Origin of the sequence: Aquimarina discodermiae, from assembly GCF_040786235.1 — a bacterium.
Lineage (GTDB): Bacteria > Bacteroidota > Bacteroidia > Flavobacteriales > Flavobacteriaceae > Aquimarina.
Window position 1 is genome coordinate 1 of record NZ_JBFMKP010000029.1, and the last position, 57,671, is coordinate 57,671.

The following is a 57,671-nucleotide window of genomic DNA, read 5'->3' on the forward strand; positions in this document are numbered from 1 at the left end:
GTTCTTGTATATTTGGTAAGGCGCAATGCTTGCAAAAAAGTAAAAGTTAGCAACCAATGCGCAGGAAATGTCGATGGCTTGGTAACATTTTGCTCTGCTACGACACATATATTAAACGTTGTTAGGCAACATTTGACAACAACCCGAAATATGACTGAAGAAACAAAAAATACAATTCACGATTTAGCAGTAAAAAAAATTATTGCTGATTTTGATTTTATAAAGGAAAAGTCAAATGGAGAAACCATATATGGTTTTGGCCTTGGAATAGTTGGAGATATTACAGGATTCTTTTCTGCTGGAAATACTATAGAGTCAATAAAAAGGAAGCTAACTCAAGATGGAGAGGAGTTTGACTCTTCAGATTTATGGTATATCTCGGAATGGGAATATGAGGGAACTAATGATAATACTCTTTATAAATTTCTAGCAACTTTTATATATGATATAGAAGATGGCAAATATGAATCCGCAATGAAAGATTACGAAGACACTTTAATTAAAGCGTTAAAAACTTGTGATAAAAAAGGGATTTTTGGAAAAGGAGAAGAAAGAGAAAACATAATTGTGTATTTGCATTACGCAGACGCAACAGATGAAAATGTCGATGACAATTCTTCAGAACAAATTAACCCCGAGAATATCCATTCATTGTTCAAACAGCGATGGAATGACGAAAATAATAACCTAACAAAAATCATATTAGAAAAAACAGAAAACATTGCCTAACACGGTGTATAAAACATAGCTAATAGGTGCTGAACCGAAAGGTTTGAGTATATTTAGAAAGTCCGCCAAATCTTTTGATTTGGCTTTATAAATAAAAAGATAAAACAAAATAAAAAAGTTTTGGCTAAGTGCTTAATCGAAAGGTTACTACTTTTAATTCCCGTACTAACCATAGCCGAGACGTTGTGTGTTATCTAAAAAATGTGAATGAAAAACTTCAATAATAATGTTTATAAATACTTTTTTCTATCGTTGTCACTTTTCGGTTGTAACGAAGAAGAACCTATTAAACTAAAATTTGAAGAACTTCCAATTGAGGTAAGAAATAAATTTACAACAGTTTATAATTATTCGGAATCTCCAAAAGTTAATCTTGATGGAGACACAATACTTTATACTCCACCATTTGTTGAATGTCATAATTTGGATTCTAAATATAAATGCCAGATAGAATCAAAAGGTGGAATTATAAGAAATCCTTTTTTTATAGTAAAATCAGATAATAAAAATGCTAAAATACCTTGGTCAGTATTGGAGAGGGTTTTTATAATAAAAAATGATAGTGTTTACTATCCAATTTCTAAAGGCGGAATAAGGCAATATGGAGAATCAAGAGCTAAATGGATTAAAATTGATACGTTAAAATTTGAATCTAAAAAAATGAATTAATATAAAAACAACACACAACACTGTGTAAAAATGCATTGAAACGCATTTTACACTAACCGTTAGGGGGCATACAGAAAAAAATGTAGAGTTGAAAAGGTATAAGTTGAATTTTAGTATTAAGCGAATAGGACTCTTTCGATTTTATAGTGGCATAACATTGGAATTGTCTTAAGCTATCTATTAGATTGTTTTTTTCTTGGCCTTATTAAACTAAGTATGGTACTCACAGCAATCTCAAATGGATATTGGAAAAAACCATTCTTTGAAAAACCATCATTTTATTATTCTTTTTTTTGGAGTTTATTCTCAATAAGCCTCGCTTTTAGCTTTACTATATACCTTTGGGCAAGTAAGCCGATCTTAAAAGACAGGCGGAATACAAGAATAAATCGAATTTCCCAAACCAACTCATTTTTCATTTTCGGACTAATATTTTTGTGTGTTTCAAGGCTTCTACAATTTTATGTCGCGTTTCATAATGTAGATTATAAGATCAAAGATGAAATTGGGTTTTTACTTTTTATTCTTCCTATATTCATCTTCCTTTATAATTGGACTTTTATTTCGAAAATTTATCTATCAAAAAAACCAATTCTTATTTCCTTAATAATTTTTATAATTTACGGACTGATTTTAAGTGTAATAAAAATATGAGATAACGACATTTATCTGATCATAGTTGCTAAGTGATGAATCGAATGGTTATTGTATTTTTGATGAGTCCTAATACCTCTAGAAAAGAAAAATTAACAACCAATGTGTAAGAAAAACCGAAAAGCTAGGTGATATTTTACTTTACTAGGGGACATAGTAAACATTGACAACAATTTAAAAACCATAGCAACCCCAGGCCTTTATATAAACTATATTGATATGAATTTAAACAAATTAATCCTTTCCTTTATTGCTCTTTTGGCCATTTCATGCCAAATAGTTACAAAGAAAAATACAACCAAGCAGAAAATTGATCTGAATGGAAATTGGGAATACCTCGGTTTTGGAAAAGCAATAAGTGTTGAGGATAGTATTGTAAAAGGATATCACATATCTTCAGTCGGAAATGTCAGAACCTCTGATAATTCGAGAAGTAGTTATTTCAAATATTATACAGCTGATACAATATCAAACGATACGATTTTACTAAAAGATGGCGTTAAAACTTTCAAACTTTTCAGAAGCAATAAAGATTTTGACAAAAACATCAACACAGAATTAGCCAACGACCCTAAATACAATTTTGAAGTATTATGGAATACATTCAATGAGCAATATGTTTATTTCAAAGAAAGAAACATCGACTGGAACAGTATTTATCAAAAATATGAACCTCAAGTAAATTCAAAAACTAGACCTTTAGAATTATATTTAATTTTTAAAAAAATGCTTGAAGAAGTAAATGATGGACATATTTCTATAGACTTGCCTGACGAATTAGAAGAAGATTATGAAAATCAACTGACAAGTAATTCTACTGAAATGGAAGAAGAAATTCCAGAGGGTTTAGATAAACAAGTTAAAAACTTAATAATTGAAAAACATTTAAAAAATGCTAAAAGTTATAATCAGGGAGAATTAAAATGGGGAATGATAAATGAAGATGTTGCTTATATTCAAACATCAAATATGATTAGCTGGGCAAATTACCCAATTGCAGATAGCTTGTCCAAAAAACAGTTTTGGAAAGAATGGTGGAGTAATCTCAACCAAGCCGACAATCATCATCGAGACGTTGCAAAAGGCACGAGTTTCATTATGGACTCGATTGTCAAAACTATCAGAAATGCTAAAGCGTGTATTGTTGATTTAAGATTTAACGGAGGAGGTTTTGATGATGTTTCCATTGAAATTCTTAATCATTTTGTAAATAATGAAACAAGCATCTGCACCAAAAAAGTAAGATTTGATGATGGATTTACTGAAAAACAAACAATGAAATTAGTTCCATCAGAACAAGTATTTAAGGGGAAGCTATATATTTTAACAAGTCACCAAACCGCTAGTGCAGCAGAGTTGCTTGTTTTGGGTAGTAAAGAAATTCCAAACTCAAAAATAATCGGCTCGACAACCGAAGGAGTGTTTTCGGATATTTTACACAAAAAACTTCCAAATGGCTGGACATATGGATTATCGAATATGGTATACGAATCATTAGATGGAATTAGTTATGAAGAAATTGGAATCAAACCAGATTATGAGCTTAATTACCCAGAAAAATCAAAAGACTTTTACAAATACCTTTACGAAGATGTGAAAAATGGAGATGATGCTATTGAGTTAATAATAACCGAAAACAAATAAAAACCCGTGCTATCACGGTGCATAAGTAATATCGGTTAAAATGACGAAAGAAAATATAAGCATAAAACAAAGGAAAGGGTAAGTGCAAAACTAAAAGGTTTTTGAATAGAAGACTGCTACTATCCATACATAGAAACGTTGAAAATAATTAAAAAAAAATGAATAAACTTCTTTTAATCTTTTTAATTCTATTTGTTACAAAATCTTGTAAAGATGAGAAATTAAAAAGTAAATCTTTAAATAAAGTTTCATCAAACAAAAACTCAGAGCAATCTGATAATTTAATAACTGAAATAAAAGAATATACATTAAAAGGAACGGAAGTTCATCAAATTACATCTACTATTAATCAAAAAATATATGATTTGTATGTAAAACTTCCAAAATCATATTCAAAAACAGATAAAAAATTTCCAATACTAATGCTTACAGATTCTGACTATTCATTCCCTTTAGTTGCAAGTATAAATAGACGGTTAAACGTAGAAGAGTTTATTCTAATTGGAATTTCTTATTCAAAAGGAGAAAAAAACACTACTAGTAGAACAAGAGATTATACGCCTACATATTCTCCAAATGAACCTAGAGGACATTCTAAAGAAGCCAGATTAGCTTCTGGAAAAGCTGATAATTTTGTTGCTTTTATTAAAAATGATGTGTTCAAGTTTTTAAAGAAAACTTACAAAGTCGATATGACAAAAAAAGTGTTTGCTGGTCATTCTTTTGGTGGTTTACTAGCTAGTTATATGCTTGTGACAACCCCTGATCTATTTGATTATTATTTGGCTGGAAGTCCTTCATTATGGTATGATAATTATTCCATAAATAAATTTGAAAATGAATATTTTAAGACTAAATCTAACCTAAAAGCTAATGTTTTTATGTGTATAGGAGCAGATGAAGAAATAAAAACAGGCTCAAAAATGGTTAGTGAGATGTTAGATTTTAAAAAAAGATTATTATCACGAAATTACAAAGACTTAAACATCACGTCTTTGATAATACCCGATGAAGGTCATATGACTGTTTACCCAAGTTTTATAACAAAAGGAATCATTTGGGCCTTTGAAAAAAAATAAAAATCTACAGCTAGCAATGTGCTGTAAAATCAGAGCAAAGTTTAGTGTTTTATTTAAAGATCATTTCCTTTTTGCGATTGTGCTAGATTTTTATAAATTAAACAAGAAATAAAAATGCACAGATAAATCAATTGCTTTGGGCATACTAGTCTTGCTCCAATTCATACAATCGGCGTTGACAATAATACAGAGTCTTCCAGATAAAGATAGGACAGAATTAATCTGTTTAATCTTTCAAGAAAACGAATTATACTTCTAAAATAATACTCGTTTTAGAAGCACCATACTCTGCGATTTTTTCAAGAAAAGAAATAAGATGCTTATTGTTTCTAAAATAACCTAAAATACATAAGCAATCATCACCGGTAATTCTATCACAACTTTGCACTTCTTCCATTGCTTGTATTTGTTTTTGAGCATCATTTGATCCTGTTGATCCCCGATGTATTACCAATGTTATATAGGCTTTAGTCTCAATACCCAATTTTTCATGATTCACTTTTAGAGCATAGCCTTCGATTATACCTTCTTCTTCCAATTGTCTAACACGCTTACCTATGGCAGGTGCAGATAATCCTACTTCTTTCCCAATATTAGCGAAGCTTTCTCTAGCATTAATTTTTAGCATTTCAAGTATCTTTTTGTCTAATGTATCCATTTGTAATCGTAATTTTATTTGTTAATATTCGATAGAAACGAATTCAAATGTACATATATTAATTCGATTGTAATGTAAAAATAAGATAATACATTCTATATTTGTATAGTAATGTTTAGGCAGTTTGATTTCTAATTTGTATTAATCAAACAGAAAAAGATAAAATATGAACCCATTTTTAATAGATAGTATTGGTTATATAGCTCTTGTTATCAATCTATATTCTATGTCTGCAAAAGGCGAATATAAACTACGTTTAATATCACTAATCGCAAATACTGGTTATATTTTATATGGTGTATTAATTAGCGCTACACCAATAATTGTAGGCTGTACAATTGCTGTATTGCTTCATAGTTACCATATAAGAAGATTACGAATAAATAAGAATAGTAATGATTAAAATAAAAATAGCATCCAAAACAGATATAGAAGTTTTAGCACTTCTAGGTCGACTAACATGGGCTGAATCTCATGGGCATTATATCGAAGATAAAAATGATGTATCAAAATACCTTAACGAGAATTTTTCAGTTTTTAAAACGAAACAGAATGTAAACAATCCCAAGCAAATTTTCTATATTATTTATGTAGATGATTTACCTGTCGGTTATGCAAAATTAGTGCTAGATGCATCAAACGAAAATATTACGTCACCAAACAGTTGTCAATTAGAACGAATTTTTATTCTAAATGATTTTATACCCTTAAAAATAGGACAACGGTTACTAACTTTTGTCGAAAAGCAAGCAAAAAAAATGCAATTAGATACGATGTGGCTCACCGTTTACATAGAAAACAATAGAGCCATTAGATTTTATGAAAGAAATGAATTTAAAAACGTAGGTGAATTAAACTTTATAGTAAATGGAAAAGGTTATGAAAATATAGTTTTTTCGAAAACAATATAAATAAGCAAGATTATTAAAAACCTGGGAATAGAAGAAAAAACTACTGCCAACAGTATATAAGAAAAACTTAGATTAATTATCTTTAACAACGATGAAAAGTACTGATGTATTTTTGAGTAATTTATCATACACGTAGTGTTGTGTAACATAGATGAAAAAAATATAGCTACATTAAAATCGGGGAAAATTGAAAGTATTAAATATTCATAAACGAACAATAGACCAGCCAAAAAACAAGGTGGTAGAATTATTTAAAACGCTATCGACAGAGAATGATAGAATTTGGCCAAAAGAAAAATGGCCAAAAATGAAATTTAAGGCCGGAATCAGAGTTGGAGCAAAAGGCGGACATGGACCCATAAGATATGCTGTAGAAAAGTATGAACCGAGTGAGATCATTCAGTTTCGATTCTCAAAACCTAATGGATTTAATGGGATTCATAAGTTCGAAATCAATGAATTGACTCATGAGAAAACCGAAATCAAACATACCATCGATATGAATACATCTGGAAAAGGAACATTTATATGGGTTTTGGCCATTCGTTCTTTGCACAATGCCTTGATAGAAGATGGGTTTGACAAACTCGAAAACATTTTTTCTGAAAATCAAAAATCTAGTAAATGGAATTTCTGGGTTAGGTTTATGAGAAAACAAATAGCAAACAGAAAACCAAGTAAATAAATAAAACATAGATTAATATAAATTAATAATGAACATAGTTGACGATATTGGTCTGGTTACTGTATTTCTATTAGTGTTTCTCTCTCTCTATTTGTTGATAACCCCCTCTAAAAACAAATTGCCCAATATATTCTTTGCCTTATTTCTTTTGGTAACCTCACTAGATATTTCGGCTCTTTTTTTGCAGAATATATTTATAAAGTATCCTCATATTAATACCATAAGAGTGTCATCGGTACTATTACAAATGCCTCTATTTTATTTTTATATTAAAACCATATGTTATCATAATTTCAGGTTTAGATCAACCCATTGGATTCATAGCATTCTATTCTTTATTTTCTTAGCTTTGTTTTCTTTTCAAATTCTAACAAAGGAAAATCATATATTCTATTTGATAGTTGCTCAACTACAGTATTATGGATACATCTTTAGTGTGTTTTATGTACTTAGGAGATATAAAAAATTACACCTCGAAAACTACTCGCTTCAAAATAAAACATATCGATGGTTAATGACTACCTCTATTTTGTTTCTAGTGGGTAATTGTTTTGTTCTTTTTAGAACTATTTATGAAACGTTTTACGATTACCAAGGGCTTACGTTATTAAACTTAGGTATCTCTTTATTTGGGCTCGGTGTAATTTGTTGGTTTATGCTAAAAACCATGCATAACCCAGAGTTATTTACTGGCATCGATAAGGATATTAAACCTCTAGAGAAAGGAACGATTGAAGAGAAAGAAAAATATCATGAAGAAATAGATCATATATCCAGATATATGACAACCCAGAAACCTTATCTCGAAGAAACTTTGACATTGCAAAGTCTGGCTCAAAAAATAGGAATACCAGAAAAGCAGCTATCATTTTTAATTAATAAAGTAGTAGGGAAACATTTTTTTGATTTCATTAATACATATAGAATACAGGAAGCAAAAACTCTTTTACAAGATAAAGAGTTAAATATCCAGGAAATAATGTACAAAGTTGGTTTTAATTCAAAATCTTCATTCAATACAGCATTCAAAAAAAATGTATCAACGACTCCCTCTAATTACAGAAAATCAAACACTTAAAAGAGTTCGACTAAAAATCGAACCTTTTTATACAAAAAAATAAGTGCGACTTTCTTTTCTCAGACCATTTCATCGTTTCATTACCACAAATTTGTATTGAAATATAAATTCAATTCAAATGAAAATTTTATCAAAAACAATTTTGGTTGTTTTAGTGTGGATGCTACAATATATCGATATAAATGCACAAACCATAAGTAAGGAAAAAATTAAGAAAGTAGACTCTATCTTTACCTCTCACTATAATTCTAAATCTCCTGGTGGTGGTTTTGCCATTATCCAACAAGGAGAGGAGGTATTTAAGAAAATAATTGGTCTGGCAAATATAGAATATCAAATTCCTATATCAGATACAACCGTTTTTAACATTGCTTCAAATTCTAAACAAATGACCACATTATTGGCATTTATTCTTGAAGAAGAAGGAAGATTATCATTCGATGATGATATTAGAAGTTATTTGCCAGAACTAAAGGGACTTCCTTATAAAGTTACGATTAAACAATTAACGAATCATTCTCATGGTTTACCCAATGTTGATGAATTAGCAAAATTAAAGGGAATTGAGAGGATGACTCATGATGAAGTTTTAAACATGTTATTTGATGGTAAACAGTTCAACTTTAAACCGGGTGATGATTATCAATATAACAACACCGGATATGTTTTGCTTTCTGAAATCATTACACGTGTTGGAGAAAAACCTTTTCAAGAACAATTAAGAGAAAAAGTATTTGATAAACTTGGGATGCGCCATAGTCATGCTGTAGGGGATTATAACCAAGTAATTCCTAATAAAGCCTATTCATATTCAGAAACAAAGAATGGAATGATGAATAATCCTGTAAAGATTAGTACAATGGGGGCTTCTGGAGTGTATGCAAGCTTGAATGACTTGATTGTATGGGCTCAAAAATTCATTAAAAAGGGTACTAAAAATCAGCAATATCTAAAATTGATGCAACAGGAAACCATTCTAAACAATAATAAATTGATAACATATGGTATGGGTATTCAATTTGAAAACTATAAAGGAGTTGATATTCTATTTCATGGGGGTGGTACAGAAAGTTACCGATCTTATATTTTACACGTTCCAGAACATGAATTATCATTGGTGTTTTTATCGAATGCTGGTGGTTTTTCTGGGTATGAAATTATATATAATTCATTAGAAGCGATTTTAGAACTTGAGTCTGAGGATAAACAACAAACTTTTAATAATGAGAACTTATCTTCTTTTGAAGGAGTTTATGAGTTAACTCCTGGTGCTTACTATAATATTTGGGCAGAAAAAGATTCATTATATTTTGGTACGTATAGAACCACAGAAAGATTCGTTCTTACAAGAAAAGAGAGAAAGGTTTTTGATTTTATATTCCCTTTTTCTCAGATTACTTTTCGAAAAGATGGTTTTGATCTGAGATGGGTAGATTTTACATACCATGCCAAAAAAGTTGCCCCACCCATATCAAAAGATTCGGATTTTGATTTAAATAGGTTTGCTGGGATTTACACAAATAAAGAGCACAATAGCATCTACGAATTAGTAGTAATCGATAATAAATTAATAGCAAAGCATCCTATACATAGTAATATAGAATTAGACATTTATTCTAAAAAATGCATGTATGCAAAAAATAGTTATTTTGGAAAAGTTGATTTCCTTTTTAATTCAGAAGGAAAAGTACAAGGTTTTAAATTGTCAAGACAGAATATTACGAACCTTACTTTTGTAAGACAAAAATCGTATTAACAAAAAAATGGTAAAAAGGTTATAACGAGAGATGCTATTGCCTTTCATAACGTTTAAAGAGACAATTTCTGAATTAAGAAACTAAAAAAAGTACTATTCTAATTTTTTCTTTGCACTACCTCAAAGACTTTGTTTCCATCACATTTTAGGGTTTTAGAAGGGTATTTAAGCAATAGTGCATAATCATGAGTTGCCATAAGAATTGTATTGCCATTTTTGTTGATATCCTGTAAGACTTCCATAACTTCTACAGAGGTTTGGGGGTCCAGGTTTCCGGTAGGTTCATCTGCAAGAATTAATTCTGGATCGTTCAATAAAGCCCTGGCAATTGCCACACGTTGTTGTTCTCCTCCAGAAAGTTGATAAGGATATTTATCTCCTTTTGCTTTCATACCCACTTTGTCCAACACATCATCTATTTTACTATGCATTCCTTTTTCCTCATTCCAGCCAGTAGCTTTAAGCACAAATAACAAATTACCAGAAACCGTTCTGTCATTAAGTAATTTAAAATCCTGAAAAACAATACCAAGCTTTCTTCTTAAAAATGGAATTTGACTTTCTTGTAGTGTTGGTAAATCAAAATCAACAATGCTTCCCTCTCCTTTAACCAAGGGGATATCTCCATAGAGGGTTTTCATAAAACTACTCTTACCAGTACCCGTTTTACCAATAAGGTATACAAAATCACCTTTGTTTACTTCGACATTTACATCAGATAAAATTAAATTTTCTCTTTGATATATAGATGCATTCTTAAGGCTTAATACTGTATTAGACATAAATTATGATTCTAGATTGATAGTATTTGGTAAAAGTAAAAGTTTTCTTTTAAAAAAATAAGAATTGTTATTGTAATTAAAAGCACTTAGTATGTGTATTTTGAAGAAGTTTACTTTGCCATAATTTGATTTTTTAACGCGTCTCTATTTTTCTCAAAAAGAGCCAATTTTTGATCTTTAGTTTTTTTTGCAACATCACAGGCTTTTTGGTACATTTCTAATGCTTTTTCTGTTTGCTCTGCAGCGACCAAGGCTTCGGCATAACTATCATAGGTATTTGCAGATTCTGGGTATAAGGCAATGGCTAGTTTAAACAGTTCTAATGCCTTATCTATTTTTTTGTTGCGAAGAAAGAAATATCCATCCGCGTTTAAACTTCCTTCCGCAGGTTGATAAGTCGATTTGGTTAATAGAGAGTATTGCTTGTAATGATGTAAATGCGCTTCTGTATATCCTAATTTGGTAATATTTTTCTTGAGATCATCAAGCAGTTTGGCATGTGCTTCTAAATCGATTGTATTTTGAGTTTTATCTCTAGATAACTTCCAGGTATCATAAAAAGTAACATTGTTGTCTTCTGCTTTTGAGATTCCCAACAGTCTTTCCTTGGTAAGAACAAGGTTTAATGAAGTTTTTACACCCCAATCACTACTGATATAATCAACGGTTATTTTTTTTCCTGGTTTTAAAAGTACAGGTTTAATTTTTATAGTATCCGCTTCATCGGGCCAATAGGATATGATATCTCCTATTAATGAATCTTTACGTTGTTTAAAATCAAGAGTTACTCCAATAGCATTACGACTACGAGTGGTTGTTCCATACCATTTACCTAAAATATTTTCTGAAGTAATGTCTTGATTTGGGGACAAAACAGGAATTTTATATTCTGGATCTGGTTTACGAATATTGATATGACGATCATTTCTTTTGATAAGCTTAAGCGCTTTTTTTACTCCAGATTGAATAGCTTTTGCTTCTTTAGGTGTAATGGTAACCAGATTATCTATCGTGCTGGACTCTTGGCCCACATTAGATAAAGGATAGCCGTCTATTTTTGCTGAGATGCCTGCGGGATTTGTATCAAAAATTGTACTGAATATAGTTAAGGCAGCGAGATAAGACCCATATTTCGAAGGGTGAGAACCATCGGGAGCATATAAATCAAATTTCCATTTAGGTCTGTTCTTGTGCCAAACAAATCCTACTGGAGCCAATAAACTGTTTGATTCTTTAGCTATTTTATGGTACGCATACGTTAAATATTTTTGTTGTGAAGGAGTCCCTTTTCGAGCCCAGGTCATAAAAAAAACAGTTCGAGCACCAATTTTTTCAATCTCTGTATGAAACTTTCTGGCATGCTCAAAAAATGCTTTTGATTCATCAAAATACCATTGTTCATTAATAACAATACCACTTCCTAAGTTGCTTTGTTCCTGGAGAACGACATAATCCCACGATTCTTTTTTGATCGCTTCAAGAGCTTTTCCTGTTTCCCAATGATATCGTAAGGTTGCTCCACCTCTGGATATCATTTTTATCATTACTTTTTTATTAGGTACTTTTTCTTTTGCCATCTCTTTTACTAGTTGAGGGAGGCTGTTGTAATATGTATAGCTGTTTCCTATAAAAAGGATTTTGGTAGTATCCTTGGTGGTTAAATGCACACTAGTATTTGATTGTGCAAAGGTTGTTGTAGCAAATAAAAAAGTAAAAAGTAGCGTAACAATCAGCGTTCTTTTCATAGTTTGATGTTCTTTAGATCTGTTTTTTGATAGTGATGAATGTTTTGGTAGTATAATGAACTAAAGTTCATATGAGATATTTTATTTATTACAAGAATAATCTCATTTTAAGCAAATATAGAAAGAATGAGATGCTGGGTGAGGGAAAAAAATCATAAAAAAAGAAAAGGAATAGGTGGCCAAATTATTAAATCTAAATTTAGAATGTAATTATCTTGAAAATCTTTCGTTATTAAAAAGAAGATTAGGGTATCTTTAACATAAAAATTATTCACGGGAAACGATATTTACTTTTTTTTAGGAATCAAGACAAATAGAACTTGAATACTGGATGTATACAAAGCGTTATTTGATAGTTTTATCATATCAATGTTACTTTGTTATCTGGTAATTATAGTTTTATAACTTATATGTTAATTTTATGAAATACATCACCTCGATGCTTTTTGCTGTAGGATTGTGTGCAACTCTAAGTGCTCAGCAGTCAGCAATTTATACCAATGATTTAGTGTTGTACAATCAAGCGTTAGAATTGTATAATAACCGACAATTTCTTGCAGCGCAAAATTTGTTTGATCAGGTAAAAGATCGGTCAGAAGATGAAAGTATCGATGCTGATTGTACTTATTACATTGCGAATTGTGCGGTCTGGTTAAATCAAAAAGATGCAGATCAACTTTTAGAAGATTTTGTTGTACAATATCCAACCAGTGTTAAACGAAATGCAGCCTACCTAGATGCAGCTACCTATTATTTTGATAATGGTAAATATGCATATGCCAGAAAATGGTATGATAAAGTTGATGAAAGCCGATTAGGTAGAAAAGAAAGAGAAAAGTACAATTTTAATAATGGATATGCCTATTTTAAAATTCAACGATTTAATGAGGCTAAGAAATTTTTGAATAGAGTAGAAGATAGCCCAGAATATAGTGCAAAAGCAAAATATTATTTAGGTTTTATCGCCTATGAAGGAGATAATTATAAAGAAGCAGATAAATTATTTGATGAGGTCAAGGACTTGGATCAATACAATAAAAACTTGTCCTATTTTCAGAGTGACATGAATTTTAAATCGGATAATTTTCAAGGTGCTATTAATGAAGGATTAAAACAACTTCCGGGAGCAAAACCTTCAGAAAAATCAGAATTAAATAAGATTATAGGAGAGAGTTATTTTAACCTTGGCAAGTATGATAAAGCAATTCCATATCTTAAGGAATATAAAGGGCGAAAAGGGAAATGGAATAATACCGATTATTATCTTTTAGGGTATGCTTATTATAAGCAAGGAGATTATCCAAATGCAATTTCAGAATTTAATAAAATTGTTGACGGGGATAATGCTACTTCGCAAAATGCATATTATCATTTGGCAGAATCGTATCTAAAAACAGACCAGAAACAACAAGCGCTAAATGCGTTTAAAAATGCTTCGGAAATGGATTTTGAAGCAAAAATAAAAGAAGATGCCACCTATAATTATGCTAAGTTAAGTTATGAAATAGGTAACTCTTACGAAAGTGCTCCCAAAGTACTACTATCTTACTTAGAAGAGTATCCCAATACCGAGTCAGAAGAAGAAATTAAGGAGTTATTAATCAGTTCATATATAACTTCAAAAAATTATAAAGAAGCAATGGATCTTCTCGAGGGGAGTAGAAATTATGCCGATAAAGAGGTGTATCAAAAAGTAGCCTTTTACAGAGGAGTAGAATTATATAATGAAAGTAATTATACCGAAGCTATTTCTTATTTTGATACTTCTTTAAAAGAGCAAGTTGATGCTGGTTTTACAGCAAGAGCTATATACTGGAAATCAGAGAGTGATTATTTGCTAACCAATTTTAATGAAGCGCTGATAGGTTTTAAACAGTTTCAGGGAAGCACAGGTGCATCTACCACAAAAGAATACCGTTCTATAGATTATAACTTGGGGTATACCTATTTTAAATTGAAACAATATCCACAGGCAGCAGATCATTTTGATGCATTTTCTAAAAATGAAGATGTAGATGAAGCCAGACGGGCAGATACTTATTTGAGATTGGCAGATAGTCATTTTATTTCAAGAAAATATTGGCCGGCAATGGAAGCGTATAACCTAGCAATTAAAAGTAATGGCTCTGATGCAGATTATGCTCATTACCAAAAAGCGATTAGTTATGGCTTTGTAAATAAACCTGGTAAAAAGATAAGTGATTTAGAAATGTTTCTTAAAACCTACCAAAAATCTACCTATAGAGATGATGCTATGTTTGCATTGGGTGATGTATATATATCAGAAAATAAAATCCAACGAGGTATAGAAGCCTATGATCGATTGATAAAGGATATTCCAAGAAGTTCATATGTTCCCAAGGCGATCTTAAAACAAGGATTAGTATATTATAATGGAAACAAAGGCGATAGAGCATTAACAAAGTTTAAACGAGTTGTTGCAGAATATCCGGGTTCTGAAGAAGCCATACAAGCTGTAAATACAGCTAGATTGATATACGTAGACTTAGGAAGAACCAATGAGTATGCAACCTGGGTAAAAGGTCTTGATTTTGTAGATGTGAGTGATGCCGATTTGGATAACACTTCGTATGAGGCGGCAGAAAAACAATTTATAGAAAATAATGATAATGCAGCTATTAGTGGTTTTAATAAATATCTTGATGAGTTTCCAAAAGGACTGCATGCTTTAAAAAGCCATTTTCATTTAGCACAATTGTACTTTAAGAAAGGTGATAAAGAAGCAGCTATACCGCATTATAAAGAAGTATTGCAAAATGATCGAACCGAATATACAGAGCAAGCTTTAGCCCGATTGTCACAATTATATCTTGAAAAGAGAAAGTATAAAAAGGCAATTCCGATATTAGAACGTTTAGAAAGTGATGCAGATTTTCCGCAGAACATCATCTTTGCACAATCCAATTTAATGAAATCGTATTACCAATTACTAAACTATCAAAAAACAATCGAGTATGCTGATAAAGTATTGGCAAACCCTAAAATACAGAATGAAGTAAAAAGTGACGCTAAGATTTTTACAGCAAGAGCTGCAATGCAAACTAGAGATACAGAACGAGCAAAGAAAGCTTATGCCGAAGTTCAAAAAATAGCTACAGGAGAACTGGCTGCAGAAGCACTATATTATGAAGCATACTTTAAAAACCAGGAAGGACAGCACAAAAAATCTAATGAAGTGGTTCAAAAACTAGCAAAAGATTTTTCTGGTTATCGTTTATATGGTGCCAAAGGATTGGTGCTTATGGCCAAGAACTTTTATGCACTTAAAGATGCGTACCAAGCTACGTATATTTTAGAAAGTGTTATTAAAAATTTTACCAATTATCCAGAAGTAACAGATGAAGCTGAAATAGAACTAAAGGAGATAAAAGACAAAGAAGCAAAAACTAACTCTTCCATCCAAACAGACCAATAATTATCCAGATTAAAAAACACACTAAGTATATGTTTTTATATTTTAAGAAAACGAAACTTTTTATAGTAGAATTATTTCAAGAATCAAGACCGCTGATAGTGCCAGAAAAAGTACTTTTTTTAGGAGTATTATTGGTAAGTGTCATTGGATTTTCTCAGGAAAAAGAGGAGGAAACTTTGGACACAGAGCGTGTTGTGATTGTTAAGGCATATACCCCAACCATAAGTGATGCCTTTAAAATAAAATCTACTCCAGAGATCAATGATTCGATCGTGCAGCAAAAAAAACAAATACGATATAGTATTTTTTCTGTACCTGTGGCTTCTACTTATACACCTGTAAAAGGAAAAGCGGCAAATATTGATCGCCCAAAGCCAATAAAAATCTATGACAATTATGCTACATTGGGATTTGGTAATTTTACTTCGGTTTTAGCCGAGTTTTATAGTAATTTTCAGCTAAATAGGTCTGATAATGTTGGGTTGTATTTACATCATAATTCATCGCAAGGTGGAATTGAAGAAGTAAAGTTGGATGATAAGTTTTATAATACATCTTTAGATCTTAATTATACAACAAGAACAAGAGATTATACGCATGGTATAGAGTTAGGTGTGGAGCACCAGCTATATAATTGGTATGGTCTACCCGAAGAACTAGCATTAACTCCCGAAGAGATTAATTTAATCGATCCAGAGCAAAGCTACATAGGAGTAAAATTAGGAGGAAAACTCCAATTCGATAATTTGTATTTTAAGAAAGCAGCGGTACAATATCGTTATTTTACAGATGCTAAGAAATCCAAAGAGAATAGTTTAGTAGCGCAACCTACTTTTGAGTTTGAAGCGGGAGATAATTTGATTACAACAAACTTTATAGTAGACTATTTGAAAGGAACATTTGATCGATCGAGTGATTTGGCCTTTGAAACTGAAAATCGATATACGTATTTAAATTTTGGAGCCAATCCAAGTTTGGTTATCCTAAGAGATAATCTTACTATAAATTTGGGGGCAGCGATCTATTATTCAATAGACGAAGGAAATGATGATAATGACCTTTTTATTTACCCCAAAGTTACCGCTTCTTATAGGCTGTTAGAAGAGTCTGTAACTGCATATGGTGGTTTAGAAGGAGGGCTATTTCAAAATTCTTATAGAGACGCTGTATTGCAAAACCCCTTTGTGTCTCCTACACTCTTGATTGCTCCTACCAATAAGTTATATGACGCTTACGTTGGATTAAAAGGAAAAATTAGTGACTTGGTGAGCTATAATATAAAAGGAAGTTACGTTTCAGAAAATAGCAAGCCACTATTTGTTGGTAATAGAAGAAATACATCTTTGTTAGAGCCAGAAGGATATGATTATGGTAATTCATTTTCGTATCGTTATGATGATATAAAGACCATTTCTGGGTATGGAGAATTGAAATTTGAAGTAAATAAGAAATTTACGTTAGGGATGTCTGCAGAATATTTTCAATATACATTAGAGAAAGAGGCTATAGCCTGGAATTTGCCAGAGTTAAAAGCATCTGCAACAATCGATTATCAGATTAATACAAATTGGTTTGCTGGGGCACAATTGTTTTATCAGGGAGAGCGAAAGGATATCGACAACCTAGCGGTTGCGGTAATTGATCAACCAGAGCCTACGATAACGTTGGATGCTTTCTTTGATGCAAATGTTAATCTAGGATATCGCCTTAGCGATAAATTATCCTTCTTCGTAAAAGGAAACAATTTGATGGGGGAAAATTATCAGCGCTGGGCCAATTTTCCGGTACAGGGAGTACAGTTTTTAGGAGGTGTTACCTATAAGTTTAACTACTGATTTATTGGTAGAATTGTGTTTTTAGAGCGTTGTAATATAAAGTGTTAAGGTACACGGTATAATTTTTGTTATCTTGTTTTAATCATTGAAAGGATTACATCTAAAAGTAATTTTTTATGATTAAATTGTAGTAAAAATAAACAGATGAAAAATTATACTTTCTTTTTTTTAATCTTGTTTTCTATTATTGGACATGCGCAGGATAACTTTAAATTGTATTATGAAGATACCAAAGATGGTTTTGTAATTCTTGCTGATAACGACGAATATAGTCCTGTTTCTGCAAAAATAGGTTTTAAACTAGAAAACCTGAAATCTACTAATGAAGATGCAATTATTTTTGTAGTTCCTGCAAACACCAAAAGGCATATAATCACAGAATTAAAAGTTATTGATAGAAAAAAAAGAGTCAGGCTGGGATTCGAATCTATTTATAATCATGGAAATCATCATCTAAAAAAATATGATAGAAATTTCAACTATTATTTGCCGTATGGAAAAGGAGCAGAGTATTGGTTGTCACAGGGGTATGATGGAGCCACATCGCATAAAGGTGAAAATGCACTAGATTTTAAAATGCCTATTGGTACCAAGGTATATGCTGCACGTGGTGGAGTGGTCGTAGATATTGAAGAAGGATATAATAAAAGTTGTACAGAGCCAGAGTGTTCAAAACATAATAATTATATATTAATATACCATACAGACGGAACTTTTGCAGAATATACACACATTAAGCAAAATGGAGCAGAAGTGAAGGTTGGAGATCGAATAAAGATAGGGCAATTTATAGGATACAGTGGCAATGTGGGGTGGGCAACAGGACCGCACTTACATTTTATAGTATTTTTTCAGAGACTTAAAAAAAGAGTTACTTTAAAAACAAAATTTCTTACTCAAAAAGGAAAACCGGCAATACCACTTGTCGAGAGGCAGAAATATAGACAAGAATATTAGTTTGTTACAAATTTATAATATACTCAAAAAATAACCTTTTTGAGTGTACCTCTTTGGTATAGAACGGGTTTAAAAAAATGAAATGAACAAGACTATTAAGTTCGTTTTAACTTATAATTGGTATAAGATCTACCCTCCAAGGGTTATTACAAAATTTCCTATCTTTCCTACACAAAACAGAAAACACATCGATCATGATTAAGAAAACGCTTATTCTGGCAGTTTTAGCTATTGTTTTTACTGCATGTAAAAATGAAACAAGTATCAATACCTCTAAAGAAACACAACAAGAAATAAACGTAAGTGTTAAGTTTAGTGAAATGCTTGATAATTATTATGAAGAAGGATTAGAATTAAACCCTATACAAGCTACTATGGCAGGTGATAACAGGTATAATGACTATTTTCTTAATTCATTGGCAGATGAGACAATACAAAGGTTCAAAGAATATTATGTCCGTTATAAACAAGAAGTAAGTCGGTTTGATGATGCATCTCTTTCAGAAAGTGAAAAAATGAGTAAAGCTATTCTTGAGTGGGAATGTGATATGCACCTAAAGGGGTATACCTTTAAAAAAGAATACTTTCCTATAGATCAAATGTGGTCCGTAAATCTAATGATAGGCCAATTAGCAGGTGGTAGTAGCGCACAGCCTTTTAAAACGGTCACCGATTATATTAATTGGTTACAGCGTCTTAATGGATATGTAGACTGGATGAATTCTGCTAAGACAAAAATGCAGGAAGGGATAAAAGCAGGATATGTATTACCAAAATCATTAATAAAAAAAGTACTTCCACAATTAGAAGCATTAACAGTTACTGATCTTGATCAACATCTTTTTTATACCCCGGTAAAGAATTTTCCTGAAGGTCTTTCTGAAGAAGATAAGGCTCGATTAAAAGAGGCCTACAAAGAAATGATTGTAAGTAGAATTATTCCTGCTTACAAAGACCTTCATGAGTTTATGAGTACTACCTATATGGAAGCAGGAAGAACCAGTTCTGGTATTGCAGAAGTGCCTAACGGAAAAGAGTGGTATCAATATCAAATCAGATTGTATACCACCACTACAATGACAGCAGATGAAATACATGAATTGGGGCTTACCGAAGTAGCCAGAATTTCTGCTGAAATGGAAAAAATAAAAGAACAAGTAGGTTATAAAGGAAACCTTAAGTCGTTTTTTGATTATGTGAGAAATAAAAAAGAACTAATGCCATTTACCGAGCCCCAACAGGTAATAGATAACTTTAATGCTATTCATGAGCGTATGAAACCTCAGATAGAAAGACTTTTTGATGTAAAACCAAAAACCGCTTTTGAAGTAAAACGTACCGAAGCTTTTAGGGAAAAATCTGCAAGTGCAGAGTACAATCCAGGATCTTTGGATGGAACAAGACCTGGTATTTTTTATACACCAATACCCAATGTAACTAAGTATAATATGTATAGTGATGAGTCTCTTTTTTTACACGAGGCGATACCAGGTCATCATTATCAAATATCATTAACACAAGAGAGTATAGAATTGCCTAAGTTTAGAAAAACATTGTGGTATAGTGGATATGGAGAAGGATGGGCTTTGTATAGTGAATCATTGGGGAAAGAACTTGGCCTTTATACTGACCCCTATCAATATTTTGGAATGTTAGGAGCAGAAATGCATAGAGCTATACGATTGGTGGTCGATACGGGATTGCATTCTAAAGGATGGACCCGTGAGCAAGCCATCCAATACTCATTAGATAATGAAGCAGAATCAGAAGCTAGTATTACCTCAGAAATTGAACGATACATGGCCAATCCAGGGCAAGCATTATCTTATAAAATAGGGCAATTAAAAATAAGAGCACTTCGTGATCGAGCCCAAAAAGAACTTGGAGAAAAATTTGATATTAGAAAGTTTCATAACCAGGTGTTAGAAACTGGGTGTGTACCACTTGCCTTATTAGAGAATAAAATTGATTCTTGGATTTCGAAAACCAAACAAAATTAACAGTTGATTTTTGCAATTGAGTTCTCTGTAAGAAGAAAACAAAAAAGACGTAAGCTATAAATTTATAGCTTACGTCTTTTTTGTTTTGTGATTGTATGATTAACTATACTTATTTTCCACCATTACCTCTTAAATCGGCTAGACATAAGGGATCGAGAACGGGGATTTCATTTCCCATCCCCATCATACCAGACCCGAAGTTTATCGCGGCTTCCATCAAACATCCAGATACGTTACAATGGTTCTCAGCATCCTGGTCTTCGTGGTTGGATAAATCTGGGGTTCCTATATTTACCAACCCCATAAGATGAGCAAATTCGTGATGAAGTGTTGTGGTTTCAATAGCGCTAAGTGATGGGGAATCAGGACGTTTACCTAGATTTTGTAAGGTGCCTTCATAGATAACCAAAGAAGTATTAAAATAAGCAGATCCTAATGTAATAGTATTCTCGGTGTCATCTTCATTGCTTCCATCTGCAAAATAAATATATACTGCAATCTCATCTCCCTCATTAAAAATAGTTCTGTTATTGTTTTCAATTTCTGCAATTTCTTTAATAGAAAAAGGAGCTTTTCCTGAAGAAGCAATAGAACGACGAGTAATGGTAATACCATCTGGTTTGAATAACCTGTCTTGTAAAAATTGTTGTAGACCGGTAACTGCAGCTTCTGTTGGCTCAAAACCTTCTACAGAAACAATTTCTATATGTAAACTGGTAAATTTATTCGCACTTAATAGGTCGTTGGCAGATTCACCTAAAGGCTGCTTGTTGCTTTGTTGAGAGGCATTAACTGCAGTAGAAGAATCGTCATCAGAACAACCAACAAGAATAAAAGAAAAGATAAACAGGAAACCAAAAGTTTTAAGTAAATGCACAGAATATATTTTTTAGGTTAGTAAATAGAGGGGTTTTTAAGATAGTAATTTTTATTGTAAGCATTGAGTTTTATAGATTTGAATTTAGATATAACAAAAATTATACCGTATTGGTTTTTGTACATTATGATTTACACTTATGATTTTGTAGTTTTGATGCAATACTAATTTTATGAAAGAAGAACAAGTTATTCTAGTAAATGAAAAAGATGAGCAGATTGGATTAATGCCTAAATTGGAGGCGCATCAAAAAGCCGTTTTACATAGAGCTTTTTCTGTATTTATCCTGAATGATAAAAAGGAGATAATGCTACAGAAAAGAGCAAATCATAAATATCACTCACCTGGGTTATGGACTAACACATGTTGTAGTCATCAAAGAGAAGGAGAAAGTAATATAGAGGCAGGAAAACGCAGGTTGCAAGAAGAAATGGGGTTTACTACAGAGCTTAAAGATTCAATTTCATTTATTTATAAGGCTCCTTTTGATAATGGACTAACAGAGCATGAATATGATCATGTATTGTTGGGTAGTTATGAGTCAGACCCTATTGTCAATCCAGAAGAGGTAGCCGATTGGAAATGGATGTCTATAGAAGCGGTTAAGAGTGATATAGCGGTACAACCCGAAATATATACAGAGTGGTTTAAAATTATTTTTGAAAAATTTTATTCATACATTGCCATATGAGGATTAAAGCATGTAGAAAAGCTCATTTTAATGCAGCACATCGATTGTATAAAAAAGAGTGGAGTGATAAAAAGAATGAAGAGGTATTTGGGAAATGCAGTAATCCAAAGTATCATGGCCATAATTATGAGTTAATTGTGGGGGTAGTGGGGACTGTTGATCCGGAAACAGGTTTTTTAATAGATCTTAAAATTTTAAAAGAGTATATAAAAACAGAAGTAGAGGATTACATGGATCATAAAAATCTAAATGAAGAAGTAGAAGAGTTTAGAGAGTTAAATCCGACCGTAGAAAATATTGCCTTTGTTATCTGGAATAGGTTAAGATATAAAATACCTATTCGATATGATATCGAAGTCACTTTATATGAAACCCCTCGAAATTTTGTGATTTATAAAGGAGAATAAATTATGGGGGTAGAAGTGGGTGATTTTGTTCCTTTTTTTAAGGCAATTGATGATAATGGGCAATTGTTTCATAGCTCAAGTATTATTGGAGTAACTCCCGTTGTAATCTATTTTTATCCTAAAAATTTCACACCTGGTTGTATTAAAGAAGCTTGTGGTTTTCGAGATGATTATGAATTGTTTACTTCTTATGGAGCAGAAGTAATAGGAATCAGTAGTGATAAAGTTCGTTCTCATGCTAGGTTTAAAAAAAGATATAAGTTACCTTTTGTTTTTTTATCAGATGATAAAGGAGAATTACAGAAACTTTTTGGCGTGCACTCAGAATTATTTGGACTCTTACCAGGAAGAGAAACTTATGTGATCGATAGGAAAGGAACGGTACGTTTAAAGTTTAACGACAGAAAAGCTTCTAGTCATATAAAAATGGCGTTAAAGACCCTAAAAGAAATAAGTGAAGAATAATAGTGTTGGTTAATAGAAAATATTAATTTTGCGGAAAATAAATTTGATATGGCAAACAAGAGAGACCTTAAGAAAGATATAAACTACGTACTTGGAGATATTATAGAAGTAGTTTATTTAAAAGGGTTAGAAAACCCAGACAAGGATAGTAAAAAAGGAGAAGCAATAATTGACGAGGCTATAGCATCTTTTGATAGTTTTATGGAAAGAGCAAATGAGCGTAAATTAGAGAATGCCAAGCAACATTTTAAGGCTTTAAGAGAAGATTTGCAGAAAACAGCAGAGTCTTTGATAGAAAAAGTAAATTCTTTGTAATTTTTTTTAAAAAATATTTGCAAAAACGGTTGTAGCTATTATATTTGCAACCGCTTTGCCGATGTAGCTCAGCTGGCTAGAGCAGCTGATTTGTAATCAGCAGGTCGTGGGTTCGAGTCCCTCCATCGGCTCTAAGTAAAAAAGTCCTGAACATATGTTTAGGACTTTTTTTTATGAAAAATAGTTGCTTTAATAAAATCTGGAAATAGTGATTTTATTATTGGGTACAATTATCAGAATAACTGGCTGTATTGTCTTTTGATCAATTTGTTAAAACAGATGCTGTTGGGTCATCTACTTGTGTATAAGTAAGAGAAGGATTATTAGCAATAAATACGCTTGTTAAAATATCATTGTTTCTATTTTTCATTAATACTGTTACAGTAAACGATGTTCTGGTTTCAAAATCAAAAAGAGTGGTGTTTGTTATTGTTAGTACTCCTGTTTTGGTATTTACATCAAAAGCATCTACTGGGGTTTCTGTAATAATACTATAGATTGTTCTCCCTAGTCGATAGATAGCTTCTACCGTGCCTAATTCTTGTTCTTTTGTGGGGTTTTTGTCTATAGTGACTTCAAAATCTATTGCGCAAATGGTTGTAGAGGTATCATCGATAGAGCTGTCATAATCTTTATTAGAACATTTGATACTAAACCAATGCATCATAAGATAACAAGTATTATATTTTTATCTTTTTTTTCGTAGTTTCCAAATTACAATATAAATATAAATCATTGACAGGGTGTGTGTTGACTTGTTTACAATGAAATAGTAGTGAGCAGTTAGATATTATTTAGAACGAACCGTCAAGTTTGTTTCGGGATGATTATTTAAATATGTAAAAAGCTTGGAAATAGCATGTTCACTATTAATTTTGGAGATATTTAACAGTGGTAGAAAGCATAGGCTATGTTGACTCTGTAGGTTGCAAAATGATTCCATTAAAAGCAACACACCTTTAGCGTTAATGAAAAAGAATATTAATTATAGTAATGTTCGAGCACCTCTAACAGCTCTAAGTAAAAAAGTCCAGAACATATGCTCTGGACTTTTTTATACATGCTATTTGTTTTTAAGCAGAGAAAAGAACGATTTACTGTTCTTTAGTGTTTTCTTCTTTACTCTGGGCTTTCTTAGCTTTAAGATCTTTAACATAGTTAATCAATTGCTTTCCATAGGTTGATTTTTTTACCTTAGGGCTTAATGATTGAGCAACTGTGTCCAAAAGTTTGATGTTAGCATCATAAATTTCATTAAGTGTAACATAAGGGGCAACTTCTAATTTTTTATTAAGAAGAGCAAAATTTACTGTGTACAGGTATTTTTGTCGTAATAAGTTTTTGTATGCTTTATCGTTTTCGATTAATTTCTCTTCATCTTTTTGTTTATCCGCTTCAAAATTCTCTTTTATTAACCTAAGATTTCTATCATTAAATCGCTGGAGCATTTTTTTATATACTGCGTATTGCATCTGATTTTTTCCTCCAACTATTTTTATGTCTCTTTCAAAGTCCATTACATTAGTAGTAATTCTAATTTCTCCAGGTTCTGCAAAAAAATCAATACGATCGTTATATTGTTTTCCATCTGCTTTATCAAGATATATGTAATGAATTTCTGGTTCTTGAATCTGAGAGGTAAATGCAAATTCGGCATTTCCTTTAACTACCATAGAGTCTACAGTTACCAGTGTGGTATCTTTAACTTTTTGTAAATATATAGTTCCTTTTTTTAAACCTTTGATATTCCCGGTAATGATTAAGTTTCCTTCTTTTACAGGAGTGTTACAACTGGTAAAAAAGGCCATTAAAAAAATAGAAATAGATAAATACTTCATCTTATATTTTTTGGTTGTGATAAAGGTCGCAAATATGCATGTTTTATTTTAAAAAAACAGCTATTTTTTATTTGATTAATGTTTTTTATGGGTTTTGAATGTACGCGAGTTCTCCAAAAGTATTTGATTGTTTAGGCTACCCAACTGAAGCAATTTGCATTAAATAAGTGCATAATATAGCTCCATAGGTTCCTACTACATATCCAAAAACGGCGAGTAGTACACCCACGGTGGCTAGTGAGGGGTGAAAAGCAGCGGCTACAACAGGAGCAGAGGCTGCTCCACCAACATTTGCTTGACTCCCAACGGCTAGAAAGAAATAGGGGGCTTTGATTAATTTTGCGACACCCACAAGTAATAATGCATGAATAGTCATCCAAACCAAACCAATAGCAATAAGCCCAGGATTTTCAAAAATCATACTTAGATCCATTTTCATACCAATAGTAGCTACAAGGATATAGATAAAAATACTTCCTAACTTACTAGCACCTGCTCCTTCATACTGTTTTGCCTTTGTATAGGATAATAAAATTCCGATGGTGGTGGCAAGAGTGATCATCCAGAAAAATTTGGATGTAAAAGAAGATAAAGCAGAACTCTTGTCATTAAAAATCTCAAAATTACCAGATAAAAAAGAAGAAATGCCATTGGCTCCCCAATGAGAAAACCCTACTGTTACAAAGGCAATCGAAAGCATAATTATATAATCGGTAAGTGTTGGTGTTCTAGTTATACTCTGGGCATAATTCGACACTTTTTCTTTCAAGGACTCTATGGCGGTGGTATCTGCTTTTAACCAACGATCAATTTTATTGCTCTTACCAATTCCTATTAATAAAAGTGCCATCCAAATATTAGCTACCACAATATCAACAAGCACCATTCCTCCATATTTTTCTGGATTGTATTCGTAGATTTCTAGCATAGCTGCCTGGTTAGCGCCTCCGCCAATCCAGCTACCAGCAAGGGTAGATAACCCTCTCCAAACTGCATCAAAACCAGCACCTCCTACAGTCTCTGGAGAAACAAGTGAAATTAATAAGATAGCAATAGGACCACCAATAATAATCCCAAACGTACCTGTCAAAAACATGATAAGCGCTTTTGGACCTAGATTAAAGATTGCTTTTAGGTCTATACTTAGGGTCATAAGCACTAATGAAGCCGGTAGTAAAAACCTACTAGCAATATAATATACCTTAGATGATTTTTCAACAAGGTTTCCATCGGCGTCTAATTCCTTCCATTCTGGAGAAATAATTCCTAAAGAATTAAATATGGCAGGTAACAGATAACATAATAATAATGCAGGGACATATTTGTAAAAGGCTTTCCAAAAACCTTTATTTATAGAAGAGGTATAAAACACTAGCCCTAGACAAAGTAATAAAATACCAAAAACTATGGTGTCTTCTGTAAAAAAAGGAATGTTTTCCATTAGTGATTTTTTAATTGATGTTATTATAATTCATTGTGAGGGAACGAGAAATAAGATTTTATAATTCGTCTATCCATTTTTTGAATAATGCTTTTTGCTCTGTCGGGGCGCCTATATCTTGCTGAAGAATAATTTTTTCTACTGTAGGTTTGACTACTTTCGAGGTTAGGTCTAAAATAGAATCCTCTCGTTTAATTTTAAATATGATATCATCTCCTATATTCCATTTATCAGAATCTCCAAATAGGTCATAAATGTTTTTTAAGTTGTATTTTTTTTGATTGATACTTAATAGTATATCTCCTTTTTTTATACCTAATTTTTTAAGGAAACTGTTAAAAGGAATATCAGATGTAAATAGCACTTCTTTGGTTGCTTCTGATCCTTTTACAAAGGGTTCTTGTTGATAAATAAAATAAGAAGAAGGCATATTCTTAACAGTATAGTGAACTCCAAGTTTTCTAAGATAAAACTCGTAATCTATAGGAGTGTTATTAACAACATGTTTTTGTAAAAAAGCACTTATTTCTGGATATGAAGCTTGTTCAACAATTTTTATGAATTCACTGTCTTCAAAAGGTTTGTCGGCACCAAATTGTTTTGATAACTTTTTGACCAAGTCTAGAATACCATATTGTCCTGAGCTTTTTTCTCTCATTAGAATATCTATACACATTGATATTAATGCGCCTTTTTCATAAACATTTCTATAGTTTTTTTGATAAGGTTCTTTAAGTATATTTTTACTCATTGTTGTAAATGACATGGTATCGTCAAAAAGAGCTGCATTTTCTATCTTTTCCATAATACGTTCTAGGAATTGCTTTTTAGAAATAAGCCCTTGTGTTATCTGGAAAAGTATAGAGAAATATTCTGTAGTACCTTCGTATAACCAAAGATGTTGAGACATTTTGGGTTCATTATAGTCGAAATTATGAATTTCTTTTGAATGAATGGTTAGTGGAGTTACGATATGAAAAAACTCATGAGAGACCACATCGGTCAACGCGGGGTTTAGTTTTTTTGTTGAAAGTGATTCGGGTAGTACTACTACTGTAGATGTATTATGTTCTAAAGCACCAAAACCTTTGGCATCGTCTGCTTTCGCTGATGCAAGGTATAATAAAATGCTATATTTTTTGGTAGAATTAACATCTCCCAGAAAATTTTTTTGAGCTCTTATTACATTCTCCAAATGGCGCATGATAGTCGAAGCTTTATGTCTTGAACTATTAGAATATACACTTAACAATACTTCAATGTCATTTACAGTAAAGGTTGCCTTATTTGGTATAGAATACATAATCGGGTGATCAATCATATCTGCGTATCTATCAAAGGCAAAATAATCAGAATTGTGTTTTGAAGTACTTACTGGGGGTTTTTGACCAAAAGACATTTCTTTTGCAGATGTTGATGCTTCGAGATGAGAAGGGTATTTAATAAATAGTTTGTAGTGATTTTCTTTCATGTTATCAAAGTATCCCACAAAAGCGTATAGGTTTAATACAAAGTTCTTATCCTTTAAAATATTGCTGCCTGTTGGAGAAAAAACTTTATGAATATCTTCAGAATCAAAAGTATCATTAACCCAATAGACAATTTTATGTAGTTTACGGGCATTCGTTATTCTCCAGTGGTTATTACTTTGTTTTTGAATTGCTATTGCTACTCCATTCTGATCATACGCTTTAATATCTTCGATCAAATTTCCAAAGTTATTATTTTGATAAGTGCCTGGTACAATTTTGGGCATATAGTAATTTATGGTATCAGGCCCTTCTATTTTAACTTGTACTTCTACTTTGACCTTATCGTCAACAACATTTATAAGATCTAAATAAGCTCGTATAGGAGAAGTATTTGTTACCGTTTTTTGTGTGATAACAGGAGAAGTGGCGCCTTGTACACCTAGCTGTAGGGTCTTACAGCCAGTAACCAAATTAATAAAGGTGCATACAACTAGTAGGATAGTAATAATTCGGTTTATTTTCTGCACAGTTATAAAATGTTTTTGTGAATATAATTAGCTACTCCATCTTCTTTGCCAGATAGAGTTACAATATCGGCTATGTCTTTTACTTCGGGTTTGGCATTAGCTACTGCGACCCCAGTTCCTGCGGCTTTAAGCATTGCAATATCATTATAATTATCACCAAATGCAACGGCCTCAGAAATAGGAATGTCAAAATGAGTTTTTAATAAAAAATCTATCGCCGTTAGTTTCGAAATGTCTTTATGAGCAATTTCTATATAAGTTGGCTTAGAGCGGTACAAATGTAATGCGTCATCAAAAGTATCTTTAAGGTATATAAACAAATCGTTTATATGTGCTTCTTCACCCATGCACATAATTTTATGAGCACCTTTTTGTTGATTCTCCCAATCATCAATGGTATGTTTTGTTGGTTTTACAACTGGAGAAACTTTAGTGTTTGTTGCCTCTCTATTAGCCCAAAAATCCATTTCTGGTACAAACCAATCATCGTTATGATATAAACTCATATGAAATTGTTGATTACTGTTAAAAGTATCAATCGATGCTATAATATTTGGTGCTATAAAAGTTGAATGAACCGGTTTTCCTTCTACCAAAATTAACCCTCCGTTATAACAGATAATAGGTTGGTTTCTAATGTTTAATTCATCTTGAAGATGAATCATTGCACTAGGCATTCTAGATGAAATCAAAACTACAGGAACAGTATCTTTAATCCTCTTAATTTCTGAAATAGTATATTCTGATAATTCTCTGTGTACATTTAATAATGTTCCGTCAATATCAGAGAATACGATACGGTGCGGCATTGTTTTTTTGGATTTGGTGAATATTGTTGTAGTCAAATTATTGATTTACAAAGTTAGCAATACCTGTGATAACTTCGGGTATTATTTTTCTAAACGGTTCGTTATACGATTTGTGATTTTCTAATCGATCTCCTTTTATTTCTTTTAATATATGATTCATGTTTTTAACAAAAATGCTCTGTGCCTCAGGTACTACTTCTTTTAATTTTTCACCTTGTCCTATATCTACCTGGATATCTTTACCACCAAATATAATAAGAATAGGCATCTTTAGTTTCACGATTTCATCAGTAGGATTGTATTTAATCCATGATCTCATAAAAGGTTGTAAGTGATAAGCAAAGATGGATTCTAATGCCGGATCATAACCTGTCGCTCTACCTTGCTCCTTTAATTGTTTAAAAGCTATAAAAGCACTTTTATCTAATCCTGGAGCTTGTTTGGCGATTTGTTCTATAATAACTTGATCTACAGACTCTGCATTACCCGCAATAGAAATAAAGCCATTAGCTTTGTCTTTTGCAGCAACCATTCCTACAAGCGAACCTTGCCCATGTCCAGCTACTACGATTTTTTTATAGTTTCCGTTCTTATTAAAATAATCTAGAATGGATACAACATCTTGTATGTAATGATCTAAAGAAATTTCATTTTCTTTAATTCCTAAACCATCTATTTTAAAAAGCCTTTTGTCATATCGATAGGTAGCAATTCCCTGTTTGGCCAATTCGTAAGTTAATTTCTTGAAAGTATCATTTTTTGACATTCTATCATTGCCATCCCTGTTAATTGCTCCAGCATCCATTACAAATATAACCAAAGGCACTTTTTCATCAGAATATGGTGTTACTAATAACCCTTCTATATATTTGTTAACTTTTACAACAGCAGAATTGAATTCCTTTTCATCTTTTTGAGAAAAGCTAAATGTTGTAATCATAACTGCACATAGAAATAGTATCTTCTTCATAAACGACGTGGGGTATATCTATATAATTAATATGAATGCCATCAAAAATAATCAATAATAAAAATTAAGAAACGGTAAAAGTGATAAGCATGCTCTACTATATAAACACCTTATGGTACCGTTTTATTTTATTTTTTTTGTAGCTACCATAATTTAACGAATCACTAACATACCCTTTTTTATCTTTGTCTCAAAATTTAAGCAAATGAAACTTCAATATATTTGGATACTATTTTTACTTATGGTATCAAAACCGATGTTTTCATACTCATATGATTGGGGAAAAACGGGACACAGGTCTATAGGTCAAATAGCAGATAAATACTTAACAAAAAAAACCAAACGAGCTATTCATAAACTTCTTGATGGGCAAAGTATGGCATTTGTATCCACTTTTGCCGATGAAATTAAAAGTGATGATAGCTATAAGAAATACGGTTCCTGGCATTATGTTAATTTTCCTTTTGATGAAGAATATAAAGAAGAAACCCGTAGCGAACACGGAGATCTCATACAGGCAATAGAGACCTGTGTTAAAATACTAAAGGATAAAAAGACTCTTCGAAAAGATAAAGTGTTTTATTTAAAAATGTTAATTCATTTTGTTGGAGATTTGCATCAACCTTTGCATGTAGGTAGAGGAGAAGATAAAGGAGGGAATGATATTCAGGTAAGGTGGTTTAAAGATGGCTCAAACTTGCATAGAGTATGGGATAGCGATATGATAGATTATTATGGGATGAGTTATACAGAATTGTCTGATAATACAACGGCTTTATCAAAAACACAAATCATAGAAATTCAAAAAGGATCTATCATTGACTGGGTGTATGATTCACAGCAGTTAGCTAAAAAAGTATATGCTTCTGCGAATGTTGGAGAAAAATTAAGTTATAGATATATGTATAATTATTTTCCTATAGTACGTTCGCAGTTGCAAAAAGGAGGTATTAGGTTAGCAAAAATACTTAACGAAATTTTTGGGTAATATCTATTTATTCTCAATAGTCTCTTTTCGATATTGCCTTGGTGACATAGAAAAATGCTTTTTGAATGTTTTGGTGAGATGACTTTCATCAGTATATCCCATTTGATAAGCAATTTCGGCAATAGTGAATTCTGTGTACAACAGACGATATTCTACTAACTTCATTTTGTATTTGGTAACATATTGATGAATAGATTCTCCTGTTTTTCTTTTAAAATAACTACTAATAGAGCTTTGTGACATTCCGAATTTTTCTGCTAAAAAACTAATTTTGGTAAGAGCATTGTCATAAGCATTTTGTCTGATATGACTTAATATCATATCAATTTTTCTATGGTTTACATGAATATCTTTTTGATTGGTATCATATTTTTCAGAAATATTACGTACAATGATACTAAGTATAGTACTGATTGCATTTGAAATTATTTCCTGATAGTACACTTTTTCATTCTTAAATTCATCTAACACCAGGTTATGTATATTCCAGATTACATTTCTGTCTACCTCATGAGAAATAACATCTCCCGGAATAATATTAGGTTGATGTAAAAGTTGTTCGATACGCTGTAACCAGCATTTTCTATCTGGAAGATTTACTTTATTCGAAAATAAGAGCTCTGTAAATTTGAAAAAAGTAAAATGAGTTTGATCAATAATTTCAAACTGGTGTGTGTCTTCTGGTGCAAGTAAAAAGATATTGTTTTCTTCATAAGGAAATCTTATGTCATTGATAGTGTGATGTCCACTTCCTTTTTTGATGAAAATAATTTCAAAATAATTTTGATTGTGTGGCCTTGCTTCCCATTTATCCAGTGTGTATTGATTTACTACAAAAGTTTCATGTAAGGAGTAACGAATCATAGATTTCTTTTTAGCATGAGTTAGATGTAAGCAAATTGCTTTAGTTTATAATGCTCTAAAGCTTATTTTATTGTAAATAAAGTAGTTGTATGTGTAATTAAAGTGATCTAGTGAATTAAGAACAAACCTTTGCTTACAAAGTTGAAGAGAGGTAATTTTTCTTAACTTCTAAATAAAAAGAAGCACTCAGCTTTAAGGCTCTTTTTGACTAAGTATTTACATCAAACTTACATTTTAACACTTTTAAAGTTACAAAAATTAAATTAATAAGCTAATATCTCCCCGTTTTAATCAATGTAAATCATGTATTTAGGTGATGTCGTTTTTGATATAAGGAGCGAAGTGATATTTTACAAGGATGCAAAAAACACTCTAAAAGTAAGGTTTATTCTAGGAGTAATTTTTTTTGAAGTTTTCGGAATTTGATGCAGCCAGTATTTTTGAGTTTCTCCTTTCATAATAAGTAAACTACCTGGTTCAAGTAATATTTTTTGTTGTAGCTTTTTATTGCTTTTATGTTTAAAATGAAACCAACGTGCTTGCCCCAAACTTAAGGAGGCAATTACAGGGAATTCTCCTAACTCTTTTTCATCATCTGAGTGCCAACCATTACTATCCTTACCTGTACGATATAAATTTAACAGGCAGCCGGTAAATTGGCATGAAGCTATATTTTCGATTTTTTCTTTTATCCAAATTAACTCTTTCGTAAAGGGTTTTGGATGCATAGTAATATTAGAATATTTATAAGGGATGTTGTTGTTTGCGTATAAAGCTGTAAGACGAGGTTGCGGGTATGTTTTTCCAAAAACAGTAATGTCATCTTGTTGCCATTGTATGGTGTTGAGTAATGTATTAAAAAGGTTATTTGATTCTTCTAAAGTAAAGAAGTTTGGGTAATACAATACGTCTGCATTCTGCATTTCTAAACGAATTGGTTGATCATCAGTATTAAATAAACTTAAACTCATGTCTATACTATTATAAGTTAGCTAGTGTTAGCCTAGCTAAGTAATCATTGTGTTCTCCTTCAAGAATTAATTCGCATAAAAATCCATTTGCATTGGCTGCATTTTGTAACGTATTGTAATCGATATACAACCAATCAAATTCATTAGATGATTGATTTTTATAAACTAATCTGTAACGCATCTCACCATAGTAACCTGCAGAAGCGTCTACCCAAAACCCTCCATCTTCATCCTGAAAAAGATATGATATATCAGATGAGTCGATTAATACCTGTCCTTTGGGGCTGAGTAATGTTTTTAGTTTGTTGAAAAACAGGTCGATAGAGGCAAGTGTGCCTATAATGCCGCTTCCATTCATTAAAAAAAGTATAGTGTCATAGGAAGAAGAAGGGGTGTTAAAAATGTTTTGTACTTCTGCTCGTTGTATTCCTAAATTTTCACATACTTCGATGGCACCTTCAGAGATATCTATAGCTTTTACATTTAGTTTTCTGTCGTTTTGAAGATATAAACTATGACTTCCTGCTCCGCAACCAACATCAAGAACTTTACCGATTGCAAGGTCCAATGCCTTTTGTTCTATTTTAGGCATTTCAGAATAGGTTCTAAAAAGGTATGGAATAGGTATGTGATCATCTTCAAAATCATTTGCTTGTACTATAATATCTTCTGTATATTGTTTGTTATAATAGTCCTTAATAGCTGACCCAAAAATATCGTTGCTCATGATGTAAGATGATTTGTTACTAAATTAAAAAGCAAAGGTTTGAATATAGAACGATAGTATACACTATATAATAGTTAGAAGTTTAAAAAACGTATTTTTGTTGCATGCAAGAATTCATAAATCAATTACCAAAGCTGGCCAAAGATAAGCATAACGAAAACAAAAAATTCTTTGCGAAACTTAAAAAAAAGACACCCAAGAAGTTGGATCATATGATGCAAGAATTGCATGATGATGAATTTGAACGTACAGATTGTCTAGAATGTGCAAATTGTTGTAAGACCACGGGGCCATTATTTACGGTTAAAGATGTAGAACGAATTGCTAAGTTTTTTAGATTAAAACCTTGGCAGTTTGAAGAAAAGTATTTGCGTACTGATGAAGATGGTGATTTGGTGTTGCAACAAACACCATGTACTTTTTTAGGAGTAGATAACTATTGTTCTATATATGAGGTAAGACCAAAAGCCTGTAGAGAATACCCTCATACAGATCGTAAAAAATTTCAGCAAATATCAAATCTTACTATGAAGAATATAGAAATTTGTCCGGCTGCTTATAGGATTGTTGAAAAAATGAAAGAAAGACTTCAATAAGTAATTTATCTTTTGGATACGTGTTCTTACGTTTGATTTTAATATATAAGCTACAAAAACAATACGTAAGTAATTAGAAAAGTATTATTCCTTCCTAACTTTAGTCAAATAAATATTACCATTAGCTTAATCTATAATTAACTATAAAAAAATATACCATTGAACTTTTCTTCAATGGTATATTTTTCAATATTCTAAACAGGTTTTGCATTTGATAAATCATATCCAGCTGTCTGCTGTGTTCCTCCAGATCTCCCATTGCCTCCTTGTACTTTTAACAATGATTTTCTTTCTAATAAATACTCTTTTTTATTCTTAAGGTTTTCAATACTTAATTGTTCCATATGTCTTAAATGTTTTATTTTAAATGTCATACCAAATGTAAAAAATAAAATACGTTATAAATATGGAAGAATAGTTTAATTTTTTCAAATTATATAAGAGTCTTTTGTGATCGGCTTTTCCATATATGAACTGGGTTAGACTTTTTTGATTCATGCGAAAAATGATAATTTTTTGGTCAATTGAAGTGTTTTTTGCACTTCATAGCAGCGCTACGAAATAAAAAAATATGAAAATTGGGTAAAAAAGGGCGTTTTTATAACGAATTGAAAAAAGTTTAAACCAGTTCTGTAATAATATTTAAGTAGATATTTAGGTTTCTTGATGTTTTGAAAAACTTAATGATTAATCGAATTATGAGGGATAAGTAACAGGCTCGATATTAGTGATTTCTATATTGATTATGGTTCCTCTTCCTTTTCGAGAATCAATGATCAAAGTGCCAAATATCTTTTCTAGTCTACTTTGTATATTGGATAACCCTAGACCATGCGTTTGTTTTTCAGAGTTAAACCCAATCCCGTTGTCTTCAAAAATGACGTTTAAGACATTATTGTCCGCCAGATTAAGATGCAACTCAACAGCATCTGCTTGTGCATGTTTAATCGTATTGGTAATTAATTCCTGAATGATCTTAAAAATTTCGAATTGCAATTCTTCTTCTAATATATCAATATCTTTTCTTGGGTAAACTGCAAAAGATATTTTAATACTACTGGCATTACCAATATTATTGATATACTCTTCTAGTACATCACAGAAATTGTTTTTACTAAATTTTTTGGGAATCAGGTTGTGAGACAGGTTTCTTACCTGTTGGTACGTGTCATCAATTTGATGGTTAACCCCTTTGATATAACCTTGTTCATTTATTTTTGGGTTGTTAAGCTGAAGTTTGATAGCGGCCAGATTACCTCCAATACTATCATGAAGCTCTTGTGCAATTCGTTTCCTTTCTTTTCCCTGACCTTCTATACTAGCTTTTATAACCTTCAATTCCTGATCCTTGAGTAAGGTTGTTATTTTTTGTTGGTTAACCTCCTTTTCTTTTTGATTTAATTGACTTTGAGCTTGTAGCTTTTGATAATACATAAACAATAAACCAATAATTGGCATAAGAATAATTAAGAATGAATATAGAATAGTGTTTTTAATACTTTTTTGCCGAATCAAACTGGCTTCCTGAAGTTCCTGATCCTTTTTTAAGAGGTTAATTTCATTAGCTTTTTTTTCAGAAGCATTTTGAATGGCCAAAATTTGATTTCTATTCTCTATTTCTTTAACCTCTTGTTGCAGTTTTAGGTTTTTGAAAGCTTCTTTTTGATTGGATAATTCTAATTTTCGGTTAGTGTTTTCGACCTGAAGGACTTTTATTTCTTTTTCTTTTTTAAGTGTTTCGTACTTTACTTCTAATTCACTTATTTCATTATCCTTGTCAAGTGTTTTGATAGAATCAGAGACTTCATTGAATTTTTCACTATAATCAAGAGCTTTTTTATAATCATTTTGCAAAATAGCAATTTCTTTTAATCTAAAATAGATTGCTTTCTGGTTATCGAGTAAGTTTAGTTCTTTTGCTTTATCGAGTGCTTTAAAAATTAAAACCTCGCCTTCTTCGTATTTTTTTAAAAGGGATAAAACTTGACCTTTTTCCAAATACCCCATGATTTGCATACGATCAAAACCATTGTTTTTTGCAATTTTTATGGATTCACTAATTGATTCTAAAGCAAGGGGTAAGTTATCTTGTTTTTTATAGGTTATTCCCAAATTGAATGAAATAGTGCCTATGCAACCTAAATCATTGTTTTTTTTACAAATTTCAAGTGCTTTTTTTAGATACTTGGCGGCTTCGTCATGATTTCCTTGGATTCCGTATATGGTAGCAATATTGATTAAAGATCCAAATACCATCTTTTTGTATTCTATATATTCAGAACATTTTTTATAGAGTTCTAGGGCTAAGGCCATATCTGACTCTTTTGACTCTCCTGTATTAGAAAGCCTATTAGCAAGCCCAAAACTATTCATATAATAGATTCGCTTATCGTCATATTTTTGCGCTGTTTCAATGCCTTTTAGGTGCCATTTCTTTGCTTTATCGATCAGCCCCATTTTTCCATTGACTACTCCTAACCAATGGTATGCTAATCCATAAACATTATATTTTATCGAATCGTTTCTGAAAGTTTTTAGCCCCAAAACACTTTGTGCATGGTGAATGGAAGTGTCAAATTGGGATTTTTTGTTGAAGTAAGAAGCAAGAATTAGATGTAAATTAGCTTTAAATTGAGTACTCCTGTTCTTTTTCGGTTTCAAATGTTTACCAACTTTTTCATATACTCCATTTATATCGGGTCCATCAATTGCTTTATTTGTTAAAGCGCGTAGTTCTTCAATTATTTTACCTTCTTCTAGTATATCATAAATAGGAGAGATATTATTTTTACTATCTATCTGCCCATACATACATGCAGATAAAAGCGTAAAAAAAAACAATATGATTTTGACGATCTTACTATTTGTCATTGCAATATAAAATGAGGTATTTTTTTTGTGCATTTTCAAGACGTAGATATTTTTACTCTTAAGTTTTATAACTAGTTAAGAATGAATTTTGGAGATAAAGGTAATTTCTTTTTCTATTTTAGAATTAACATTAAGGGCCTTTTTTTTCAGTGAATTGACTTTCATTATCGAAAATTTCAATATTTACTAATAAAAAAAGATCAAAAATTACTCATATCACAAAAATATTAGTGTTGATCGTTTTGGATATTCTTGAAAAATTATGAGTTATCTTATTTTTTTACTTATAAATGCTATGCTTCCTGCGATAATGTAATTTATTTATAAAGTAAATATTGATCTCTTGTTTTTTTGAAGTTTTCCAAATCATGCTGCCAGGAATCTTTAATTTGTTGCGATGTAAGTCCTTCTTCTATTTGTTGTTGTAATTTTTCTGTCCCTGCATGAATGGTAAACGATTTGGTGTTGAAAAATTTATCTTTTGCATTTGAGTTTTTGTAGGCATTAATAAGCCAGTCCAGATGTATAGAGTCTAATGGTTTAACTTTTCTCAAATCTTTACCATAGCATACTTCACTTCTATGTTTAGGATATTTGGCTCCAAAATTTGGCTGAGGCGTATAAGCAAAATCATATCGATCTACTGCCAAATCAGGAGACCCAAAAATTTGAAACTGCATTTCGGTACCTCTTCCTGCATTAATAGTCGTCCCTTCAAAAAAACCAAGGCTAGGATATAGGTTGATTGCTACATCGTTTGGTAAGTTGGGTGAAGGACGAATAGGTAAACTATATGATGAGGTATGTGTGTAATTTTTAATAGGAATAATAGTGATTTTACATTGTAAATCTTGACCAAGCCAACCTTCTCCGTTAATCATTTGAGCATATTCTCCTATAGTCATTCCGTGAACCAACGGTATCGGGTGCACACCTACAAAACTAGAATGTGCAGGCTCTAGAGTAGGGCCGTCTATATAAAACGCATTTGGGTTAGGACGATCCAATATCAATACAGGAATATTACTTTCTGCACATGCTTGCATAACATAATGTAATGTAGAAATATAGGTGTAGAAACGAACACCTACATCTTGTATGTCAAAAACAACAATGTCGATACCAGTTAAAGATTCTGGGGATGGTTTTTTGTTTTTTCCATATAGAGAAACTATTGGGAGCCCTGTTTTAATGTCTTTACCATCTGCAACCAATTCTCCTGCATCTGCTTTTCCTCTAAAACCATGTTCTGGAGCAAATACTTTTTTAATAGCTATATTTTTTGATAATAATGAATCTACGAGATGAACATAGTTATGATTCGTGATACTATCCTTAAAAATTACAGAAGTTTGATTACCAACAATGGCTACCTTTTTACCTTCTAAAATAGGGATGTAAGTATCTAAAAGATTGGCTCCAACAATAATGGTAGGATGATTTTTAAGGGTGTCTTTTGAAATATAAGCATCAGAGATAGCGTTTTCGTTTTCTAATGAAGTAGAAAGAAAATCTGTTTTTATTTTACTTACACAAGAAATAAAAAGTATAAAAAGGAATAATAATGTATTTTTGAATACAGTTCTAACAAAAACCATAGGTAATTTGAATTTTGAATATTTTATTGCCAAACGCCTTATCAAAGGTAAGGAACATAAAAGTAGCATTTCTACTCCTATCATAAAAATTGCAATTTTTGCGATTGCAATTGGTATGATTATGATGCTGATTACTGTTGCTACAGGTATAGGTCTACAACGAAAAATACGAGAAAAAGTTGCCGCATTTAATGGGCATGTGATAATTTCTAGTTTTGATAACAACAGTAGTGTAGAGTCACTCATGCCAATATCATCAAATCAAGATTTCTATCCAGAATTTACAGATGTCGAAGAGATAACTCATATACAGGCGGTTGCTAGTAAAATGGGGCTTATCAGAACTGAAACCGATTTTGATGGGGTAGTGGTTAAAGGAGTTGATGATCAATATGACTGGAATACGTTTAAAGAGTATTTGATAGAAGGAAGATTACCAGATTTTACCGGTAAACTTAATGAAGAAATAGTACTGTCATCTCATATAGCAAATCGTTTGGGGTTGGGTATTGGTGATAAAGCAATAACATATTTTCTTAAAAAAAATTCGACATCTAATTCTAAACCCTATATCAGAGTTTTTAAAATAGTGGGAATTTATAATTCGGGATTTCAACAGTTTGATGAGTTGTACTTGTTTGCAGATATCAGGCATGTAAGAAGAATGAATAAATGGACTTCGGATCAAATAGGTAATTTCGAAGTGTTTATTGATGATTTTGATAAAATAGATCAAAAAGGACAAGAAATTTATGAAAACATTCCATCAACAATGGATAGTCAAACTATTTCTTTAAAATATGCGACTATTTTCGAATGGCTTAAACTATTTGATTTAAATGTTATAGGTATCATTGGGATTATTATTTTGGTAGCAGGTATTAATATGATTACGGCACTATTGGTTTTAATATTAGAACGAACGCCAATGGTAGGAATTTTAAAAGCTTTAGGAACTACCAATTGGAGTATTCGAAAAGTGTTTCTGTATAATGCAGCCTATTTAATTTTAATAGGGTTGTTTTGGGGTAACCTCATTGGAATAGGATTATTACTGCTACAAGAAAACTATGGAGTTATTAAACTTAATCCAGAAACATATTATGTGAGTACTGCCCCCGTATATATAAATTTTGGGCACATTGTTTTGCTTAATGTAGGAACCATTATACTATGTGTATTGATGCTACTGATACCATCTTATATTATTACCAAAATAACACCTACAAAATCTATACGTTTTCAATAAAGTAACAACTTAACCAAAAGTAATTTAAGGTCGAAAGATGTTTTAAGATATTTTTTGGTTTTTAAAACGATTAATAGACAAGCCAAGGTTGTATCTTTGAGATTCTAAGTATCTATGGGGATATAATACTAAAATTTTAAGGAGTGAAATACGCAAAAAACATACTAGAAACAATTGGTAATACGCCTTTGGTACAAATGAATGCTTTGGTAAAAGGTATAGATGCATTGGTTTTAGCAAAGTATGAAACTTTTAATCCAGGAAATTCTGTAAAAGATCGTATGGCTTTAAAAATGATTGAGGATGCTGAAGCAGATGGTAGGCTAAAACCAGGGGGAACTATTATAGAAGGAACTTCTGGAAATACAGGTATGGGCCTTGCACTGGTGGCTATAATTAAGGGATATAAGTTAATTTGTGTTATGGCCGATAAGCAATCTAAAGAAAAGATGGACATCCTTAGGGCGGTTGGAGCAAAAGTTATGGTTTGCCCAACAAATGTAGAACCCGATGATCCAAGATCTTACTATTCGGTATCAAAAAGACTTGCCGAGGAAACTCCTAATTCTTGGTATGTAAATCAATATGATAACCCTTCTAATACATTAGCGCATTACGAAAGTACAGGGCCAGAAATATGGAAACAAACCGACGGAAAAGTTACACATTTTATTGTTGGAGTTGGAACCGGCGGGACTATCTCTGGAGTAGGTAAATACTTAAAAGAGAAAAATCCAAATATCAAAATTTGGGGAGTTGATACCTATGGATCTGTTTTTAAAAAATATCACGAAACAGGGATTTTTGATGAAAATGAAATCTATTCATATATCACAGAAGGAATAGGAGAGGATATTCTTCCTCAAAATGTAGATTTTTCTTTAATTGATGGGTTTACAAAAGTTACCGATAAAGATGCTGCCGTATATACTCAAAGGCTAGCCAAAGAGGAAGGAATGTTTTTAGGTAATAGTGCAGGGGCTGCAATTAAGGGATTATTACAATTAAAAGAACATTTTACAAAAAATGATGTTGTGGTAGTTCTTTTTCATGATCACGGTAGTAGATATGTAGGTAAAATGTTTAATGATGATTGGATGAGAGAAAGAGGCTTTCTTGAAGAAGAAGTATCGACCGCAGATGATTTAATCAAAGATCATAGAGAAAAACCATTGGTAACTGTTAAAACGGAAGAATTAGTTTCTCATGCAATTGAACGAATGCGTAAATTTAAAATTTCTCAAATACCTGTTGTCGATACAGAAGGGTTTGTGGGATCTGTTGATGAATCTGCTCTTTTTGCAGCTTTTTTAAATGATAGAGATATGTATAGTACTCCTATCAAAGATGTTATGAAGTCACCTTTTCCTATCGTAGAGGCCAAAACCTCTCTTGATACTATATCGAAACTTATAAAAAAAGGGAATCCTGCTGTTTTAGTTTTGTTAGAAAATGGGGAGCATCATATTGTAACAAAATATGATGTTATAAGTCATATAAAATAAATTCTTATCTTTAAAGTGATGTTATTACCCCAGCTTGTCTGCTGTATTTATCGTGTAAGGATTGTTTTATGCTGACTGTTTTTTTAATGTTTTAATTTTTTGTTGAAATATTAAAAAGAAACAGTTTTGTTAATTGGTTACAGTATGTGTGAATTTTTATTTGATTATTCGGATATAGATAAGTTAAGAGATTACTTTAAATCTCGATTGAAACCCGATACCAATTCGGATCGTATTTATTTTCCAGCTCATATAGGAGAAGGATACCTCTTGTATTATAAGATTTCTCATGAAGTTTTTCTTATTATTAATAATTATCGAGCCAATACGGATATAGAATATATTAGAGAGCCTGTTGAGGAAAAAGATATTTTATTGCACTTTAGAAAATATGCTTTGGATCATGGATTAGAAAAAAACCAAATCATTAGCAAATATTCAGATAGCTATACACCTGGAAATATGAGATGCATGGATGCTAGGCAGGGAGAGCGAATTCTTGTTCGTAAAGGAGCAGAGGTCAAGTCTGCTATTATTGTTTTAAAAAGCTCTTACGCTAATCCTTTTTTTGAGAAAAGTAGGGAGATTGCAGAGAGTGTCGATAGTTATATTCGCGATTCTCATAAATACCTTGATAAGTTTTATCTTTCATACAAACAAACCATCCTTTTCGATCAAATTGTACAACCAGATACCGATAAAATAGAAAACTATTTGTATTATATCGCAAGAGGAATTAGACTTCTCGAAACCTTCTGGAAAGATGTATTGCGGTGGGGAACTTCTTGTAATCCGTTTACAATAAATAGTGTTCAGGTTGGTAATATCTATAAAGTAAGCGATTATCTCAAGAGTCACCTAAAGGAGCCTTTTGTAGGAGTGGATCAATTAGCAGCAATGGCAAATATGAGTCGAACTAATTTTTTTAATATGTTTAAAGAGATTCATAATCAAACACCATTAGAGTTTTTTAATAACAAAAGACTAGAAGCTTCATATACTATGATTATAGGAGAAGGTAGTTCTATAAGAGATGTTATGGATGAACTTAATTATTCTAATTCTTCAAAATTTAAAAAGGCATTCTTCGAAAAATTCAATATCTATCCAGAAACGATTACATAAATCAGAGTAAATTATATTGGCAAAACTTAAATTCACGTACTACTAAAATGTATTTAAGAAGTCAGGAAAAAGTTCTTAAAAATAAAGATGGTCGCCAATGAATGACAACCATCAATAACCTAACACAAACTCAACTAAGCTTAGGGTTTTAAATTAAATATTTTTATTATGGTGAATTAGTTTCCCGTCTAACTTTATTTCACAAAGTAAATAAATGTAATTTTACTATGGTATTCCAATAATACATAAATTATTACTATTAGTACATTTTAACTTATTTTAACTATATTTTAATGAAAATAAGGTAGGGTGTGCGTTTTTTTGAAGATATTTTGCTTGTTTTTGCCCCAAAACAAGAGATTTATTCCTTTTTTTTAAGATGAATATCAATAAAATACCGCCTATTTATAAGGCATCCAAGATAAATAATACAATAGAATTAATAATACTTAGTATAGATTGTGTATTTAATGGAATAATGATTCTATTTTTTCGGTTGTCTAAAGTACTGTTTTTGTTGGTTTGGCTTTAACGGTTTATTTGCTGATCCAGAATTTCTAAAAATGTTGAAGGTTCTGGTCGTACTCTGTAATTATCAGTCAGATCTGCAAATATAATATTGCCTTTGGCATCGGTAATAATAACAGTCGGCATTACCGTGTCACTTTCATAACCTAATACCTGAAATCCCATAGGGATCCCACTTTTGGACAAAATCTGAAGCTGCTTTGCTACTTTATTGTTTTGATCAATAAGGTAATTGAAATGTAGACCGAACTTTTTTGCAAGAAGATTTGTATGAGCATGTGGTTGTGGACTAATAAAAACTACGTTCGCATTTCTTTTTTCAAGTTCTTTATATTGTGATGCTATTTCTTTTATTTGTGCCATGCATAAAGGACACCAATTACCTCTATAAAACAAATAAATAGATGGGTTGCCTATAAAACGTGAAGTACTTACTTCATTTTTATGGATGTCCTCTAGTATTAATTCTGGCAATTGATTCCCTACTTTTAGAATTTTATTGTTTTCTCTGTTTTTAAAGGTAGAATACCATTTTAAGTATAATATCCAGCCTATAAATAAACCAATTGATGGTAAGGCAATGTTTATGTTTTTTTCTATGATTATAGAAGATATGATGCTTGTTAGAAAACCAATAGCAATAAAAAAAGTATGTATTGTTAGACCTGCCTTGGTTCTGGCTACGGGTTTTAAAAAAAGTAGAGCAAAAAAAGCTACAATAGTTGTAAATATAAATAATTGCCCTATGTTGTTGATTGATAATCTATCATGATAGATTTGAATACTAGTCATGATCAGAAAATAAAGAGAAGTAACAGGAAAAAGAGCTATGAAAATAGACTTCAGAGTAGCATTCATTTTTTGTATAGGTTAGTCATTTGGCAGTTTTAGTCAATAAAGATATGATGAACTTACAGGTTTAGAATTAATTTTAGTATTTTCATTCCCGATTTTTTAACAAAACTATTATCATTTTTTATCCTACCCAAGATGTGTAATAGAAATTTTTGTCTGTTATGACAAAAGATTTTTACCATACTATAAATTATTACACAAATGACAGAGGATTTTCTTCAATACCTATGGAAATTTAAAAAATTTAAGTTTTCAGACCTTAAAACAACAAATAATGAAAGTATAATTCTTCAACATACTGGTTGGCATAATGAGCTACACTCTGGGCCTGATTTTTTTGATGCCAGACTTATAATAGAAGGACAAAAATGGGCAGGTACAATAGAGGTACATCTTACTTCTGGTGATTGGTATGTACATAATCATGAAAATGATCCTGCCTATGATAATGTTATTCTTCATGTGGTGTGGGAGCACGATGTAGATATATTTAGAAAAGATAATACAGTTATACCAACATTAGAACTGAAACAGTATGTCTCTCAAGATATATTGAGTAACTATAAAGAACTTTTTTACAAAGGAGAAAAAAAACAGATTGCTTGCAAAAAGGAATTAAAGGGTATACCAGACTTTATCCTCTCGGGTTGGCAAGAAAGATTATATCTAGAAAGGCTAGAGAGTAAAACAGTTTTGATTTCTGAGCTTTTAAAAGAATCAGCCAACGATTGGGAAGTAGTACTTTTTAAAATGCTAGCCAAAAATTTTGGCCTGAAAACAAACGGGGAAGCTTTTTTGAGCATAGCCAATTCAATAAATTTTTCAATACTCAGAAAATGTATAAACCGCCTTGATCTTATAGAAGCACTGTTTTTTGGGCAAGCAGATCTTTTAGATTACGAGATGAATGATGCTTATGCTATGCATCTTAACAATGAGTATGCGTATATTAAAAATAAGTTTAAGCTTAATAATACAGGGGTGTTGCCTGTTCAGTTTTTTAGGCTTCGCCCTTCTAATTTTCCAACAATAAGATTAGCACAGTTAGCAATGTTGTATTTTAAGAATAAAAATTTATTCCAGGATGTCATAAGATTTCAAACTCCAGAAAAATTTTATGAACTTTTTAAAGTAGGAGTAAGCAATTTTTGGACTAACCACTATACTTTTAATAAAGAATCAAAGACCGTTAATAAGAACATTTCAAAATCATTCATAGATCTATTATTGATCAATACAATTATTCCAATAAAATTTGTTTATCAACGAAGTATTGGACACGAGTCTAATGAAGAAGTTTTTGATATGATAACTCAAATTTCTTCAGAGAAAAATAGTATTATAGATAATTTTACTGCATTACAAACACCTATAGAAAATGCAATGCATTCTCAGGCAATGATTCAACTAAAAACAATCTATTGTGACAAAAATGCTTGCTTGCGATGTGAAATAGGTAATTTTTTGCTAAATAAATCAAATATATGAGTCTGTATTATGATTTAAAGGTGTACTAGATTTTATATAATCTGGGATTAAAAATGTCAAGATCACTTCTGTATTAATGATAATATAATTATTTTGCGTTATGTTTTATAATCTTAGACATTTTTTAGAAAGAAATGGATTTTATGTTTCTTCCCGTGTAGCAGATAGATTAGGAATGCGAGCAAAAAACGTTCGATTGTTTTTTATTTATTTAACTTTTGCTACTGTAGGCTTGGGGTTTGTGATCTACCTTAATATGGCATTCTGGTTAAAATTAAAGGATTTGGTATATACCAAACGAACTTCAGTTTTTGATCTATGATAAAAATTAATAATTGGGGAAGCCCTAAATTATATATAGCTTTAATTTTATTAGTTGTTGTAATTATAGTAGGAGTTTTTGGTTTTCGTTTTTTTTCAGATTATTCATGGGTAGATGCTTTATATATGACTGTGATAACCATGTCTACCGTTGGGTTTGGAGAGGTAGCTCCTCTTGATGACAATGCAAAATTATTTACTGTATTTCTTATTTCTACGAGTGTGGCAATATTTGCGTATACCGTTTCTGTCATTACAGAATATATAGTGAGTAAGAATGATCCAAAAAGAATGCAATACAGAAAAATGCAAAAAATGATACATCAAATAGAAAACCATATCATTATTATTGGGTATGGCCGTAATGGTAAACAGGCTGCAGCAAAATTGTTAGCCTATGATAAGCCTTTTGTCATTATAGAAAAAGATGAAGCTGTTATAGAGCGTTATCAAAATGATAATTTATTTTTTCTAAAAGGAAATGCTACAGAAGATGAGGTTCTGTTAGAAGCTGGAATTAAGAATGCGGCTTGTTTAATTTGTACTTTACCAGAGGATGCTGATAATTTATTTATAGTACTTTCGGCTCGACAAATAAATAAAGAACTAAAAATCATAAGTAGAGCTTCTCAAGATGCCTCGTATAAAAAAATAAGATTGGCCGGAGCAGATAATGTGATTATGCCTGATCGTATAGGAGGAGATCATATGGCATCATTGGTTGTGGTTCCTGATTTGATAGAATTCTTAGATAACTTGTCTATTATTGGTAAGAAATCAATCAACATAGAAGAAGTATCTTTTGAAGATATTTTTGATAAATCCGAGACGCAAACGATTCGTGAGATAGATATGCGATCTAAGACAGGTTGTACGATTATAGGTTATAAATCTCCAGATGGAGAATATATAGTTAACCCAGAAGCGGATACAGAATTGAGACCAGGTTCTAAAATAGTGGTTTTGGGTCGTCCAGAACAAATTAATCTGTTGAATAAAGAGTTTAATATCTAGTTTATGTAAAAACATTTAGTTTGTAAAAAATTGTAATCAACCGTTTTTTTTACCATCTTGCTCTTTTGTTAGAAAAATAAATTCAATATAACTTATATAATCATGAAGAGATCTCTTCTTTCACTTTTAGTCATTCTCACACCCATTATTACCTTTGCACAAGAAACCGTAGAAAAAGGTTTGGATCAAAAAATTGATGAAGGTTTTAAACCAATTTCTGACTTTTTTTCAGCCGTAATTTTCTTTAGAGTTTTTGATACTCCTTTTGTTTTAATACTATTAGTTCTTAGTGCTTTGTTTTTTACCATTTATTTTGGGTTCCCTAATATTCGATATTTTGGGAAAGCCATTAACGTGGTAAGAGGTAAATATGATGATGTAGAAGATCATAGTTTAGGAGATCCTTCGGCTGCTGTAGATGGAGATATTAAAGACACCATAAGAGATGAAAGTAAAGAAGGAGAAGTAAGTCATTTTCAGGCGTTGGCAACAGCAGTTTCTGGTACTGTAGGTAATGGTAATATAGCTGGAGTTGCATTGGCAATTGCTTTGGGAGGGCCCGGAGCAACATTCTGGATGATTATTTGTGGCTTTTTAGGTATGTCCACTAAGTTTGTAGAATGCACCTTGGGTGTACAATATAGAGATGTAGGAGAAGATGGTACGGTATACGGAGGGCCTATGTATTATTTAAGTAAAGGGCTTAAGGATAAAGGATTTAAAGTATTTGGTAAGATTGCAGCAGTATTATTTGCAATTTTTTGTATAGGAGGTTCTTTTGGTGGAGGTAATGCAGCTCAATCCAATCAGGCTACAATTGTTCTTAAAGAAATTTTTGGATTAGAAAGTACTGGTGCTGGTTTTTGGATTGGTATAACTCTGGCAATTCTGGTAGGGATTATTATCATAGGAGGAATAAAGCGAATTGCTTCGGTAACAGAAAAAGTAGTTCCTTTTATGGCAGTGATGTACATATTAGCTTGTTTGTATATTATTTTTAGTAATTTCTCTTTTGTAGATGACGCTATTGGATTAATCGTTACAGAGGCATTTAATCCTAAGGCTATAGGAGTTGGAGGTGTAATTGGAGTTTTGTTGGTTGGTTTTCAAAGAGCCGCCTTTTCGAATGAAGCCGGAGCAGGTTCTGCATCCATTGCGCATTCTGCGGTAAAAACAAATTACTCTGCTTCAGAAGGATTGGTTGCTTTATTAGAACCATTTATAGATACTGTTGTAATTTGTACAATGACAGCATTGGTTATTATTATATTTAATTTTGGAGGTGCTTTTGCATATGGAGGCGATGGTAGTGGAGCTGTTTTAATTGATGGAGTTTCCTACGAAGGAGCAGGTATTACTTCTATGGCATTTGCAGAGTATATACCGTATTCTAATATTTTCTTAACCATTGCAGTAGTGCTATTTGCAGTGTCTACTATGATATCATGGTCATATTATGGATTACAATCTTGGAAATTTTTATTCGGAAGAGGTAAAGTGGCAGATTTAGTATATAAATTATTATTCTTAAGCTTTATTGTTATCGGTGCTGCTGCAAGTATGAATTCTATTTGGGCATTCTCTGATGCAATGATCTTTGCAATGGTATTTCCAAATATGGTAGGGTTATTTTTCTTATTCCCTGTTGTTAAAAAACAACTTACACGATATTTTACTGCTATAAAGGCTTCGAATAAGTAACATAACTTTTATGACAAAAATAAAATCCCATTTCGAATTACATACACGTTTTCGAAATGGGATTTTTCTTTTATCAATACTTCTTTTAGGAATTGTTTCGAGCTATTATTTTTATAATAATAGACAAAAACCTAAAAATAACTTTGCCGAATTAAAGAGGTTTCAAAAGGAAATAGATTCGCTTAAAACAATTAGCCAAAGCAAAAAGAAAAAACAACAACATAAATTATTTAACCCTAATTTTATTTCAGATTACAAAGGGTACTTACTCGGACTTTCTACAGAAGAACTAGATAGACTGTTTGCGTATAGAGATAATGGGAAATGGATTAATTCTGTCGCAGAATTTAAAAAGGTAACAAGGGTTTCAGATTCCTTACTAGAGCGTATTTCTCCTTTGTTTAAATTTCCGGATTGGACAAAGAACACTTCCAAAAGAACAAGAAATACCGTTAGAAATCATGAAAATTTACCTTATGCTCAAAAAAAAGATTTAAACACTACCACGGTAATTGAGTTGCAAGAGCACGTTGGGGTGCCAGACTTTATTGCAGAGAGAATAATTAAATACCGAAATAAAATAGGAGGTTTTGTAAGTGATCTTCAAATAGAAGATATTTATGGATTGTATGATAATCAGAAAAATAAACTTCTATCGCTATATACAGTTAAGACCCCTAAGGAAATAAAAAAAATAAATCTAAACAAAGCTAAGGTAAAGGAGTTAATGAACGTTCCTTATTTCGATTTTGAGACAGCTATAGAAATTGTAGATTTCATAAAAAATAATGGACAAATATCTAGCTTTGATGAATTAGAAAAAATCGAAGGTTTTTCTTTAGAAAAAATAGATAGAATAGCATTATATTTGACGTTAAATTAAAATCAAAACAAAATCTACGGTAGTTTTTGATAAGTCTCTATAAAATAGTTCTTTATTCTTTTTTGAATAGAATATGAATTTATTTGTAGCGTAGAAAAGATTGCCGAATTAAAAGTAAAACAGAGTTCATTTTAATTGTATATTTATAAATAGACAGTTTTTGATGAATAACATGATTTTATGAATAGATGCGTTATTTGTAAAATTTGTGGTAAGATAAGTTGTAAAACATACGGCTTAGAAACGTTTAGAAATTTTTGAGTTTTGATTAGTAAAAATGATAAAGTTGTTATATGAATAACAGGTATTTTACAGAAGAACACGAATTGTTTAGAGAAAGTCTTAAGGTATTTCTGAAAAAAGAAGTAGTACCTTATATAGATCAGTGGGAGAAAACGGGAGATATTGATCGTTTTATATGGAAGAAATTTGGAGAAATGGGATATTTCGGAATTGCTTATCCAGAAGAATACGGTGGATTAGGCTTGGATCTTTTTTATACGGTGATACTTCTGGAGGAGTTGCAGAAAATTAATTCAGGAGGTTTTGCGGCAGCAATATGGGCGCATGCATATCTGGCAATGACTCATGTTAATAAAGAAGGAGATCATATGATTAAAGAAACATATTTGACCCCTAGTATAACAGGTGAAAAAATAGGGTGTTTGGCGATTACAGAACCTTTTGGAGGATCTGATGTTGCAGGAATGCGAACAACAGCGATTAAAGAAGGAGATGAATATGTAATAAATGGATCGAAAACATTTATTACTAATGGAGTGTATAGTGATTATTTGGTGATAGCAGCTAAGACAAATCCAGAACTTGGAAATAAAGGTATAAGTATTTTTATTATTGATAGAGATACGCAAGGTGTATCGGCTACTAAACTAGAAAAATTAGGTTGGAAAGCTTCAGATACAGGAGAGATAGCTTTTGATAATGTTAGAATCCCTGCCCAAAACTTAATGGGTGAAGAAAATGCCGGATTCTCATATATTATGCAACATTTTGCGTTAGAGAGGTTAATTATGGGAGTAAATGCTCATGCTCGTGCAGAATATGCTTTGGAGTATGTATTACAATATATGTCAGAACGAGAAGCGTTTGGTAAAGCTTTAAATAAGTTTCAGGCATTACGTCATACAATAGCAGATATAGCGAGCGAGGTAGAAGTATGTAAAGAGTTTAACTATTCTGTTGCAAAGCGACTTAATGAAGGAGAATATGTTGTAAAGGAAGCGAGTATGTCTAAACTAATTTCTACCAAGATGGCAGACGAAGCTATTTATAAGTGTTTACAGTTTTTAGGAGGATATGGGTATATGGAAGAATATCCTTTAGCAAGATTACTTAGAGATAGTCGATTGGGGCCTATAGGCGGCGGTACGTCAGAAATTCTTAGAGAAATTATAGCTAAGATTATAATAGATAAAAAAGAATATAAACCAGTTACATAAAATTTGCCGGATACTTAATATAATCATAAAAGCTATTTGGTTTTAAACCGAAGAAATAACCTATTTTTTTACCAGATATAATAGGGGTTAAAATTAAAGAATTTTTTTTTGAAATAAATAATAAAAAAAACTTTGCAGATAATAGTTTTGTGTTATCTTTGCAGCCTAATTATTTCTAAAGAAAGGAGGTGCCACTATGTTAATTATACCAGTTAAAGACGGAGAAAATATAGATAGAGCGTTAAAGCGTTTTAAAAGAAAATTTGATCGAACAGGAACGATGCGTCAGCTTCGTAAACGACAAGCGTTTTCAAAACCTTCTGTTGAAAGAAGAGCGCAAATTCAAAAAGCGCAATATATTCAGCATTTAAGAGATCAAGAAGAAATTTAATTGCAAATAACGTGGTCTGTATAACTTCTTTTTGCAAGAAGTAAGATTCCGTTTTTTAATATAAAATTTAACCGTTGGGATATCAAAAGTTTTATACTTTTGTTTTCTAACGGTTTTTTTTATGTTCATTTCTGAATTTGTTGAATATTTATTATTAGAAAAAAAATATTCAAAACACACGGTGACGGCATATGAGTCTGATCTATTGTCTTTTCTTAGATTTTATGAAAATGAGTATGATGGTGAGTCTATATCAAAAGCGAATTATGCTCAAATTCGTTCTTGGATTGTTCTTTTGGTAGAAGCGGGAGTTGCTAATAGGACAGTAAACAGGAAAGTTTCTTCTCTTAAAACGTATTACAAGTTTTTGTTAAAAACAGAGCAGATAGATAAGAATCCTCTGCAAAAACATAAGGCCTTAAAAGTGGCTAAAAAGCTTCAGGTGCCATTTTCTATAGAAGAGGTAGAAGATGTGTTGAAAATGTTAGATGATGATCAAAGCTTTGAAGGGGTAAGAGATAAGCTTATTGTTGAGATTTTTTATGCTACTGGTATTCGTAGGGTAGAATTGGTGAATATCAAATTGTCTGATATAGATGTTGGTAAACGAGTGGTAAAGGTCTTAGGGAAACGTAATAAAGAACGATATGTTCCTTTATTGCCGGTGGTGTTAGAAACTTTAAAGAGGTATTTGGATGTTCGATCTGATTTGTTTGGAGAGCGAGAGGCGTCATTTTTGTTTTTGACAAAAAAAGGAGTTAAAATCTATGAAACACTTGTATATCGTGTTATAAATAACTATTTTAGTAAGGCCTCTTCAAAAGTGAAAAAAAGTCCGCATATATTAAGACATTCTTTTGCGACTCATTTGCTCAATGAAGGAGCAAATTTAAATGCTGTAAAAGAATTACTTGGTCATTCCAGTTTAGCTGCTACTCAGATATATACTCATCATAGTGTGGCTCAGTTAACAAAAGTATATAAACAATCTCATCCAAGGAATAAAAAGTAAGTGTAGGTTAGATTCTTCGCTCTTTTGTAGCTTAAAATGTTGTTCAACCCATTAAACTAACAAAGTATGAAAGTGAACTTGCAATCTGTAAATTTTAATGTAGATCAAAAGTTAGTCAATTTTATTCAAACCAAATTAGATAAACTAGAAAACCATTTTAACAGGATAATTCATGCAGATGTATTCTTAAAAGTTATGAATACGAGTGGTAAAGAAAATAAAATTACCGAAATTTTAGTAAGTGTGCCTGGAGATGAATTTATGATAAAGAAAATAAATAGATCCTTTGAAGAAGGTGTGGATGAGTGTGTTAGTTCTTTAGAAAGGCAATTGAAAAGACGAAAAGAAAAATTAAATGCTCATGTTTGATTATTTTTTTTGAAAAATAGTTTTGTGAAAGGAATAAATTCTATACATTTGCAGTCCGTTAGAAATAGCGGACTTTTTTATGTTCTAAAACATGGTGAAAAGCCGATGTAGCTCAGCTGGCTAGAGCAGCTGATTTGTAATCAGCAGGTCGTGGGTTCGAGTCCCTCCATCGGCTCTTGAAATATTGAAAAAAGTATCAGGATTTAAGGTTGTTTTTCGTTTTGAAAACATATCTTAATTGGGGCGAGAAGTTTATTCTGAGCTATGTCGAAGGGAGTCCCTCCATCGGCTCAAAAAAGTTGATTTTTCGAAAGAAAAAAAACTTTTTTAAAAAGTATTTTGAAATGTAAAATAAATGACTAATTTTGCGCACTCAAAATCGATAAGTTCTTAAACAAGAATATTGAAAAATAATTGAGGGGAGATACTCAAGCGGCCAACGAGGACAGACTGTAAATCTGTTGGTTTTTACCTTCGCAGGTTCGAATCCTGCTCTCCCCACAAAAAAAACTTAAAAAAGTTTTTGAGACGTTTGTTTTGAAATATTTTTTTTAAAGTTTTAAGCATAAGAAAATAATGCTAATTATTTTTGATGTGTAAAATATTGATTAGAAATCCGAATTGTTTTTAAAAATTCGTGATTTAAAAAGCGGGAGTAGCTCAGTTGGTAGAGCGTCAGCCTTCCAAGCTGAATGTCGCCGGTTCGAACCCGGTCTCCCGCTCAAAAAATACAACGCTAATCTTTTTTAGCATGGGATTTTTAACTATAGATAATGATTTATCGGATTTCTTTCTGAAGGTAACGAAAGTGTTCTGATTTATCATTATGCTCATTAAAAAGCCGGTGTAGCTCAGGGGTAGAGCGTTTCCTTGGTAAGGAAGAGGTCACGAGTTCAAATCTCGTCATTGGCTCTGAGTTCAGATTATTTAAATTGAACACTAATATATAACTAAGATTAAATAAATTAATTATGGCAAAGGAAACTTTTGATCGTTCCAAACCGCACTTAAATATTGGTACTATTGGACACGTTGATCACGGTAAAACAACATTAACTGCTGCGATTACTAAAGTATTGGCAGAAGCTGGTCTTTCTGAAGCGAGAGATTTCGATACTATCGACAACGCTCCAGAAGAGAAAGAAAGAGGTATTACAATTAATACATCGCATGTAGAGTACCAAACACAGAATCGTCACTATGCACACGTTGATTGTCCAGGTCACGCCGATTATGTAAAGAACATGGTTACTGGAGCGGCTCAAATGGATGGTGCAATCTTAGTGGTTGCTGCTACAGATGGTCCTATGCCACAAACTCGTGAGCACATCCTTTTAGGACGCCAGGTAGGTATTCCTAGAATAGTTGTATTCCTTAATAAAGTGGATATGGTTGATGATGAGGAGTTATTAGAGCTTGTTGAGATGGAAGTAAGAGATCTTCTTTCTTTCTATGAGTATGATGGTGATAACGGACCTGTAATTGCTGGTTCTGCACTTGGAGCTCTTAATGGAGAGAAAAAGTGGGTTGATACCGTTATGGAATTAATGGAAGCTGTAGATACTTGGATCGAGTTGCCAAAGCGTGACGTTGATAAAGATTTCTTAATGCCAATAGAAGATGTATTCTCTATTACTGGTCGTGGTACTGTAGCAACTGGACGTATTGAAACTGGTGTTGCAAATACTGGAGATCCTGTTGAGATCATCGGTATGGGAGCTGAAAAATTAACTTCTACTATTACAGGGGTTGAGATGTTCCGTAAGATTCTTGATAGAGGTGAAGCTGGAGATAACGTAGGTATCTTATTAAGAGGTATTGAAAAAACTCAGATTTCTCGTGGTATGGTAATTACTAAGCCAGGATCTGTAACTCCACATAAAAACTTCAAAGCAGAGGTTTATATCCTTAAAAAAGAAGAAGGTGGACGTCACACTCCATTCCATAATAACTACCGTCCTCAGTTCTACGTACGTACAACTGACGTAACTGGAAACATTGCGCTTCCTGATGGAGTTGAGATGGTAATGCCTGGAGATAACTTAACTATTACAGTAGAGTTAATCCAACCAATTGCAATGAATGTAGGTCTTCGTTTTGCGATCCGTGAAGGTGGTAGAACAGTAGGAGCAGGACAGGTAACTGAAATCCTAGACTAATACAATATAGTATATAAAAGTTAAGGTATTCGCTACAGTGAATACCTTGACTTATGTTACGGGTTTAGCTCAGTTGGTAGAGCACTGGTCTCCAAAACCAGGTGTCGGGAGTTCGAGCCTCTCAACCCGTGCTTAGAAAGTATGTCAAGATTATTTAGAGTGACGTACTTGTTGAAATATTGAAGATACCAAAGTAGTAGACTCCTTTTGTGTATAACACGATGGGAAACACTCAATAATATAGATCAATTTTTAATTGATTAAAATGATGAATTTTATATTCAAAGTTAATTTTGAGTATAAATTCTCTTTAAAAAAATGAAAAAATGGCTGGATTAACAAATTACATTGCAGAATCATATAATGAGTTGAAAAATCATGTAACATGGACTCCCTTGGCAGAAGCGCAAAGGTTAACCCTTGTTGTAATTGTTTTTTCTGTTATATTCTCTTTAGCAATCTGGGGAGTTGATACAGTATTTAGTAATTTGATAGAGTATTATTTTACTTTGGTTAAATCTTAAAAAAATATAATGGCTGAAGTAGATAATACGAAGAAATGGTACGTGGTAAGAGCTGTAAGCGGCCAAGAGAATAAAGTAAAAGACTATATAGAGCGCGAAATTGCTCATATGGGACTTGAAGATTTTGTTTCTCAAATATTAGTACCTACCGAAAAAGTGGTACAAATACGTAATGGAAAAAAAATAAATAAGGAAAGAGTTTACTTTCCTGGATACGTTATGATAGAAGCTAATCTTTCTGGAGAAGTACCGCATATCATAAGATCAATTAATGGAGTTATCGGTTTTTTAGGTGAAGTAAAAGGAGGAGACCCGGTGCCACTTAGAAAAGCCGAAATCAATAGAATGCTTGGTAAAGTAGATGAATTAGCTGTCAAGACAGATAATGTTGCTATACCATATACAGTTGGAGAAACTGTAAAAGTAATAGATGGACCATTTAATGGATTTAATGGTACCGTAGAAAATGTAAATGAAGAAAAGCGTAAGCTAGAAGTAATGGTTAAGATTTTTGGAAGAAAGACACCATTAGAATTAAGCTATATGCAAGTAGAAAAAATATAATAATTGTTACATTATAAGATCCAGAATTGTTCTTTTGCTTCCACTTATAGAACAGTTCTAATTTAAAATTAGAAAAATGGCTAAAGAGTTAAGTAAGGTTGTAAAATTACAAGTACGTGGGGGAGCGGCTAACCCGTCGCCACCAGTTGGACCTGCTTTAGGTGCTGCCGGAGTTAATATCATGGAATTCTGTAAGCAATTCAATGGTAGAACACAAGATAAAGCTGGTAAAGTATTACCAGTTGTTATTAGTGTATATAAAGACAAATCTTTTGATTTTGTTATTAAAACTCCACCTGCAGCAGTTCAAATATTGGAAGCAGCAAAGACAAAAAAAGGTTCTGGAGAGCCTAATCGTAAAAAAGTAGCTAGTGTTACTTGGGATCAAGTTCGTACAATAGCAGAGGATAAAATGGCTGATTTAAATGCCTTTACTGTAGAGTCTGCAATGAAAATGATTGCTGGTACCGCTCGTTCTATGGGTGTAACTGTAAAAGGACAGGCTCCTTTTTAATCCAAAAACGTTTACAAAATGGCAAAAGTAACTAAAAAGCAAAAAGAAGCGAACGCTAAAGTTGATAAAAACAAAGCGTATTCTATAGAAGAAGCTTCAGCTTTAGTAAAAGAAATAACAAACGTAAATTTTGATGCATCTGTAGATCTTGCTGTTCGATTGAACGTAGATCCACGTAAAGCAAATCAAATGGTACGTGGTGTGGTAACATTACCTCACGGAACAGGAAAAGATGTTAAAGTATTAGCATTAGTAACACCAGATAAAGAAGCAGAAGCTAAAGAAGCGGGTGCTGATTTTGTAGGTCTTGATGAATACTTAGATAAAATAAAAGGTGGTTGGACAGATGTTGATGTAATTATCACTATGCCAAGTGTTATGGGTAAATTAGGACCATTAGGTAGAGTATTAGGACCTAGAGGATTAATGCCTAACCCAAAAACAGGAACAGTAACAATGGATGTTGCAAAAGCAGTATCAGATGTTAAAGCAGGTAAGATCGATTTTAAAGTTGATAAAACCGGTATCGTTCATGCGGCAATAGGTAAATCATCTTTTGATGCTGAAAAAATAGCAGGTAACGCTAAAGAATTATTAACAACATTAGTAAAGCTAAAACCACAAGCGGCTAAAGGAATATATATTAAATCTATATATATGTCTTCAACAATGAGCCCTGGAGTAGAAGTTGATTCTAAAAACTTTGCTGGGTAATTAAGATATACGATTATGACAAGAGAAGAAAAATCAGTAGTAATTGAAGACTTAACTGCTCAGTTGGCCGAAAACGCTAATATCTATTTAGCAGATATTTCAGGTTTGGATGCAGGAACAACTTCAAACTTACGTAGAGCTTGTTTCAAAGCTAATGTATCATTAAAAGTAGTAAAAAACACACTCCTTGCTAAGGCAATGGAGAAGTCTGATAAAGATTTTGGAGATTTACCTACAACATTAAAAGGTA

General features: G+C 31.9%; 53 protein-coding genes and 6 tRNA genes (1 of these 59 running past the window's edge). 42 read left to right on the plus strand and 17 right to left on the minus strand.

What is annotated here, in order from left to right; all coding sequences use genetic code 11:
- The 4 genes from ABW636_RS17625 to ABW636_RS17640 all read left to right on the plus strand — a co-directional run.
- A partial coding sequence (locus ABW636_RS17625; protein WP_367591391.1) for a DUF4303 domain-containing protein occupies window positions 1-729 on the plus strand: 729 nt, incomplete at its 5' end.
- A gap of 207 nt (window positions 730-936) precedes the next feature.
- A complete protein-coding gene (locus ABW636_RS17630; RefSeq protein ID WP_367591392.1) occupies window positions 937-1,398 on the plus strand; it encodes a hypothetical protein in 462 nt (153 codons plus the stop codon).
- 873 nt (window positions 1,399-2,271) lie between these two features.
- A complete protein-coding gene (locus ABW636_RS17635) occupies window positions 2,272-3,696 on the plus strand; it encodes a S41 family peptidase (RefSeq protein ID WP_367591393.1) in 1,425 nt (474 codons plus the stop codon).
- A gap of 158 nt (window positions 3,697-3,854) precedes the next feature.
- Window positions 3,855-4,775, plus strand: coding sequence for an alpha/beta hydrolase (locus tag ABW636_RS17640; RefSeq protein ID WP_367591394.1), 921 nt, complete (start codon window positions 3,855-3,857; stop codon window positions 4,773-4,775).
- 247 nt (window positions 4,776-5,022) lie between these two features.
- On the opposite strand, the gene ABW636_RS17645 is transcribed toward ABW636_RS17640, so the two are convergent.
- Window positions 5,023-5,433: an Lrp/AsnC family transcriptional regulator gene (locus tag ABW636_RS17645; RefSeq protein WP_367591395.1), complete on the minus strand. Its 411-nt coding sequence runs from the start codon at window positions 5,431-5,433 to the stop codon at window positions 5,023-5,025.
- A 395-nt stretch (window positions 5,434-5,828) separates the two neighbouring features.
- Between ABW636_RS17645 and ABW636_RS17650 the strand changes: the two genes are divergently transcribed.
- The 4 genes from ABW636_RS17650 to ABW636_RS17665 all read left to right on the plus strand — a co-directional run bounded on the left by ABW636_RS17650 (window position 5,829) and on the right by ABW636_RS17665 (window position 9,863).
- Entirely contained in the window at window positions 5,829-6,344 is a 516-nt protein-coding gene (locus ABW636_RS17650; protein ID WP_367591396.1) for a GNAT family N-acetyltransferase, read from the plus strand.
- A gap of 187 nt (window positions 6,345-6,531) precedes the next feature.
- The gene (locus tag ABW636_RS17655; RefSeq protein ID WP_367591397.1) at window positions 6,532-7,029 is read left to right on the plus strand and encodes a hypothetical protein; all 498 of its coding nucleotides are present in this window, start codon (window positions 6,532-6,534) and stop codon (window positions 7,027-7,029) included.
- Window positions 7,030-7,543: 514 nt separating this feature from the next.
- A complete protein-coding gene (locus ABW636_RS17660; RefSeq protein WP_367591398.1) occupies window positions 7,544-8,107 on the plus strand; it encodes a helix-turn-helix domain-containing protein in 564 nt (187 codons plus the stop codon).
- A 118-nt stretch (window positions 8,108-8,225) separates the two neighbouring features.
- Window positions 8,226-9,863 (plus strand): serine hydrolase domain-containing protein, encoded by a 1,638-nt coding sequence (locus ABW636_RS17665; RefSeq protein WP_367591399.1) that lies wholly within the window; start codon window positions 8,226-8,228, stop codon window positions 9,861-9,863.
- 98 nt (window positions 9,864-9,961) lie between these two features.
- Here ABW636_RS17665 and ABW636_RS17670 read toward each other — a convergent pair whose 3' ends face one another.
- Both ABW636_RS17670 and ABW636_RS17675 read right to left on the minus strand, forming a co-directional pair.
- A complete protein-coding gene (locus tag ABW636_RS17670; RefSeq protein ID WP_367591400.1) occupies window positions 9,962-10,645 on the minus strand; it encodes a cell division ATP-binding protein FtsE in 684 nt (227 codons plus the stop codon).
- A 110-nt stretch (window positions 10,646-10,755) separates the two neighbouring features.
- A complete protein-coding gene (locus ABW636_RS17675; protein WP_367591401.1) occupies window positions 10,756-12,390 on the minus strand; it encodes a DUF4886 domain-containing protein in 1,635 nt (544 codons plus the stop codon).
- A 421-nt stretch (window positions 12,391-12,811) separates the two neighbouring features.
- Here ABW636_RS17675 and ABW636_RS17680 point away from each other — a divergent pair, with 421 nt between their 5' ends.
- The 4 genes from ABW636_RS17680 to ABW636_RS17695 all read left to right on the plus strand — a co-directional run bounded on the left by ABW636_RS17680 (window position 12,812) and on the right by ABW636_RS17695 (window position 20,618).
- The gene (locus ABW636_RS17680; RefSeq protein WP_367591402.1) at window positions 12,812-15,826 is read left to right on the plus strand and encodes a tetratricopeptide repeat protein; all 3,015 of its coding nucleotides are present in this window, start codon (window positions 12,812-12,814) and stop codon (window positions 15,824-15,826) included.
- A gap of 29 nt (window positions 15,827-15,855) precedes the next feature.
- Window positions 15,856-17,661, plus strand: a complete 1,806-nt coding sequence (locus tag ABW636_RS17685; RefSeq protein ID WP_367591403.1) for a porin family protein — start codon at window positions 15,856-15,858, stop codon at window positions 17,659-17,661.
- 144 nt (window positions 17,662-17,805) lie between these two features.
- Window positions 17,806-18,618 carry a M23 family metallopeptidase gene (locus ABW636_RS17690; protein WP_367591404.1) on the plus strand — a complete coding sequence of 271 codons (813 nt, stop codon included), beginning with the start codon at window positions 17,806-17,808 and terminating at the stop codon, window positions 18,616-18,618.
- Between the two features lie 194 nt (window positions 18,619-18,812).
- Window positions 18,813-20,618 (plus strand): DUF885 domain-containing protein, encoded by a 1,806-nt coding sequence (locus ABW636_RS17695; RefSeq protein ID WP_367591405.1) that lies wholly within the window; start codon window positions 18,813-18,815, stop codon window positions 20,616-20,618.
- 109 nt (window positions 20,619-20,727) lie between these two features.
- Here the strand turns inward: ABW636_RS17695 and ABW636_RS17700 are convergent, their stop codons facing one another.
- The gene (locus ABW636_RS17700; protein WP_367591406.1) at window positions 20,728-21,495 is read right to left on the minus strand and encodes a hypothetical protein; all 768 of its coding nucleotides are present in this window, start codon (window positions 21,493-21,495) and stop codon (window positions 20,728-20,730) included.
- Window positions 21,496-21,667: 172 nt separating this feature from the next.
- On the opposite strand from ABW636_RS17700, the gene idi reads away from it, so the two are divergent.
- The 5 genes from idi to ABW636_RS17725 all read left to right on the plus strand — a co-directional run bounded on the left by idi (window position 21,668) and on the right by ABW636_RS17725 (window position 23,504).
- Window positions 21,668-22,186, plus strand: coding sequence for an isopentenyl-diphosphate Delta-isomerase (gene idi, locus ABW636_RS17705; RefSeq protein WP_367591407.1), 519 nt, complete (start codon window positions 21,668-21,670; stop codon window positions 22,184-22,186).
- Entirely contained in the window at window positions 22,183-22,593 is a 411-nt protein-coding gene (locus ABW636_RS17710; RefSeq protein ID WP_367591408.1) for a 6-pyruvoyl trahydropterin synthase family protein, read from the plus strand. Before idi ends, ABW636_RS17710 begins: the two co-directional genes overlap by 4 nt.
- Window positions 22,594-22,596: 3 nt before the next feature.
- Window positions 22,597-23,058 (plus strand): peroxiredoxin, encoded by a 462-nt coding sequence (locus ABW636_RS17715; RefSeq protein WP_367591409.1) that lies wholly within the window; start codon window positions 22,597-22,599, stop codon window positions 23,056-23,058.
- Window positions 23,059-23,106: 48 nt separating this feature from the next.
- Window positions 23,107-23,373, plus strand: coding sequence for a hypothetical protein (locus tag ABW636_RS17720; protein ID WP_367591410.1), 267 nt, complete (start codon window positions 23,107-23,109; stop codon window positions 23,371-23,373).
- A gap of 57 nt (window positions 23,374-23,430) precedes the next feature.
- Window positions 23,431-23,504: transfer RNA gene (locus tag ABW636_RS17725), tRNA-Thr, on the plus strand.
- A 131-nt stretch (window positions 23,505-23,635) separates the two neighbouring features.
- On the opposite strand, the gene ABW636_RS17730 is transcribed toward ABW636_RS17725, so the two are convergent.
- From ABW636_RS17730 to ABW636_RS17755, 6 genes are all read right to left on the minus strand, one after another.
- Entirely contained in the window at window positions 23,636-24,040 is a 405-nt protein-coding gene (locus ABW636_RS17730) for a cadherin repeat domain-containing protein (RefSeq protein WP_367591412.1), read from the minus strand.
- Between the two features lie 427 nt (window positions 24,041-24,467).
- Window positions 24,468-25,211 (minus strand): DUF4369 domain-containing protein, encoded by a 744-nt coding sequence (locus ABW636_RS17735; protein WP_367591413.1) that lies wholly within the window; start codon window positions 25,209-25,211, stop codon window positions 24,468-24,470.
- 136 nt (window positions 25,212-25,347) lie between these two features.
- Window positions 25,348-26,652: a DUF819 family protein gene (locus tag ABW636_RS17740; RefSeq protein WP_367591414.1), complete on the minus strand. Its 1,305-nt coding sequence runs from the start codon at window positions 26,650-26,652 to the stop codon at window positions 25,348-25,350.
- 58 nt (window positions 26,653-26,710) lie between these two features.
- Window positions 26,711-28,651 carry a M61 family metallopeptidase gene (locus tag ABW636_RS17745; protein ID WP_367591415.1) on the minus strand — a complete coding sequence of 647 codons (1,941 nt, stop codon included), beginning with the start codon at window positions 28,649-28,651 and terminating at the stop codon, window positions 26,711-26,713.
- 2 nt (window positions 28,652-28,653) lie between these two features.
- Window positions 28,654-29,460, minus strand: coding sequence for a Cof-type HAD-IIB family hydrolase (locus ABW636_RS17750; protein ID WP_367591416.1), 807 nt, complete (start codon window positions 29,458-29,460; stop codon window positions 28,654-28,656).
- A 37-nt stretch (window positions 29,461-29,497) separates the two neighbouring features.
- Entirely contained in the window at window positions 29,498-30,430 is a 933-nt protein-coding gene (locus ABW636_RS17755) for an alpha/beta hydrolase (protein ID WP_367591417.1), read from the minus strand.
- A gap of 256 nt (window positions 30,431-30,686) precedes the next feature.
- Here ABW636_RS17755 and ABW636_RS17760 point away from each other — a divergent pair, with 256 nt between their 5' ends.
- Entirely contained in the window at window positions 30,687-31,418 is a 732-nt protein-coding gene (locus ABW636_RS17760; RefSeq protein ID WP_367591418.1) for a S1/P1 nuclease, read from the plus strand.
- A gap of 3 nt (window positions 31,419-31,421) precedes the next feature.
- Here ABW636_RS17760 and ABW636_RS17765 read toward each other — a convergent pair whose 3' ends face one another.
- From ABW636_RS17765 to ABW636_RS17775, 3 genes are all read right to left on the minus strand, one after another.
- Complete coding sequence (locus ABW636_RS17765) at window positions 31,422-32,282, minus strand: helix-turn-helix domain-containing protein (RefSeq protein WP_367591419.1); 861 nt, start codon at window positions 32,280-32,282, stop codon at window positions 31,422-31,424.
- A gap of 350 nt (window positions 32,283-32,632) precedes the next feature.
- Complete coding sequence (locus tag ABW636_RS17770) at window positions 32,633-33,253, minus strand: alpha-ketoglutarate-dependent dioxygenase AlkB family protein (protein ID WP_367591420.1); 621 nt, start codon at window positions 33,251-33,253, stop codon at window positions 32,633-32,635.
- Window positions 33,254-33,263: 10 nt separating this feature from the next.
- Complete coding sequence (locus tag ABW636_RS17775; RefSeq protein ID WP_367591421.1) at window positions 33,264-33,980, minus strand: class I SAM-dependent methyltransferase; 717 nt, start codon at window positions 33,978-33,980, stop codon at window positions 33,264-33,266.
- 104 nt (window positions 33,981-34,084) lie between these two features.
- Between ABW636_RS17775 and ABW636_RS17780 the strand changes: the two genes are divergently transcribed.
- Window positions 34,085-34,576: a YkgJ family cysteine cluster protein gene (locus tag ABW636_RS17780; protein WP_367591422.1), complete on the plus strand. Its 492-nt coding sequence runs from the start codon at window positions 34,085-34,087 to the stop codon at window positions 34,574-34,576.
- 194 nt (window positions 34,577-34,770) lie between these two features.
- Here the strand turns inward: ABW636_RS17780 and ABW636_RS17785 are convergent, their stop codons facing one another.
- From ABW636_RS17785 to ABW636_RS17795, 3 genes are all read right to left on the minus strand, one after another.
- Window positions 34,771-34,920 (minus strand): hypothetical protein, encoded by a 150-nt coding sequence (locus ABW636_RS17785; RefSeq protein ID WP_367591423.1) that lies wholly within the window; start codon window positions 34,918-34,920, stop codon window positions 34,771-34,773.
- Between the two features lie 352 nt (window positions 34,921-35,272).
- Entirely contained in the window at window positions 35,273-37,480 is a 2,208-nt protein-coding gene (locus tag ABW636_RS17790; RefSeq protein WP_367591448.1) for a tetratricopeptide repeat-containing sensor histidine kinase, read from the minus strand.
- Window positions 37,481-37,764: 284 nt separating this feature from the next.
- Window positions 37,765-39,045 (minus strand): exo-beta-N-acetylmuramidase NamZ family protein, encoded by a 1,281-nt coding sequence (locus ABW636_RS17795; protein ID WP_367591424.1) that lies wholly within the window; start codon window positions 39,043-39,045, stop codon window positions 37,765-37,767.
- Between the two features lie 7 nt (window positions 39,046-39,052).
- Between ABW636_RS17795 and ABW636_RS17800 the strand changes: the two genes are divergently transcribed.
- The 3 genes from ABW636_RS17800 to ABW636_RS17810 all read left to right on the plus strand — a co-directional run bounded on the left by ABW636_RS17800 (window position 39,053) and on the right by ABW636_RS17810 (window position 42,924).
- On the plus strand, window positions 39,053-40,294 hold the full coding sequence (locus ABW636_RS17800; protein ID WP_367591449.1) for an ABC transporter permease: 1,242 nt from the start codon (window positions 39,053-39,055) through the stop codon (window positions 40,292-40,294).
- Window positions 40,295-40,437: 143 nt separating this feature from the next.
- Entirely contained in the window at window positions 40,438-41,799 is a 1,362-nt protein-coding gene (locus tag ABW636_RS17805) for a pyridoxal-phosphate dependent enzyme (RefSeq protein WP_367591425.1), read from the plus strand.
- Between the two features lie 144 nt (window positions 41,800-41,943).
- Complete coding sequence (locus ABW636_RS17810; RefSeq protein ID WP_367591426.1) at window positions 41,944-42,924, plus strand: helix-turn-helix domain-containing protein; 981 nt, start codon at window positions 41,944-41,946, stop codon at window positions 42,922-42,924.
- Window positions 42,925-43,452: 528 nt separating this feature from the next.
- Here ABW636_RS17810 and ABW636_RS17815 read toward each other — a convergent pair.
- Entirely contained in the window at window positions 43,453-44,310 is an 858-nt protein-coding gene (locus ABW636_RS17815; protein ID WP_367591427.1) for a peroxiredoxin family protein, read from the minus strand.
- A gap of 198 nt (window positions 44,311-44,508) precedes the next feature.
- Here ABW636_RS17815 and ABW636_RS17820 point away from each other — a divergent pair, with 198 nt between their 5' ends.
- From ABW636_RS17820 to rplJ, 20 genes are all read left to right on the plus strand, one after another.
- A complete protein-coding gene (locus tag ABW636_RS17820) occupies window positions 44,509-45,795 on the plus strand; it encodes a DUF2851 family protein (RefSeq protein WP_367591428.1) in 1,287 nt (428 codons plus the stop codon).
- 100 nt (window positions 45,796-45,895) lie between these two features.
- Window positions 45,896-46,117 (plus strand): PspC domain-containing protein, encoded by a 222-nt coding sequence (locus ABW636_RS17825; protein ID WP_367591429.1) that lies wholly within the window; start codon window positions 45,896-45,898, stop codon window positions 46,115-46,117.
- Complete coding sequence (locus ABW636_RS17830; RefSeq protein ID WP_367591430.1) at window positions 46,114-47,130, plus strand: potassium channel family protein; 1,017 nt, start codon at window positions 46,114-46,116, stop codon at window positions 47,128-47,130. The genes ABW636_RS17825 and ABW636_RS17830 overlap by 4 nt, the downstream gene beginning before the upstream one ends.
- A gap of 102 nt (window positions 47,131-47,232) precedes the next feature.
- Window positions 47,233-48,831 carry an alanine/glycine:cation symporter family protein gene (locus tag ABW636_RS17835; RefSeq protein ID WP_367591431.1) on the plus strand — a complete coding sequence of 533 codons (1,599 nt, stop codon included), beginning with the start codon at window positions 47,233-47,235 and terminating at the stop codon, window positions 48,829-48,831.
- Between the two features lie 10 nt (window positions 48,832-48,841).
- Window positions 48,842-49,714 (plus strand): ComEA family DNA-binding protein, encoded by an 873-nt coding sequence (locus ABW636_RS17840; RefSeq protein ID WP_367591432.1) that lies wholly within the window; start codon window positions 48,842-48,844, stop codon window positions 49,712-49,714.
- Between the two features lie 293 nt (window positions 49,715-50,007).
- Window positions 50,008-51,174, plus strand: coding sequence for an acyl-CoA dehydrogenase family protein (locus tag ABW636_RS17845; RefSeq protein ID WP_367591433.1), 1,167 nt, complete (start codon window positions 50,008-50,010; stop codon window positions 51,172-51,174).
- 196 nt (window positions 51,175-51,370) lie between these two features.
- Window positions 51,371-51,565 (plus strand): 30S ribosomal protein S21, encoded by a 195-nt coding sequence (gene rpsU / locus ABW636_RS17850; RefSeq protein WP_024768892.1) that lies wholly within the window; start codon window positions 51,371-51,373, stop codon window positions 51,563-51,565.
- A 121-nt stretch (window positions 51,566-51,686) separates the two neighbouring features.
- Window positions 51,687-52,577, plus strand: a complete 891-nt coding sequence (locus tag ABW636_RS17855; protein ID WP_367591434.1) for a tyrosine-type recombinase/integrase — start codon at window positions 51,687-51,689, stop codon at window positions 52,575-52,577.
- 66 nt (window positions 52,578-52,643) lie between these two features.
- On the plus strand, window positions 52,644-52,946 hold the full coding sequence (gene hpf, locus ABW636_RS17860) for a ribosome hibernation-promoting factor, HPF/YfiA family (protein WP_367591435.1): 303 nt from the start codon (window positions 52,644-52,646) through the stop codon (window positions 52,944-52,946).
- A 101-nt stretch (window positions 52,947-53,047) separates the two neighbouring features.
- Window positions 53,048-53,121 (plus strand) — tRNA-Thr (locus tag ABW636_RS17865).
- A 243-nt stretch (window positions 53,122-53,364) separates the two neighbouring features.
- Window positions 53,365-53,447: transfer RNA gene (locus tag ABW636_RS17870), tRNA-Tyr, on the plus strand.
- A 148-nt stretch (window positions 53,448-53,595) separates the two neighbouring features.
- A tRNA-Gly gene (locus tag ABW636_RS17875) sits at window positions 53,596-53,668 on the plus strand.
- A 118-nt stretch (window positions 53,669-53,786) separates the two neighbouring features.
- Window positions 53,787-53,858: transfer RNA gene (locus ABW636_RS17880), tRNA-Thr, on the plus strand.
- 59 nt (window positions 53,859-53,917) lie between these two features.
- Entirely contained in the window at window positions 53,918-55,105 is a 1,188-nt protein-coding gene (gene tuf, locus ABW636_RS17885; protein ID WP_367591436.1) for an elongation factor Tu, read from the plus strand.
- A gap of 58 nt (window positions 55,106-55,163) precedes the next feature.
- A tRNA-Trp gene (locus ABW636_RS17890) sits at window positions 55,164-55,236 on the plus strand.
- 195 nt (window positions 55,237-55,431) lie between these two features.
- Window positions 55,432-55,629 carry a preprotein translocase subunit SecE gene (secE, locus tag ABW636_RS17895; RefSeq protein WP_367591437.1) on the plus strand — a complete coding sequence of 66 codons (198 nt, stop codon included), beginning with the start codon at window positions 55,432-55,434 and terminating at the stop codon, window positions 55,627-55,629.
- 9 nt (window positions 55,630-55,638) lie between these two features.
- Window positions 55,639-56,193, plus strand: coding sequence for a transcription termination/antitermination protein NusG (gene nusG, locus ABW636_RS17900; protein WP_367591438.1), 555 nt, complete (start codon window positions 55,639-55,641; stop codon window positions 56,191-56,193).
- Window positions 56,194-56,269: 76 nt separating this feature from the next.
- Complete coding sequence (gene rplK, locus ABW636_RS17905) at window positions 56,270-56,707, plus strand: 50S ribosomal protein L11 (RefSeq protein WP_367591439.1); 438 nt, start codon at window positions 56,270-56,272, stop codon at window positions 56,705-56,707.
- Window positions 56,708-56,725: 18 nt separating this feature from the next.
- Window positions 56,726-57,421, plus strand: coding sequence for a 50S ribosomal protein L1 (gene rplA, locus ABW636_RS17910; protein ID WP_367591440.1), 696 nt, complete (start codon window positions 56,726-56,728; stop codon window positions 57,419-57,421).
- A 15-nt stretch (window positions 57,422-57,436) separates the two neighbouring features.
- A protein-coding gene (rplJ, locus tag ABW636_RS17915; protein ID WP_367591441.1) for a 50S ribosomal protein L10 crosses the window boundary here: on the plus strand, window positions 57,437-57,671 show its 5' portion. Its footprint extends 287 nt past the window's final position; 235 of the gene's 522 nt are visible here — the first part of the coding sequence; it begins with the start codon at window positions 57,437-57,439; its stop codon lies off the right edge, out of view.

What these genes read in the sequence shown, in the direction of transcription:
- ABW636_RS17785 (WP_367591423.1), bottom strand. Translation starts at nt 34,920, where the DNA reads ATGGAACAATTAAGTATTGAAAACCTTAAGAATAAAAAAGAGTATTTA.
- ABW636_RS17660 (WP_367591398.1), top strand. Translation starts at nt 7,544, where the DNA reads ATGACTACCTCTATTTTGTTTCTAGTGGGTAATTGTTTTGTTCTTTTT.
- ABW636_RS17790 (WP_367591448.1), bottom strand. Translation starts at nt 37,480, where the DNA reads ATGCACAAAAAAAATACCTCATTTTATATTGCAATGACAAATAGTAAG.
- ABW636_RS17670 (WP_367591400.1), bottom strand. Translation starts at nt 10,645, where the DNA reads ATGTCTAATACAGTATTAAGCCTTAAGAATGCATCTATATATCAAAGA.
- ABW636_RS17755 (WP_367591417.1), bottom strand. Translation starts at nt 30,430, where the DNA reads ATGAAGAAGATACTATTTCTATGTGCAGTTATGATTACAACATTTAGC.
- ABW636_RS17775 (WP_367591421.1), bottom strand. Translation starts at nt 33,980, where the DNA reads ATGAGCAACGATATTTTTGGGTCAGCTATTAAGGACTATTATAACAAA.
- ABW636_RS17820 (WP_367591428.1), top strand. Translation starts at nt 44,509, where the DNA reads ATGACAGAGGATTTTCTTCAATACCTATGGAAATTTAAAAAATTTAAG.
- ABW636_RS17815 (WP_367591427.1), bottom strand. Translation starts at nt 44,310, where the DNA reads ATGAATGCTACTCTGAAGTCTATTTTCATAGCTCTTTTTCCTGTTACT.
- ABW636_RS17715 (WP_367591409.1), top strand. Translation starts at nt 22,597, where the DNA reads ATGGGGGTAGAAGTGGGTGATTTTGTTCCTTTTTTTAAGGCAATTGAT.
- ABW636_RS17635 (WP_367591393.1), top strand. Translation starts at nt 2,272, where the DNA reads ATGAATTTAAACAAATTAATCCTTTCCTTTATTGCTCTTTTGGCCATT.
- ABW636_RS17650 (WP_367591396.1), top strand. Translation starts at nt 5,829, where the DNA reads ATGATTAAAATAAAAATAGCATCCAAAACAGATATAGAAGTTTTAGCA.
- ABW636_RS17770 (WP_367591420.1), bottom strand. Translation starts at nt 33,253, where the DNA reads ATGAGTTTAAGTTTATTTAATACTGATGATCAACCAATTCGTTTAGAA.
- ABW636_RS17680 (WP_367591402.1), top strand. Translation starts at nt 12,812, where the DNA reads ATGAAATACATCACCTCGATGCTTTTTGCTGTAGGATTGTGTGCAACT.
- ABW636_RS17630 (WP_367591392.1), top strand. Translation starts at nt 937, where the DNA reads ATGAAAAACTTCAATAATAATGTTTATAAATACTTTTTTCTATCGTTG.
- tuf (WP_367591436.1), top strand. Translation starts at nt 53,918, where the DNA reads ATGGCAAAGGAAACTTTTGATCGTTCCAAACCGCACTTAAATATTGGT.
- ABW636_RS17810 (WP_367591426.1), top strand. Translation starts at nt 41,944, where the DNA reads ATGTGTGAATTTTTATTTGATTATTCGGATATAGATAAGTTAAGAGAT.
- ABW636_RS17760 (WP_367591418.1), top strand. Translation starts at nt 30,687, where the DNA reads ATGTTTTCATACTCATATGATTGGGGAAAAACGGGACACAGGTCTATA.
- ABW636_RS17730 (WP_367591412.1), bottom strand. Translation starts at nt 24,040, where the DNA reads ATGATGCATTGGTTTAGTATCAAATGTTCTAATAAAGATTATGACAGC.
- rplA (WP_367591440.1), top strand. Translation starts at nt 56,726, where the DNA reads ATGGCAAAAGTAACTAAAAAGCAAAAAGAAGCGAACGCTAAAGTTGAT.
- ABW636_RS17840 (WP_367591432.1), top strand. Translation starts at nt 48,842, where the DNA reads ATGACAAAAATAAAATCCCATTTCGAATTACATACACGTTTTCGAAAT.
- ABW636_RS17690 (WP_367591404.1), top strand. Translation starts at nt 17,806, where the DNA reads ATGAAAAATTATACTTTCTTTTTTTTAATCTTGTTTTCTATTATTGGA.
- ABW636_RS17795 (WP_367591424.1), bottom strand. Translation starts at nt 39,045, where the DNA reads ATGGTTTTTGTTAGAACTGTATTCAAAAATACATTATTATTCCTTTTT.
- ABW636_RS17825 (WP_367591429.1), top strand. Translation starts at nt 45,896, where the DNA reads ATGTTTTATAATCTTAGACATTTTTTAGAAAGAAATGGATTTTATGTT.
- ABW636_RS17710 (WP_367591408.1), top strand. Translation starts at nt 22,183, where the DNA reads ATGAGGATTAAAGCATGTAGAAAAGCTCATTTTAATGCAGCACATCGA.
- ABW636_RS17695 (WP_367591405.1), top strand. Translation starts at nt 18,813, where the DNA reads ATGATTAAGAAAACGCTTATTCTGGCAGTTTTAGCTATTGTTTTTACT.
- ABW636_RS17685 (WP_367591403.1), top strand. Translation starts at nt 15,856, where the DNA reads ATGTTTTTATATTTTAAGAAAACGAAACTTTTTATAGTAGAATTATTT.
- hpf (WP_367591435.1), top strand. Translation starts at nt 52,644, where the DNA reads ATGAAAGTGAACTTGCAATCTGTAAATTTTAATGTAGATCAAAAGTTA.
- rpsU (WP_024768892.1), top strand. Translation starts at nt 51,371, where the DNA reads ATGTTAATTATACCAGTTAAAGACGGAGAAAATATAGATAGAGCGTTA.
- ABW636_RS17645 (WP_367591395.1), bottom strand. Translation starts at nt 5,433, where the DNA reads ATGGATACATTAGACAAAAAGATACTTGAAATGCTAAAAATTAATGCT.
- ABW636_RS17740 (WP_367591414.1), bottom strand. Translation starts at nt 26,652, where the DNA reads ATGGAAAACATTCCTTTTTTTACAGAAGACACCATAGTTTTTGGTATT.
- ABW636_RS17720 (WP_367591410.1), top strand. Translation starts at nt 23,107, where the DNA reads ATGGCAAACAAGAGAGACCTTAAGAAAGATATAAACTACGTACTTGGA.
- nusG (WP_367591438.1), top strand. Translation starts at nt 55,639, where the DNA reads ATGGCTGAAGTAGATAATACGAAGAAATGGTACGTGGTAAGAGCTGTA.
- ABW636_RS17750 (WP_367591416.1), bottom strand. Translation starts at nt 29,460, where the DNA reads ATGCCGCACCGTATCGTATTCTCTGATATTGACGGAACATTATTAAAT.
- ABW636_RS17830 (WP_367591430.1), top strand. Translation starts at nt 46,114, where the DNA reads ATGATAAAAATTAATAATTGGGGAAGCCCTAAATTATATATAGCTTTA.
- ABW636_RS17835 (WP_367591431.1), top strand. Translation starts at nt 47,233, where the DNA reads ATGAAGAGATCTCTTCTTTCACTTTTAGTCATTCTCACACCCATTATT.
- secE (WP_367591437.1), top strand. Translation starts at nt 55,432, where the DNA reads ATGGCTGGATTAACAAATTACATTGCAGAATCATATAATGAGTTGAAA.
- ABW636_RS17780 (WP_367591422.1), top strand. Translation starts at nt 34,085, where the DNA reads ATGCAAGAATTCATAAATCAATTACCAAAGCTGGCCAAAGATAAGCAT.
- ABW636_RS17855 (WP_367591434.1), top strand. Translation starts at nt 51,687, where the DNA reads ATGTTCATTTCTGAATTTGTTGAATATTTATTATTAGAAAAAAAATAT.
- ABW636_RS17765 (WP_367591419.1), bottom strand. Translation starts at nt 32,282, where the DNA reads ATGATTCGTTACTCCTTACATGAAACTTTTGTAGTAAATCAATACACA.
- rplK (WP_367591439.1), top strand. Translation starts at nt 56,270, where the DNA reads ATGGCTAAAGAGTTAAGTAAGGTTGTAAAATTACAAGTACGTGGGGGA.
- ABW636_RS17845 (WP_367591433.1), top strand. Translation starts at nt 50,008, where the DNA reads ATGAATAACAGGTATTTTACAGAAGAACACGAATTGTTTAGAGAAAGT.
- idi (WP_367591407.1), top strand. Translation starts at nt 21,668, where the DNA reads ATGAAAGAAGAACAAGTTATTCTAGTAAATGAAAAAGATGAGCAGATT.
- ABW636_RS17735 (WP_367591413.1), bottom strand. Translation starts at nt 25,211, where the DNA reads ATGAAGTATTTATCTATTTCTATTTTTTTAATGGCCTTTTTTACCAGT.
- ABW636_RS17665 (WP_367591399.1), top strand. Translation starts at nt 8,226, where the DNA reads ATGAAAATTTTATCAAAAACAATTTTGGTTGTTTTAGTGTGGATGCTA.
- ABW636_RS17675 (WP_367591401.1), bottom strand. Translation starts at nt 12,390, where the DNA reads ATGAAAAGAACGCTGATTGTTACGCTACTTTTTACTTTTTTATTTGCT.
- ABW636_RS17640 (WP_367591394.1), top strand. Translation starts at nt 3,855, where the DNA reads ATGAATAAACTTCTTTTAATCTTTTTAATTCTATTTGTTACAAAATCT.